The organism is Mycetocola sp. Y719 (assembly GCF_056713205.1).
Genome location: NZ_JBWYGY010000004.1, coordinates 112,789 through 169,076, shown reverse-complemented (window position 1 = coordinate 169,076; position 56,288 = coordinate 112,789). Strand labels below are relative to the sequence as shown.

The window sequence follows — 56,288 nt, the reverse complement described above, 5'->3', positions numbered from 1 at the left end:
GGCCATGGAGCTCGTCGCAGACCGCGAGAGTCGGGAGCCGCTGCCCGCAGCAGCCATGGGGCAGCTCAAGACAGCGCTCGTCGGGGAAGGCCTCCTGCCGTTCGTCCAGGACAACCGCATCCACGTCGTCCCGCCGTGCACGGTCAGCGTCGACGAAGTCGCCGAGGCCGTCGCCGCATACGACACCGTTTTCTCGAACTTCCAGGGAGGAAGAGCATGACCACATACGTCAATCACTACATCGGTGGGGCGAGCGCCGACGGCGAATCCACCCGCACAGCACCGGTCTTCAACCCGGCAACGGGGATCGTCGAGAAAGAGGTGAGACTCGGCAGCGTCGCCGACGTCGACACCGCGGTGCAGGCCGCTGCCGCCGCGTTCCCGGGCTGGGCCGACACCTCGTTGTCGAAGCGGCAGTCGATCATCTTCACCTTCCGTGAGCTGCTCAACGCCCGCAAGGGCGAGCTGGCCGAGATCCTCACCTCCGAGCACGGCAAGGTGCTGTCGGACGCAGGCGGGGAGATCGCGCGCGGCCTCGAAGTCGTCGACTTCGCCACAGGCATCCCTCACCTGCTCAAGGGCGAGTACTCGGAGAACGTCTCGAGCGGCGTCGACGTGTACTCGGTGAAGCAGCCGCTCGGCGTGGTCGGGATCATCAGCCCGTTCAACTTCCCGGCGATGGTCCCGCTCTGGTTCTTCCCGATCGCGATCGCCGCCGGCAACACGGTCGTGCTGAAGCCCAGTGAGAAGGACCCGTCGGCAGCGGTGTGGCTCGCCGAGCTCTTCACGGAGGCCGGCCTCCCCGACGGCGTGTTCAACGTCGTGCACGGAGACAAGGAGGCCGTCGACGCCATCCTCGAGCACCCGGTCATCCAGTCCGTCTCATTCGTGGGTTCCACGCCGATCGCGAAGTACATCTACGAGACCTCCGCAAAGAACGGGAAGCGCGTCCAGGCGCTCGGCGGAGCCAAGAACCACATGCTCGTTCTGCCGGACGCCGACCTCGATCTCGCAGCGGACGCGGCCGTGAACGCGGGCTTCGGCTCAGCAGGCGAGCGGTGCATGGCGATCAGCGTGCTCCTCGTCGTCGACACGATCGCCGACGACCTGGTCGCTCGCATCGCCGAACGGATGTCGTCACTCACGACGGGCGACGGAAGGCGCGGCTGCGACATGGGTCCGCTGATCACCGAGGTGCACAGGGACAAGGTGGCGTCGTACGTCGACGTCGCGCTCGAGGACGGAGCGACGGTCGTCGTCGACGGCCGCAACCCGACGGTCGACGGGGACGACGGCGGGTTCTGGTTCGGACCGACCCTCATCGACAACGTCGCCACATCGTCGACGGTGTACACACACGAGATCTTCGGGCCGATCCTGTCCGTCGTCCGGGTCTCCAGCTATGCGGAGGGCCTCGGCATCATCAACGACAGCCCGTACGGCAACGGAACGGCCATCTTCACGAACGACGGCGGGGCCGCCAGGCGTTTCCAGCGCGAGGTGACCGTCGGCATGGTCGGCATCAACGTGCCGATCCCTGTGCCGGTCGCGTACCACTCGTTCGGCGGGTGGAAGGAGTCCATGTTCGGCGACTCGAAGGCCTACGGACCCCACGGCGTCGAGTTCTTCACCAGGGAGAAGGCGATCACGAGCCGCTGGCTCGACCCGAGCCACGGCGGCATCAACCTCGGGTTCCCCGAGCACGACTGACCCCGTCGCGAGTTGCCGGGTTCGGCGGGTGTCCGGTGCGCCGGACCTGCCGAACCGGGCAACTCGCGTTCATCCGGGCTACACCCAGCGCGGCGACGTGAACGGCACCGGGTCCTCGACCGGGTTATGCGATCGCTGGACGGCAGCGGCTTCGAGCTGCAGGGCGTCCGCTACCGTGCGCACCGCGAGCCGCTCGGCCTTGTCCGGGCGCATGAGCGCGACGATGTGGCGGGACATGTCCACTCCGCTCAGCGCACGGGTGACCAGACCGCGTTCGTGACCGGATGCCGTGAAACGCGGAATCATGCTGATGCCGATCCCTGCGGCGACAAGCGCTTCGGTGATCCTGTTGTCTGTGACGCGCTGGACGACATGGAGCGCGGCGCCGGTGACCGCCTCGATCTCGTGCAGCAGCCGGTCGAACGGGTACCCCTCCGGAACACCGATCCAGGGCTCGTCGACGAGGTGCTCGGGAGTGAGGACGCTCAGCCCCGCCAGCCGGTGGCCGACCGGGAGGGCGATGTCGAGGGGTTCGCTCAGCAGGTAGACGTTGCGCAGGCCGCGACCGCTCCATGACCGGCTGCCGGGAACGGAATGTGCGAGGACGATGTCGAAGTCGGCTGTCAGGGCGGGGAAGTCCTCGGTCTCCGGGTCCCGGTCGATCATCGTGACCTCGAGCCCAGGAACCGACTGCAGTGAGGCGAGCACGTTGGGCATGAGCATCTGCCCAGCTGTCGGGAAGGTCGCGACGCTCACCTGGCCGGTGGGGTCGTTGCGGTACTCATCCCACACCGCCCCCGCACGTTCGAGGGCGACGGCGATGTCCGTCGCGCTGCGGGCGAGGGCGCGACCGGCATCCGTCAGGACGATGCCGCGTCCGCTGCGTTCGGTCAGCGGAAGTCCTGCCTCCCGTTCGAGCACCTTGAGCTGCTGGGACACCGCGGACGGGGTGCGGTGTGTGGCCACGGCGACGGCGTGGATGCTGCCGCGTTCGGCGAGTTCGCGGAGCAGGTCGAGCCGGCGTACGTCCATGTAGCAATGCTACCGAATCAGTCAAGTAACGTTCGCTTGTGCTGAACAATAGGACGCGATTGGATGTGTACGTATCCAAACGGCCCGTGTCCGTTTCACCTCGAGAAAGGACTGGAATCCTATGTTCGTATTCTTTGCTGGAATTGCAGCCCTGAGCGTCGCCGCCATCGCCGGCAGCTTCGTCGTCGTGAAGCGTGACGGCTACCGCCAGGTGCCCACGCGCACCTACGCTCTGCTGCCGTAAGGCGGCACGTCGCGAATTCCGCGCCCTCCCCAGTGATCCCGCAGCGCCAGATGCGGTTGATTCTCGGGGGCGGCGCGGTTCTCGCGTTAACGCCTGTCTGCTGAGTCATCGCTAAACTTGCCTGCGTGACCGACGCGCGCCAGCAACTCATTGACTACATCTCGGCAGATGCCGTGTTCCACGGGGACTTCACCCTGACCAGCGGAAAGAAGGCGACATACTACGTCGACCTCCGCCGCGTCAGCCTGGACCACCGTGTCGCACCGCTGATCGGCCAGGTCATGCTCGACCTGATCAAGGACGTCCCTGACGTCGTTGCGGTCGGGGGCATGACCATGGGTGCTGACCCCGTAGCCGCCGCCGTGCTGCACCAGGGTGCGGCACGTGGTCTCGCCTACGACGCGTTCGTCGTCCGCAAGGAGCCCAAGGACCACGGCCGCGGCAAGCAGGTCGAGGGTCCTGAGCTCGAGGGCAAGCGGGTCATCGTGCTCGAGGACACGTCGACGACCGGCGGTTCACCCCTCGCCGCGATCGAAGCGCTCAAGAAGGTCGGTGCCGAGATCGCCGGTGTCGCCGTCGTTGTCGACAGGAACACCGGCGCGCGGGAGATCATCGAGGCAGCCGGTTATCCCTACTTCGCGGCCATCGGGCTGTCAGACCTGGGGCTCGCATAGTGTCAGACGACACCCGCCGTCCGGGGGAGGACGACGAGAAGCCCACCGATCCGCCAACGGGCGAGGGCGAAGTCGTCGGTGCCGACTGGCTGCTGTCCCAGCTCGGAAGCGACCAGACCGGTGAGATCGAGCTGCCGGCCAAGGGGACGGATGCCGCGGCGAGCGATGCTCATGACGGGAACGCCATTCCAGGCAAGGCCGGCGACGGACCGGTGAAGGCGTGGTGGCGCGAGAAGCTCGTGGCTGCTGACGCCCTGGTGAACCCTGAGCCGCGCACCGACGTGCCGGACGACGACGAACCGGTCCTGCCCGAACCGGGCTGGACCGCCAGGCCGGGCACCGAGCGGGCCGAACCCGCGCTCTTCGGATCGGCCCGCCGCAAGAGCCCTGAGCCCGAGTCGGCCCCTGAGCCCGAGTCGACCCCTGAAGCCGTCGCGCCTGTCGCGTCGGACGCCGACGACGACCGGGGCTGGAGCCTCAGCGCCGAGCACGGGCCGACCGAGCCGCCCGCTGACGAGCCCGAGACCGGTCTGATCCCGTCGGCCGCCCCGCCGCTCTTCAAGCCCCGCTCCGCGCGCGATCACATCGTCGAGGACGTCGCTCCGCCGGTTCCGGCCGGTGCGACCCCGCCGGAGGCCGCGGACGAAGCCGCCGTACCCGCTGCGGTGGTTCCTGAGCCGATTCCGCAACCGGATCCAGCCATCCAGTATTCGACATCCGACGATGACGATGACGACGACGCCGTTGACGACGCTGTCGACGACGAGAGCGACGACGCCGAGCCGTTCACCTGGGCGCTGACACCCAACGACCAGCTCGATCCCCTCGTCCACAGGACCTCCAGCGGTGACGCACCCGCCGCCGAACCGGGCGACGGGTCTCCCGCAGCGGCGCCGGAGCCCGAGCAGACCGCGGTGCTCCCGGCCGTGGCAGCGGCGGCATCCGCCGCGACAGCAGGAGCGGCACGAGCTGAACCCGAGCAGGACGACGCCGCGCTTCCTCCCCGCCGTCGTCGCCGTTCCGCCCAGCCGACCCAGGGCGAACCCATCGTCATCGACACCGTCGCCGAGGAACCGGCGAAGCCGGTCAAGGCCCCTCGGGCGCGAACCGGTTCGGGAGGCGGCCGTCCGCCCCGGGCACTGGTGTTGGGTGCCATTGCCCTCGTGGCGATCCTCGTCCTCGTCGGGCTGTTCTTCCTCGGGTCGCGGCTCCCCGCGCTTCTCGCCGGGCCTGCGCCGACCCCGTCGGCGACGAAGACCCCCACCCCTTCGGCGACACCGACACCGACGCCGACCGTTGTGGCACCCGTCGGCCCCGCAGCAGCGGGCGAACAGAAGTGGACAGCGCTCACCGGTGGGGAATGCCTCGACCCGTACTCGACCCCGTGGGCCGAGACCTTCGTCGTCGTCGACTGCGCCGCGCCCCATGCGGCACAGATGGTCTTCTCCGCCCCCGTCAACACGGATCCGGCGGCCGGTTACCCGGGTGAGGACGCCATCCTCAAGCAGATCTACCTGTGGTGCAGTGCACCGGGAGTGCTCGACGCCGCTGCAGCAGCCGGCTTCTCGGATCTCCAGGTCCAGGGAACGTACCCGGTCTCCGAGGAGCAGTGGGCAGACGGGGAACGCAACTACTTCTGCTTCGTGAACCGGTCGAGCGGTGAGCCGCTGACCGGATCGGTGGCCGTACCGCGCGGCTGAGCTAGGCCGCGCCTTCGGGCTGGGTCAGACGACCTCTGACTCGATCGGGTGCGGCTCGAGCAGATCGACGACCCCGCCGAGGATCTCGGACGGACGGAATGGGTACTTGTTGATCTCGGCCTCATCGCTGATCCCGGTCAGAACGAGGATGGTATGCAGGCCGGCTTCGATCCCGGCAACGACGTCTGTGTCCATCCGGTCGCCGATCATGCCGGTGTTCTCCGAGTGCGCGCCGATCTTGTTGAGTGCCGAGCGGAACATCATCGGGTTGGGTTTGCCGACGATGTACGGCTCCTTCCCCGTCGCCTTCGTGATCAGGGCGGCGATGGCGCCGGTGGCCGGCATCGGGCCGTCTGCGCTCGGACCGGTGGCGTCCGGGTTCGTCGCGATGAACCGTGCCCCGTTGTTGATGAGCCGGATCGCCTTCGTGATCGCCTCGAACGAATAGTTCCTGGTCTCGCCGACCACAACGTAATCAGGGGCCGTCTCGGTCATGATGAAACCGGCCTCGTGCAGTGCGGTGGTGATCCCCGCTTCGCCGATGACGAAGGCGGAGCCGCCTGGCATCTGATCCTTGAGGAAGGCGGCCGTGGCGAGTGCCGACGTCCAGATGAACTCCTCGGGCACGTCGAGGCCCGAGGCTCGCAACCGCGCACTGAGGTCGCGCGGTGTGAAGATCGAGTTGTTCGTGAGCACGAGGTAGGGCTTGCCCTGGTCGCGCCACTGCTGAAGGAGGTCGGCGGCACCGGGGAGCGGGCGGTTCTCGTGCACCAGCACGCCGTCCATGTCGGTCAGCCAGCACTCAACTTCGTCGCGTCTTGTCATGCAGCAACTCCTTCGCTCATGGCCAGTTTAGGGTCACCGGTCGGGCGTCAGGCGCTGAGCCAGATCGCCGTGCGTGCAGGGGCGGGCAGTGCGATCCGTGTCGACCCGACGGTGAGGGACCCAGGAGCGACCGATACCGTCGTTCCCACTCCGATGCCGGACGCCTCGAGCTCACGCAACAGCGAAGGGTCCCTGTCGCTGATCCGCAGGATCGCCCCGGTGTGCCCCTCTGTGGCCTCCTCGAGCAGGACGGCCTTCTCACGCCGCACCGACCCATCGGCCGCTGGGATGGGGTCGCCGTGCGGATCCCGGTCCGGGTGGCCCAGCCGGGCGTCGATGCCAGCGAGCAGGCGGTCGCTGATCGCGTGCTCGAGCACCTCTGCCTCGTCGTGGACCTCGTCCCAGCCGAATCCCATCTCCCGCACCAGCCAGGTCTCGACCAGCCGGTGGCGCCGGACGACGGCGACCGCCGCCGCCGTCCCTGCGCCTGTGAGGGTGATGGCGCCGTAGCGGACGTGGGTGACGAGCCCTGACGCCGCGAGCTTCTTCACCATCTCGGTGACTGTCGATGGCGCCAGCCCGAGGCGCGTCGCGAGCGCGGAGGGGGTGATGGCATCCGCCTGCCACTCCGTGTGCGCGTAGATCGTCTTGAGGTAGTCCTCGATCACCGGTTTCGACTGCTTCATGGGCTCTCCAGACTACCGGCGGGGGACTACGCGCCGCTGAACACGAGAATGAGGAGCACGGCGTTCAGCGTCACAAGAAGGACCGAGGCGATGACGCCGGCGGCGGTGGTCTGCCACCGGTTCGTGAACGTTCCGAGGATGCTCGATTTGGCGGTGAGGACGACGAGCGGAATGAGTGCGAACGGTATCCCGAACGAGAGAACCACCTGGCTGAGCACGAGAGACATGGTCGGGTCGAATCCGAGCCCGAGGATGGCGAGTGCGGGGATGAGGGAGATGACCCTTCGGGTCAGGAGCGGGATGCGCACGTGGAGCAGGCCCTGCATGATCTCGGCGCCTGCGTATGCGCCGACGGACGTGGACGCGAGTCCTGATGCCAGAAGGCCGACGGCGAAGAGCGTGGCGACGACGGCGCCGAGGGAGGACTCCAGCGCGGCGTGTGCGCCCTCGAGGCTGTCTGTACCAGGCACCCCGGCGAGATTGGCCGCAGCGAGGAGCAGGATGGCGAGGTTGACGCTCCCGGCGATCACCATGGCGATGGAGACATCCCACCGGGTCACGGTCAGGAGCCGTTTCGTCGTCAGCCCCGGCGCGCGAACCGCGAAGCGGTCCCGGCTCAGGGCCGAATGCGCGTAGATGGCGTGGGGCATGATCGTCGCTCCGAGGATCGAGGCGGCGAGCAGAACCGAATTGGCATCCTCGAAGCGCGGAACAAGGCCTGACACGACCCCGGCGGCGTCGGGCGGAGCGAGGAAGACCCCGGCGCTGAAGCCGACGGCGATGATGATGAGAAGGCTCATGATGACGAACTCGAAGGCCCGAGGACCACGCCGGGACTGTACGGCGAGCATCACCATCGAGACAGTGCCCGTGATCAGCCCGCCGACGATGAGCGGCAGGTCGAACAGGAGGTTGAGGGCGACGGCCCCGCCGATGACCTCAGCCAGGTCGGTGGCCATGGCGACGAGCTCCGCCTGTAACCAGTACGCGAGGCGCCCTGGGCGGGATCGGATGCGTTCACCGAGGATCTGAGGAAGGCTCTTGCCCGTGACGATGCCGAGCTTGGCCGACAGGTACTGGATCAGCCAGGCCATGGTGTTGCCTGCGACGACGACCCAGACGAGCAGGTAGCCGTACTGGGCGCCTGCGGTCATGTTGCTTGCGACGTTGCCTGGGTCGAGGTAGGCCACCCCGGCGACGAGTGCCGGTCCGAGCAGCCAGAGCAGTCGTGGCGGCCGGGGGAGCGGGCGGGCTGGCGGGTCGACGGTGACCGCAGAAGATTTCGGCATACCGAAACCATAGCCGGATTTCGGCTGACCGAAAAGGGTGGGCCGCGGTGTCCTGCCTGCCGCCGCCTGGCGCGGTTAGGGTGGGAGGGTGCCAGACGCTGCAGAGAACCCGAGTCACGAACTGTCGACGAACGGAGTCGGACCGTGGCAGGGGGAGTGGCCAGAAGAGACCTGGTTCGACCAGGACCTGCTCATCCACGGTGACACCCGCAACGTCATCGACCGGTACCGGTACTGGAAACTCGACGCGATCGTCGCTGACCTCGACGAGCACAGGCATCCGTTCCACGTCGCCATCGAGAACTGGCAGCACGACATGAACATCGGTTCCATCGTGCGCACCGCGAACGCGTTCGGGGCGGACACGGTCCACATCGTCGGCCGGCGTCGCTGGAACAAGCGCGGCGCCATGGTCACCGACCGCTACCAGCACGTACTCCACCACGCTGACGTCGCCGGGCTGGTGGACTGGGCGAGGGCGGAAGACCTGCCGATCCTCGGGATCGACAACGTCCCAGGGTCTGTGCTGATCGAGACCTTCGCCCTGCCTGAGCGGTGCCTCATGCTGTTCGGCCAGGAGGGGCCGGGCCTGTCTCCAGAGGCCATCGCAGCATCGGATGCCGTCCTCGAGATCAGCCAGTTCGGGTCGACGCGCTCCATCAACGCGTCAGCCGCCGCGGCCGTCGCCATGCACGCGTGGGTGATGCAGCACGTCAGCTTTCCCCGGATCGGGGTCTGATCGGGGCAGAGGGGGTAGCGTGAAGCCATGACTGAGATCACCGACGATCTGCCCGCCATCCTCCTTCGTGAGGAACACGCCGGCTGGAAGGCCATTCTCGCGGGGCACGGCGGTGAACACTATGCGCGGTCGATGACGAAGGACGCCCTGATGATCGTCGAGGGCGCTGCGATCGGCCGTGATGAGGTCACCGCCTCGTTCGCGGGAGTGGTGCCGTGGGACTCGTATGAGATCCACGAGCCGGCCATCGTCCGCCTCGGGGAACGGGCGGGTGTCGTCGCGTACCGCGCGGTGGCCAGGCGAGGCGATGACACCGTCGAATTGCGGATGTCGACGACCTATCTCTACGGCGGCGGGAGCTGGCACGTCGCTCTACACCAGCAGACGCCAGCCTGACAATACGGGGTAATGATCTGGCGCGGTGTCGGCGGGGTTGTCTACGCTAAAGCGAAGCGGGGCCACCCGATCGGCCTCAACCCAGGGGGACGTCCGCCATGATCAGGTTCGACTCGGTATCCAAGAGGTTTCCTGACGGCACGCTCGCCGTCGACGATTTCAGCCTGACGATCCCCTCGCGCACGACCACTGTGCTGGTCGGATCGAGCGGGTCGGGCAAGACGACCCTCCTGCGGATGATCAACCGCATGGTCGACCCGTCGAGCGGCTCCATCCACATCGACGACGACGACATCTCCAACCTCGAGCCGGTCAGACTCCGTCGGAGCATCGGCTACGTGATGCAGAACTCAGGGCTGCTTCCGCACCGGACAGTCGCAGACAACATCGCCACCGTCCCGCTGCTGAACGGCACGAAGCGCGCGGCCGCGCGCGACGGTGCCCTCACCCTGATGGACACCGTCGGCCTCGACCGCTCGCTCGCGGAACGCTACCCCTCACAATTGTCCGGCGGCCAGCAGCAGCGCGTCGGTGTGGCGCGTGGCCTGGCCACAGACCCCAACATCCTGCTCATGGACGAGCCGTTCGGAGCCGTCGATCCGCTCGTCCGCAGCGAACTCCAGCAGGAACTGCTGCGGATCCAGAAAGACCTCGCAAAGACCATCGTCTTCGTGACCCACGACATCGACGAGGCCTTCCTCCTCGGCGACCAGGTCGTCATCCTCAAGACCGGTGGCCAGATCGCCCAGGTCGGGACCCCAGCAGACATCCTTGCGAACCCGGCCGACGAATTCGTCGACACCTTCATCGGCGCGGACCGCGGCCGGCGCGCCCTACGGATCGAGGAGGTCTCCGGCCGCCAGGTCGTGATCGACGGCACGGGGCGCCTCGCCGGCATCCTCACCGAGAGCACATCGACATGACCTGGGTGCTGGCGAACATCGAGCAGATCTGGGAACTCACCCTCGCCCACGTCCTGCTGAGCATCCTGCCGATTCTCGGGGGATTCCTCATCGCCGTGCCGATCGGCTGGCTCGCACACCGCTACCGCGTGTCGCGAGGGATCCTGCTCACCGTGTGCGGACTGCTCTACACGATCCCCTCTCTCGCCCTCATCGTCGCCATGCCGACCGTGCTCGGCACCCGCATCCTCGACCCGGCCAACCTCATCGTCACCCTGACCATCTACGCCGTCGCCCTCATGGTCCGGACCGCGACGGATGCCTTCGATGCCGTCTCAGCGGACGTCGCGCAGTCGGCCACCGCCGTCGGCTTCGGGGTGTGGCGCCGGTTCTGGCAGGTTGAGCTTCCCCTCGCAGGTCCCGTTCTGCTCGCCGGTCTTCGGGTGGTCTCCACGAGCACGGTGAGCCTGGTCACGCTCGGTGCCCTCGTCGGGATGTCCGGCCTCGGCTACCTCTTCACCGACGGCTACCAGCGCAACTTCCCGACCGAGATCCTCACCGGCATCGTCGGAACCGTCCTCATCGCCGTCGTCTTCGACGTGCTGCTGGTTCTGGGCGGGCGGATGCTGCTGCCGTGGGCGCGGGTCGACGCGGCGGCGAGACGCAGCGCGACAGCGGCCAGGACGAAAGCGGTCGCGGCATGAACGCCTTCATCGACGCGTTCGCCTGGATCTCGGATCCCGCCCACTGGGTGGGGCCGGACGGCATCCCCACCCGGATCGCCGAGCACCTGGCCTACACGGGGCTGACCGTGTTGATCGCGATCCTCATCGCTGTCACTCTCGGGCTGTACATCGGCCACACCGGCCGCTGGCGCGGGATCTCGATCGCGGCGACCGGCGCATTGCGTGCACTCCCGACACTGGGGTTGCTCACCTACCTGGCCATCGCGTTCGGCTTCGGCATCCGTCTCGCACTCATCCCCACGGTCATCGTCCTGGTCGTCCTCGCCATCCCGCCGTTGCTCGCCGGTGCCTACTCCGGGATCGAGTCCGTCGACCCCAGGACCGTCGATGCGGCACGCTCCATGGGCATGACGGAGTGGCAGATCTTGTGGAAGGTCGAGATACCGCTCGCGCTTCCGCTGATCATCGGGGGAATACGGTCGGCAGTGCTTCAGGTTGTGGCTACTGCGACGGTTGCCGCATACATCTCGCTTGGAGGTCTTGGCCGCTACATCATCGACGGTCTCCCGGTGCGCGATTACACCAAGGTCCTCGTCGGAGCACTGCTCGTCACACTCCTCGCCCTCGTGCTCGAGGGCATCCTCATCCTCATCCAACGACTCACCATTCCGGCGGGCGTCCGGGCAATCCAGACGACGCCATCACTCCGAACACCTCGGAAGTCCGTTCCGAGCGCGGTAGCACCCTCCCGCGCCGGATAGACAGCTCCGCACCACCCCACACAGTTAGGAAGTTCGATGTTCACTTCACGACGCGGCCGATTCGCCGCAGGAATTCTCGCAGCGGGAGCGGTTCTCTCTCTCGCGGCATGCGCTTCAGGCGATCCCCTCGAGCCGGCAGACGAGCCGGCCGGTGATTCCGAGACGATCACGGTCGGGGCGGCCGGGTTCGCCGAGTCCGAGATCATCGCCCAGATCTTCGCCCAGGGCCTCGAAGCCAACGGCGTGACCGTGGAGTTCGCCGGCCAGATCGGCCAGCGCGACGTCTACGTCAAGGCTCTCGAAGACGGCTCGATCGACCTCATCCCCGATTACAGCGGCAACCTGCTGCAGTTCTTCGACGCCGAGTCGGAGGCGAAGTCGAGCGAAGAGGTCTTCGCCGCCCTTCCCGACGCGCTCCCCGATGGGTTCGAGGTCCTCGACCAGGCCGAGGCCGAAGACAAGGACAGCTACAACGTCACCAAGGAGTTCAGCGAAGACAACGGGGTCACGAGCCTCGCCGACCTCGCCGACCTCGACGTTCCGCTGATCGTCGGAGGCAACCCCGAATTGAACGAGCGACCGTACGGCCCCCAGGGACTCACCGAGATCTACGGCGTCGACGCGGCGAACATCACGTTCGTCCCCGTCAGCGACTCGGGCGGACCTCTCACCACCGGCGCCCTGCTGGACGGGACGGTCAACATCGCCGACATCTTCTCGACCACCCCGTCGATCAAGGAGAACGGTTTCGTGACGCTCGAGGACCCGGAGAACATGATCCTCCCGCAGAACGTCCTGCCGCTCATCAACTCCGACAAGGCATCCGACACGGTGAAGGAAGTCCTGAACGCGATCTCGGCCGAGCTGACGACCGAGGACCTCATCGAACTGAACGCACGCAACCAGGGCGACGAGAAGGCCTCGCCTGAGGCTCTCGCCAAGGACTGGCTTGCTGAGAAGGACCTCTTCTAGGTCTCTCTCGCCAAAGCGGGTGCCGAATGGCACCCGCTTTGGGTCAATGCGACTCGCCCTGACCCTCCAGACAGAACGCGCTTTTTCTGCCACGATGAAAAGATGCGTTTGCGTTTTCGTTCTCTTATCGCGGCCGTGACACTGGGCGTCGTGCTCGCTGCCGGCGCGATCGCCGTGCCTGCCAGTGCAGCTCCCAGCTACCCCAGCTGGGACGACGTCAAGAACGCCCGCGCGAACGAATCCGCGAAGAAGACGCAGATCGACCAGGTCAAGAAACTGATCGAAGACCTGCGCAATGCATCAGCGGCAGCAGAGGAAGCCGCAGCGGTCGCCGCATCCGAATACCAGGACGCCCTCATCGTGGCCCAGGACGCCGAACAGAAGTCGGCAGACCTGAAGACGCGTCTCGAAGAGGCACAGGCCGCCGCGGACTCTTCCGCGAAACAGGCCGGATCACTCTTCGCCCGGATGGGGCGGACGAACTCATTCGATGTCACCGCCAGCCTGCTGGTGGACTCGAAGAACGCCGACGACACGCTCTACAAGCTGGGCGCCATAGACAAGCTCACCAGCCTCTCCACCCAGCTCCTCGACGAAGCCGAGCAGGACGCGAACCAGGTCACCTCCCTGAGCGAGCAGGCGGTCGTCGCGGCCACAGTGCTCGAGGAGGCCCGGGCTGAAGCCGAAGTGAAACTCCAGGAGGCTGAAGCCGCTGCAACAGCTGCGGCTGCGGCCGTTGCTGAGCAGGAGAAGCACGAGGAAACTCTGCTCGGCCAGCTCTCCTACCTCGAAGGCAAGACCGCGACCGTCGAAGCCGGCTACGCAGCGGGCGTCGCCGCAGCCAAGAAAGCCGCGGCAGAGAAGGCCGAACGTGAGCGCAAGGCTGCGCTCGCTGCGGCTGCTGCAGCGGCCGCGAACGGCGGCGGCGGCGGCGGCGGTGGCGGCGGTGGCGGCGGCTCGAACGCCGGAGCGACCGGAACGTACTTCCACCCGTCGGCACAGGGCTGGTGGCGACCGCTCCCCGGCTACATCAGCTCCTGGTATGGACCGCGACCGATCATCTGCGGTGGGACCGGATGTTCGGTCTCCTTCCACAGCGGCATCGACTTCGCCAACCCCTGCGGCAAGGGCATCAGGGCCATCGCGGGCGGAACGGTCACGCTCGCCGGTTACGAAGGTGGCTTCGGTAACCGGGTGATCATCAACCACGGCGGCGGGGTCAAGTCGATCTACGGACACCTCCGTTCCGGTTCGTTCCGGGTCAGCGCCGGCAGCTGGGTGAGCGCCGGCTCGCTGATCGCGAGCGTCGGAGACACCGGTGTCGCGACCGGGTGCCATCTCGACCTGAAGATCTATATCAACGGCAACCACGTCAACCCGGCGCCGTTCCTCCGGGCTCGCGGCGTCTCGGTCTAGGACATCCACCAAGCGGTGCGCCCTGCCCTCCTGCTGCTGAGGCGACGCGGTAGGCTAGACGCGTGACTGGAGACAATCTGCTTGGAGTGCCGGAGACACGCCTTCCGGCGGAGCCCGAGGTCGTCGACGCGCTCGACCGCTCGACCACCGTCGACGACATCGCCGCAGTGGCCGGGTCCTACCCGACCTCGTCACTGGCCTGGGCGCGTCTCGCAGAAGCATCGTTCGACTCGGCGCACCCGGTCACGGCCTACGCATACGCCCGTGTCGGTTATCACCGCGGGCTCGACGCGCTCCGCAAGGCCGGGTGGCGAGGACAGGGACCGATCCCGTGGTCGCACGAGCCGAACCAGGGGTTCCTCCGCTCGCTCTATGCCCTCCGAAACGCAGCGGATGCCATCGGCGAGGTCGACGAAGTGACCCGACTGACCGAGTTCCTCCGTGACGCCGATGAGACCGCGCCTGCGCGGATCGAGACCGAGGGTCTTCCGCTCGAACCGCCCCCATCGACTGAAGTCTTCTTCATCCGGGGACAGGACTAGGCCGACCAGGCCACCGACGGCCGTCGCAAGATTTTTCCGTAGGCAAAGAAGGAGCATCCGCCATGCCAGCAATCGTGATCGTCGGCGCCCAGTGGGGCGATGAGGGCAAGGGGAAAGCGACTGACCTCCTCGGCAGCAGAATCGACTACGTCGTGAAGTTCAACGGCGGCAACAACGCCGGCCACACCGTCGTCGTCGGCGACGAGAAGTACGCGCTGCACCTGCTGCCATCCGGCATCCTCACCCCAGGGGTGACCCCGGTGATCTCGAACGGTGTCGTCATCGACCTCGAGGTGCTGTTCCACGAGCTGGAGGCTCTGAGTGCCAGAGGCGTGGACGTGTCCCGCCTGAAGGTGTCGGCGAATGCCCACGTCATCACGCAGTACCACCGCACTCTCGACAAGGTGACCGAGCGGTTCCTCGGCAAGCGCCAGATCGGCACAACCGGGCGGGGGATCGGACCAGCGTACGCGGACAAGATCAATCGCGTCGGCATCCGGATCCAGGACCTGTTCGACGAGAACATCCTCCGGCAGAAGGTTGAAGGCGCTCTCGACGTCAAGAACCACATGCTGCTGAAGATCTACAACCGCCGCGCCATCTCCGCTGACGAGATCGTCGAAGACCTGCTCTCGTACACCGATCGTCTGCGCCCGATGGTGGCAGACACCGCACTCGAGCTGCACGAGGCACTCGAACGCGACGAGATCGTGCTGTTCGAGGGCGGGCAGGCCACGATGCTCGACGTCGACCACGGCACATACCCGTTCGTCACGTCGTCGAGCGCGACCTCAGGGGGAGCGGCGACCGGTTCCGGTATCGCCCCGAACCGGATCGACCGGGTCATCGCCATCGTGAAGGCCTACACGACCCGCGTCGGTGCCGGCCCGTTCCCGACCGAGCTCTTCGACGCATCTGGAGACCACCTCAGGTCCCGTGGGTTCGAGTTCGGCACCACCACAGGGCGTCCGCGCCGGGTCGGCTGGTACGACGCGCCGATCGCGCGCTACGCTGCCCGCATCAACGGCGTGACCGACTTCGTGCTGACCAAGCTCGACATCCTCGACGAACTCGACACGATCCCGGTCTGTGTCGCGTACGAGGTCGACGGAGTCCGCTACGACGAGATTCCGGTGTCCCAGTCGGACTTCCACCACGCGACGCCGATCTACGAGGAGTTCCCCGGCTGGAAACAGGACATCTCGGGTTGCCGCACGTTTGAGGAGCTACCGAAGAACGCGCAGGATTACGTGCTCGCGCTCGAAGACATGAGCGGATCGCGCATCTCCGCCATCGGTGTCGGACCGGGGCGCGACGCCATCGTCGTACGCCACGACCTGATCGACTAAGCCATGACCGAGCCGGTGGCGGATGCCGCGGAGGCGCGCCTGGACGACGGCGACCGTCGCGCGCCCGACGCTGGTCGGGACGTCGACCAGGCGGATGCAGTGACGGCCAGGCATCGGCACGTGCGGCCGGCGAACCCGTGGACCGTCGTGAACCGGGTCGGCGGCACACTGCTCAAGGTCGTGAGCTGGGTCGTCCTCGTCGTCTGTGGGCTGCTGATCGTGGCATTCGTCCTCGTTCCCCGGATCGCGGGCGCGACGCCGTACACCGTGCTGACCGGGTCGATGCGGCCGACGATGCCGCCAGGGACCACGGTCGTGGTGAAGCCGATCCCCTTCGCCGACATCCAGGTCGGCGACGTCATCACCTACCAGATCAGTTCGGGGGAGCCGGCCGTCGTCACGCACCGCGTGATCGGGGTCAACGTCACCGCCGAAGGAATCCGGCTCGAGACGCAGGGAGACGCGAATCCGTCGCCGGACGCGGAACTCGTGCGCGAGGAGCAGGTGCGCGGAAAGGCCTGGTACTGGCTTCCGATGATCGGCTACGTGACGAACGGTGTGTCAGGGGACACCAGGACCTGGCTCGCGCAGGGACTGGGGATAGCGCTCATCGGATACGCGGTGGTCACCCTCGTCGTCGTGGCCGTCCGCGGTGGCAAGAAGAAGGGCGCGAAGGACTCCGGTGATGAGCCGGTGTCGAGCGAGAACCCCGACACGGGGAACGGCACCGAGGTCAACGCGACCCCGGAAGATGCGGTCTATCCTGCGGACGAGAGCGCGGAAGACGTGATCTACCCCGCGCCCTCGTCAGACCCGCCGCCGCGCTGAAACCTCACCAGCGATGCGCGACATCGATGACGAGCCTGCTGCCCGTCCCCGGTCCGTCCAGGATGAACGTCCTGAACGGTAGCCGCGCCCGTACGCCGAGGCCGAGGTTGGTCTGGCCCTCGAAGCTGCCTGCGTACGCCACCTGTCTGAACGTCGTGAATCCGCTGACGTTCACGAGCTCACGCAGGTTGCCCGGCGTCCACACCTGCTGCCCCGCCGAGTTGTAGTTCGGTAGGAAGGCGACGATCTGCAGGTCTGCAGCGCCACGAAGCGGAACGGCGATTCCGGATCCATCCTGTCTCACCACACTGACGTAGCGCACGTCGTAGCCCCGGATGTCTCCCCTCACGTCGAGGACGAACCGGTCGTAGCAGGTATGACGCCCGGCTCGAACGCCGGTGGGCGATGCGTTCGGGGCGCCGACGCGTTGCACGTCAGGGAGCGACCCCCAGGTGATGCCGCAGTACGGTGCGGCGGTCGCAGCAGGTCCGGTCGACACGAGAAACACCGCGCCGAGCAGGATGCTGATCAACAATGCAAAGGAACGCTTCATCGCGGTCCCCTCCTCAGAGTTCAGGCCCCTCACCGCACATGGTACGCCCGCGGATTCGCTTGCGGGAGAGCCTGAATGTCACGGATCCGGCGTCATTTCGCCGGCCGAGCCCAGCGTCCTCAGCGCGGATCGCAACTCTTGCGGAAATCTTGAGCCAACCCTGCGGCCTGAAGCCAGAATTCTTGGAACCTTGCGGCTGTACTGGTCGCTTCTTGACACTCGTTCGGAAATATCAATCTTGTTCGAAGCGCAAGGCGAGAACATCCCAGACTCTGAGTAGCTCCTCCGCTGCCAGGCCGAATGAAGGACACACCATGAAGAAGTTCAGCATGAAGAAGACCACAGCAGCAGCCGTCGCCGCAGCCGTCGGAGCAGCGCTGCTCCTCGGTGGAGCGGGCACCCTCGCTTACTGGTCCGACACCGAGACCAGCGCGACCCAGACGATCTCCTCGGGAAGCCTCGACCTCGGCACCCTGTCAGACGGCACCTGGACCGTCACCAACGGATCCGTCGTGAACGCCGCATACACCGGCGCCATCGTCCCCGGAGACAAGCTGACCAAGACGGTCAACATCCCGGTCACCCTCTCCGGCCAGAACATCAACGCAACTCTCGCGGTGACGACTCCTGCCGTCAACACGGCCCCCAACCTGAGCAATGCAGACCTCGCCAGCGCGCTCACCGTTTCCGTCGCTTCGGTCGGCGGCGACGCCGGCGCAAGCAAGACCTTCACGGGAGCAAAGACTGCCACTCCGACGGTGCCGGTCGTCATCACGGTCGAGTTCCCCTTCGGAACCACCGCGGACGCCTCCGACCTCACCGAGCTGAAGTCGATCTCCTTCACCTCGAAGTACACGCTCACGCAGATCGCGCGGTAACAAGCTCCACCTTGCAGCGGAGGCGGGATCAGCCCCCGAGCTGATCTCAACGGGCCCTGTCGTGTACCCGACACGGCAGGGCCCTTATTCCTGCAAGCAGCGCCACAGCACGAACCGCACAACGACCACCAGCACCACGACCACACCGCACGGAAGGAGCCATCATGAAGAAGTCGACCCGCACTCTTCTCGGCACCTCCGCAGCAGCACTACTCGGCGCCGTGCTCCTTCTGAGCAGCGCCGGCACTCTCGCCTTCTGGTCTGACACCACGACCAGCGCGACCCAGTCGATCTCCTCAGGAACCCTGGACCTCGGCACCATCGGGCTCGGCAACATCCCGGCCGCGACGATCAAGCAGTGCCCCACGCCGACCACCTGCACCACCCCCGTCGCCTACGGCGGCGGAGCGATCGTCCCCGGTGATGTCATCGCCGCCACGATCAACGTTCCGGTCACCCTGGCCGGCCAGAACCTCAAGGCCCGGTTCACCGTCACCCCGTCGAAGGCCGCAGCCACCACCGCAGCCGCTGACGTCGCGCTCCGCGACGCGGTGTCCATCACCGTGAAGTCGGTCAACGGGACCGCGGCGACCGGAACCCCGTCCAACACCACGCTCACGCCGTCCCAGGTCACAGGCGGAACCGTCCCCGTGGTCATCGAAGTGAGCTTCCCCTGGGGCACGACCGGCCAGTACAACACCGCGATGGGCGGCAACGTCTCCCTCGGCGCCGTGTACACCCTGACGCAGATCGCAGGGTAGCGATCCTCATGTCCATCGACTCGAACCGCAGCCGCACCGTTCCTGCGAAGCCCGTGATCCTCGCGGGCGTCGCCCTCCTGACGGCGTTCGCCCTTCTCGGTGGGCCGGTCACCTTCGCCTTCTGGAACGACCAGGAAACGCAGAGCCCCCAGGTCATCGACTCGGCCAGCGGTTTGTCCCTCGACGCCACCGTCACGTCAGCCTCATACGCCCTCGGGACCCTCAGCTCAACGGTCGCGTCGTCCACGACCGGACTCGTCCCCGGCACCCGCGGCCAGCGACTCACCTACTCGATGACGAGCGGGACCACTGATGGAGTCCAGGGCTACATCTCCGGAACGATCGCCGCAGCAGCCAAGACCGCGTGGGCATCCGTCTACTCCGCCGGCTACCTGACGGCCGCAATCGCGTCGAGCGGAACCTGCACCGTCGACTCCACCCCGACCATCGTCGGCGGCGCCCTGACGTGGTCGTTCTCCACCGCGGCCGGGCAGACCGTGAAGCCCGGGCAGACCTGCACCATCGTGCTCGACCTGTCCATCCCTGCGGTCAGGAACGGCGTCGATGTGTCGCGCGCGCTCCTGGCGTCCCGCGGAACCAACACGGTGATGAACCCGCTCGCCGACTTCACTGCGACCGCGCTTCTCACCCAGGTTCCCCGTGCGGAGGAAAACTGATGTCGGCGCTCAGACGATTCCGGATGTCGCACGTCGTCGCGATCGCGACGCTGGCAGCAGCGGCGATGATCATCGTCGGTTTGCCCGCAGCCACGACCGGCGCCCACCTCACGGCCAGCGACGCCGCGACCGGCGGGGCAGGGGTGGGGAACTGGTGCTCAGTGCCCAACCCCACCGTCTCGACCAACGTCTACAAGCTCAGTGACTTCACCGAGATCCAGGCTCCAGAGAGCACGACGAACGCGTCGGCGCCGAAGACCACCGTCAGGATGCTTGTCCTTCCCGTCGTGAACGACGGAAGCTTCGACCCGATCGAACCGCTCCCGGCGCAGGTCGGCGGCGTGGACAATCAACTCGGAGCACGCCTGTGGAGCTGTACCCCCGGCATGAGCTCGACCCAGTCGATCAAGCTCACTGCCTGGCGTGGCAACTATGCGTCGACCTCGGCCGCCGCGTGGGTCTGGGATGTCGCCCCGACCACTGCTGTCCCGTTCGCACAGGCGCGCCTGAACACGAGCGCGACACTTGCGATCAACGGTGCGACGACGAACGCGACACGTCCGGGCGTCGAGATCCGCGACGCGCACCGGGGGATCAACAGCCTCGGCGGCCAGTCGGGTGCGAACGCCGACCCGGTGACCATGCGTTACAGCTGGATGCTCACGAACGGCCGCACCAAGAACGCCGACTCCGTCAACGACCCGACGTGTGCGAGCAAGACCTGCCACGTCGACGGCGGGGCAGGGGTGACGAATTTCAACAACGTCTTCTCCGGCGTCGACACGGCGCCGGCGTCCAACGCCGTGTTCAAGAACTCCACGACGTACCTCGCCGAGAAGTACTACTCGGGGGCAGGCTTCTGGCCGTCGACGACAACGACGACGACCCAGATCCAGTGCCGGTCCAGGTACGTGTGGGAGAACTGGAGCGAGAACTGGAGCAACAGCGCGACCGCCTGCCCTGAGAACAACTTCCTGAGGCAGTACCAGCAGCGGGAGATCCAGGTGCCGGTCACGGTCGACTCCACGCCGACCGTCACCCCCACCGTCATCGCGCCGCGGGGGACGAGCTCCATCGACTCCGTGCTCCGCGACACGACAGGGACGAAGATCCAGTACGTCGTCCTCGAGTGGTGGGGCACAGGCACCCCGCCAGCCGACCTCGAAGTCGAGGTGTTCGTGGCATGAACACACACGTCATGAGCCGTCTGGCCCGCGCAGCCGCCGGAGCGATCGGCGTCGCCCTCGTCGCAACTCTCGCGTTTTCCGGGGCCGCAAGTGCAGCCGCAGACACCGAGGAGCGCGCGCTCGCGCTGACCCGCGAAGACGGCAGCCCCATCGGCACGCTGTTCAGCGACTGGACCATGGTCCCTGGCGACATCGTCACCACGAAGGTGGTGGCCCACCGCACCGGAGGCGGGGTGTCCAGCCTTCTGATCACCCTCGGCGACGACTCGACCGACCAGAGAGCGACGCCGACGCCTGTCCAGAAGGATGTCGTCATCACCGTCGCAGGCAACGGGACCACGTTCCGGTCGACCGCAGCCGAGCTGCTGAGGGGAGACGTCATCTTCGACCTCGGCCGCAGTTCGATCGCGAGCGTCCCGATCGACGTCACGTTCGAACTGCCGTTCAGCTCAGGAAACGCCACCCAGTTGCAGTCGCTCGACCTGTCGCTCGTGGTCGTCGCCGCAGACACAGAGGTCGACCCAGGCGAGACCGGCGGTGGGTCGGCGACACCTCCCGGCGATGCCGGGTCACTGCCGAACCTGCCCTCCACCGGGGCATCCGTTCGCGACGCGCTGATCGTCGCCGCCGTTGCCACCTGTTTGGGCCTGCTCCTCATTGGGGGTCGCCGCCGTCGTGACGAAGCGGTCGACCCCGACTAGAGTTGGCTGTGTTCGAAACTGATCGAACACCACGGCGCTCACTGGAGTGCGCGGCACTTCCGGGGGGAAAAGCACCACATGGCAGAGGACAGAGGCCGTACCGCTGTCGTCATCGAGGATGACGCCGACATTCGCGGACTTGTCGAAACCGTTCTGCGCCAGGCCGGGTTCGAGGTCAGCTCGACGGCCAGCGGAACAGAGGGTGTCGAACTCGTCCGCGAGAAGAGCCCGAGCATCGTCACGCTCGACATCGGGCTGATCGACATCGACGGCCTCGAAGTGGCACGTCGCCTCCGTCTCTTCACCGACTGCTACATCGTGATGCTCACCGCGCAGTCCGACGAGGCCGACCTGCTGTTCGGCCTCGAATCGGGGGCTGATGACTACGTCATCAAGCCTTTCCGTCCGCGAGAGCTCCGCGCCCGCATCGAGGCAATGCTCCGCCGCCCCCGGGTCAGCCAGCTGGACCTCGTCGACCCGCCCAGCCCTGCCACCGGTGTGAGCGATGTCGTCGCGCCCACCGCAGCAGCGGAGCCGGCGCCCCAGCCGGCCGCACCGGCAGACGACGTCGAACTCGTCTACGTCCACAACGGCCTCACGCTCAACGCCGACACGAGGACGGTCGAACTCGACGATGTCGAACTCGACCTGACCCGCACCGAGTTCGATCTGCTCCGCTCCCTGCTGCACAGCAAGCGGCGAGTCCGTTCGAAGGCGGACCTCGTCCGTGAACTCCGCGACGAGGTGTACGTCGCCAACGATTTCGTCAGTGAGTCGGAGGAGCGCTCGATCGAGGTGCACTTCGCGAACCTGCGACGGAAGCTCTCGGACGACCCGAAGCGTCCCCGCTGGATCGAGACGGTCCGGGGCGTCGGCTACCGACTGTCACCCAACCAGAACTGAGTCAGAGAAGGACGGGCCGCTCAGGCGGCGTGTTCGCGGCTCTGACGGCTGCGTGCTGCGGCCAGAGCATGAACGGTCTCCTCGCCGATCGAGCGGAGGGACTCAAGGATCGGCAATGCGTCATCGAGGCGGCCGGAGCGAACGACGCGTTCGAGTTCGCAGCCGTATGCTCCGAGCTGGGCGGCGCCGACCATCTGGCTCGACACCTTGATGCTCAGCGCGCAGTCATAGATCGCCGCATAATCCCTGGTCGCCACGGCCTCGGCGGCGCGGCGCAGTCGCTCGGGCCAGTGATTGATGAACGTGGCGACGAAGCCGTCGAGAGCGTCTTCATCCTGGTCGAGCGAGGCGAGCAGCGCGGCGAGGGCGGTGTGGTCGAGAAGGGGCAGATGCCCGGTGTCATCAGGGGGTAGTGCGGCGTTAGGGGGGAGTATCACCGCACACACCAATCCTGGTCATCCACCGGGTATCTGCCCGTGAGCGGTATTCGGGTTGCCGCCTGCTTCGATCATGGTCGCCGATGATCAGGATCAGGCAACGGCGAAGCTCAAGTTTTCGCTAATTTTCGACACCACTTTGGGGGGTGCGCCTTGAGGATCGCCGCGGGAGCATCACCGCGACGTCACCTGCGAGTACCGGCGGATGCTGAGCGGAACGAAGATGACGAGGAGGATCACGATCCAGAGCAGCGTGGCGGCGACGGCGTTCTGCTGCATCCATGTGTCGCCGACGGGCGTGCCTGGCGGCACGTTGCCGAAGAGCTCCCTCGCCGCCTGTACGAGTGCGGTCACCGGGTTGTATTCCGCGATCGTCTGCAACACGGGCGGCAGCGTCTCACTCGGCACGAACGCGTTCGAGATGAAGGTCAGGGGGAAGAGCACGAGGAACGAGACATTGTTGATGACCTCGGGGCTGCGCACCGTCATGCCGAGGAAGGCCATCATCCAGGACAGCGCGTACGCGAACCCGAGCAGGAGCACGACGCCCAGGGTGGCCTCGAGGAAGCTGGACCGGATGCGCCAGCCGACGACGAGACCGGTCGTCATCATCACGGCCATCGAGATGGCGTTGATGAGCAGGTCGCCGTTCGTCCTCCCGATGAGCACGGCAGACGGGCTCATCGGGAGCGAGCGGAACCGGTCGATGATGCCGTCCTTGAGGTCCTGGGCCATGGCCGAACCGGAGTACGTCGACCCGAACACCACCGTCTGTGCGAAGATCCCGGCCATGATGAACTCGGTGTACGTGCTGCCGGGGATGTCGATGACGCCGGCGTACACGTAGGTGAACAACAGCACGAACATGATCGGCTGCAAGGTCGTGAAGACGAGGATGTCCGGAACCCGTTTGATCTTGATGAGATTCCTGCGGGTCGTGATCCAGCCGTCATTGAGCCAGCGCGCGACCGGCCCTGGGCCCGCTGGGATCTCCACACGATCGGTGGTCGACGTGGTCACGGGGCCTTCTCCTTCGTCGTCTCGGGTTCCGCGTCGAGCGTCGCGGCATGCCCCGTCAGCCTGAGGAAGACGTCGTCGAGCGTCGGTCGCCGCATGCCGGCGTCGAAGAGCGCGACATCGTGCCGCTCCAGGTCTCCGAGGATCAGCTGGAGGGCCTCAGGCCCGCTCGCGACGCTCACGGTCACGGTCCTGCCATCGTTGGACACCTGGGGTTCCGCGGTTCCGTACCTGCGGAGGACGTCGACGGTGGCAGGTGCGTCCCCGGCTGTGACGAGGTTGAGCTCGACGCGCTGCCCGCCGACGGATGCCTTCAGCTCGTCCGCGGATCCCCTCGCGATCACCTTCCCGCCGTCGATGACGCTGATGTCGTCTGCGAGCTGGTCAGCCTCCTCCAGGTACTGCGTGGTGAGCAACACCGTGGTTCCCTCGCGCACAAGGGAACGGATGATGTCCCACATGCCCAGCCGGCTCCTGGGGTCGAGTCCCGTCGTCGGCTCGTCGAGGAACAGGACCTGGGGTCTGGTCACGAGCGATCCGGCAAGGTCGATCCTGCGCCGCATGCCTCCGGAGAACCCCTTCACCGGTCGGTTCTGCGCCTCCGTGAGGTCGAAGAGGTCGATGAGTTCCCGAGCCCGCGCGCGCGACGCCTTCGCGCCGAGGTGGTAGAGCCGGCCGACCATGTCGAGGTTCTCGAACCCGGTCAGGTTCTCGTCGACCGCTGCGTACTGGCCGGAGACGCCGATGATCGGCCGGATCGCCTCCGGTTGGCGCAACACGTCGATGCCGCCGATGGTCGCTGTCCCGCTGTCTGGCACGATCAGCGTGGTCAGGACCTTCACCGCGGTTGTCTTGCCTGCGCCGTTCGGCCCGAGCACGGCGGAGATCGTTCCCCTGGGCACGTCCAGGTCGAGGCCGTCGAGCGCGTGGACCGGCTCGGCTCCCTTGGGTGTGTATGTTTTTCTGAGGCCGACGGCCTCGACGAAATTCATCCTCCGACGGTACTACCCACCCGCCCGTCGCTGTCAACAGGTCAGGCAGGCGAATCAGACCACGCTGAATCCCTCTGGCAGCGTCTCTCGCCCGGTGAGCGCCATCAGCACCTGCTCCCCGTCTCCCTTGCGGGCGGCGATCCCGGCCGCGAGGGCTGCGGCCTCCTCGATCAGATCCGGGTCGAACACTGCCTCCTGGTCTGTTGCCCTCGCGATGTCGATCGAGTGGACGACGAGCTCGAACACCCGGGTCCTCAGATACTCGTCGAGCGGGATACCCATGCCGCCGAGCGACACAAGTCGTGACGGTTCCTGTGCGAGGATCAGCGCGAGCGCCCGCTCTTTGAGAGCCTCGATTCGTTCGACCTGTTCGTCCCCGAGCGCGATCCCGGCAGCGACGCCGCGCTGGGCGATGGCCTCCGGGTTCGTGTAGACGAGGTAGATCTGCCCGTAATAGTCGCCGGCCGTCTCCATGTCGACCTGGCTGGCAGGGTCGAGCTCGAGGTAGTCGCAGACGGTGATCAGCGCTCTCGCGGTGTGGCCGACGAGCGAGCGGACGCTCCACACGCCGAGGCCGAGCGTCTCCCACTGGTCGGAGCGGATGCCGCGGACCAGGCCGACGAAGACGTCGGCTGCGCGGGAGAAACTGGCGGCTGTGCCCATGGTTCATGCTTGCACGATCTGCTGCCAGACTGAAGAGCATGGCACAGTTCGACGTTTCCAACCCGCTCTTCTGGCTCGGTTCGTACACCGAGAATGCGGGCGGCACCGGTGCCGGACTCAGCGCCCTGAGGCAGGAGGATCGCGGCACGCTGCATCCGCTCTCGTCGTCTGCCCTCGACTCACCCTCCTTCGTCGCCACCCACCCGACCCTGCCCGTCGTATACGCCGCGCTCGAACACTCGGGAACCGTCGAGGCGCTCGCCCGCCGTGGCGAGTTCGGCCTCGTCCCGCTCGGCCGGCCGATCGAAGCGGGCGAAGCGGTCTGCCAGCTCACCGTCACGCCGGACGGGGCGGCCCTGATCGCCAGTTGCTACGGAGACGGGCGGATCGTCGTGTTCGCGCTCGCCGCCAACGGCTCGTTCGCGGCGGACGGCGTCGTCGGTGCCGCATCGAACGATCCGTACGGCAACCCGCTCGCCGCCCAGGCCGCCGCAGACGAGCCCGTCGACTTCGGCGACGACCCCTTCGCCGAGCTTGCCCTGCGCAAAGCCGTCACGGATGCCGCGATCGACAGGCCGTCCAGGGCGCACGCCTCCCTCGTCCTGCCTGAAGGCCGGATCGCAACGACCGACCTGGGCCACGACACCGTCCGGATCTGGGCCAGGAACGGCACCCGGCTCTCGCCTAGCCAGGAGATCGTCCTGCCGTTCGGCGTCGGACCCCGCCACCTCATCGCCCACCCGTCTGGCCACGTCCACGTCGTGACGGAGTACTCGAACGAGATCTTCACGCTCGCCAGGGGAGACGACGGGAAGTGGCGCGTCGTGGCATCCGTCCCCGCGACGGCGGACACGATCGAAGAGGGCGACAACGCTTCGGAGATCAGCCTCGCGGCGTCTCGCGAGCAGGTGCACGTCTCCATCCGCGGCACGAACCGGGTGAGCACGGTGGCCATCTCGGGCGATGGCTCCGCGCTTCGGCCGATCGCCGACGTCGACAGCGGTGGCGACTGGCCGAGGCATCACGCCGAGTCAGGCGGACTCCTTCACGTCGCCAACGAGAGGTCGGGCGATGTGGCGAGTTTCCGTCTCGACGCACGGGGGGTGCCGTCGAAGAAGCTCGGCTCGATCGAGACGGGTTCCCCCACCTGCCTCGTTCGTGCCAGGGCGTGACCGGCCGGCTCATCTCCCTAAACTGGACCGGTGACTGCAGCGATACCCGTCAAGGCCCCGCTTCCCGGCCGGTTCATCCGTCTCGACCCGATGACACCGGACGACTACCCCGGCCTGTTCGAGGCGATCGCCGTGCCAGAGGTCTTCGCCGGGGGCTACGGAGGAGGCGCAGCAGGGCTGCCCCGCGATGTCGATGAGTTCGCCGTCTTCGCGTCGGGCTACTTCAGTCGCGGGTCGAATCAGTCGTTCACGATCAGGCTCGTCGGCGGCGATCACGACGGGCTGATCGTCGGCACGTCGACACTCGGCGATTTCGACACCGCCAGGGAGCACGCACATATCGGCTGGACGGCGTACACGCCGCAGGTCTGGGGCACAGCGGTGAATGCGGAAGCGAAACTGCTGTTGCTCGGGCTCGCTTTCGACTCCGGGTTCGGCCGGGTGAAGATCCAGGCGGATGAGCGCAACGACCGGTCCCGTGCGGCGATCGAGAGACTCGGCGCGACCTTCGAGGGGCTGATCCGCCGCGACCAGAAAAGGGCGGACGGGACGTGGCGGACGACGGCCCTCTTCTCGGTGATCATCGACGACTGGGCGGATGTCCGTGCGGGCCTCGAGGCGCGACTCTCCCGCTTCGACGGCGCCGTCGCGATGCGGCCGGTCTGAACGGCAGGATCTCTCTGTTCCGTGGCCGATATCCGCCAGTGGACGTCGGCGGGCGACGGTAGATTTGGCGGGTGACCAACCCCCGCTCCACGCGCACCGAATCGACGACGATCCCCGGCCAGACGGCATCCGCCGGGGCGCCTGCCGCTGCCAACCCGCGGATCGTCCTGCAGTTCGTCGGAATGGGGCTGATCTGGGGTGCCAGCTTCCTCTTCATGAAGGTAGCGCTCACCGGGGTCTCGTTCGGTCAAGTCGCCTGGAGCCGGATCATGCTCGGTGCGCTCACCCTCGGTGTCGTCGCTCTGATCACCCGAGCCCGCTTCCCCCGGCAACCCGTCGTGTGGCTGCACTACACCGTGATCGCGATCACCTTCTGCGTCGTGCCCTACCTGCTCTTCGCCTGGGCCGAGCAGTACATCTCGTCGAGCCTCGCCTCGATCTTCAACGCCGTCACGCCGATCACCACGGCGATCATGGCCACCCTCGTCTTCCGGGTCGAAAAGCTCAACTGGGGGCAGATCCTCGGAGTCCTCGTCGGCATGGTCGGCGTCGTGGTGATCGTCGCACCGTGGCAGGTCGGCGCCCTGCTCGGTGACTGGCGGGGCCAGCTCGCCTGCCTCGGCGCCGTCACCTGCTACGGCTTCGCGCTCGGCTACCTTCGTCGGTTCCTCGCACCGTACAAGGTGCCGTCGATCACGGCCGCGTTCATGTACATCGGCATCGCGGCGGTTCTCATGCTTCTCCTCACACCGATCGTTGCGTGGCAGCCGGTGAGCCTCGACATCTGGGTCGTGCTCAGCCTGATCGGACTGGGCGCCCTCGGCACGGGGATCGTATACATCTGGAACATGAACGTCCTCGCGGCATGGGGGCCGACCGCGACGAGCGGCGTCACCTACGTGACACCCATCGTCGGCGTGATCCTCGGAGTGCTCCTGCTCCAGGAGTCCCTCGGCTGGCACGAGCCCCTCGGAGCTGCCCTCGTCTTCGTCGGCATCCTGCTCACCCAGCAGCGCATCCGGCTGCACCGCCGCACCGTCGCGTAGCTTCACAACGTCACTCCCGAGGATGACACCGGGTCACCCTCGGGCACGATGTGCGGATGCCGGCGGGCGGCGAGGCTGTAAGCATGAATAATTCTTCTTCCATCCTGTCCGGGTCCGCCCTCGTCAAGACCTACGGCCCGAGCACCGCGCTTGCCGGGGTGGACATCTCGATCCGGGCCGGTGAATCCGTGGCGATCATGGGTGCGTCCGGTTCCGGAAAGACCACGTTGCTTCACACCCTCGCCGGTATCACCGCGCCGGACTCCGGCAGGGTCGAGTTCTCGTCGGCAGCCGGCCCCGTCGACGTCACCGCAATGAACGAGCGTGAGCGCTCACGGTTGCGTCGGGAGGCTTTCGGCTTCGTCTTCCAGCAAGGGCTCTTGATCCCCGAGCTCACCGCCATTGAAAACACGGCACTTCCGCTCATGCTTGCCGGGTATCCCCGTCGCGAAGCCGAGGGGCGTGCCCAGCACTGGCTTGCCGCACTCGGCCTCGGCGGGATGGAAACGCGCCGCATCGGTGAGCTGTCGGGTGGCCAGGCGCAGCGTGTCGCCATCGCCAGAGCCCAGGTCACCGGAGCAACGGTCGTCTTCGCAGACGAGCCCACCGGAGCACTGGACTCAGCGACGAGCGAGGACGTACTGAGCGCGCTGCTCGGCTCCACTGTCGGCCAGGGCCACGCTCTCGTCGTGGTCACCCACGACGAGAGCGTTGCTGCCCGCTGCTCCCGTGTCATCCGCCTTCGTGACGGCCGTATCCTTCCTGACGGTGCTGCCGTCGGCGCCGCGGCAGGATCGACCGGGAATGTGGTCCCCGCGTGACCGCGACAATGACGGTCACGCCACCCCTCGCATCCGCTTCTCGTCCCTCTGGTCGTGCGCCCATCGTGAAACTGACCTGGCTGCTGGCCAGACCGAGCGCCCAGAGCGCAGCGGTGCTCGTGTTGCCTGCGATCGCCTTCGCGGTGACGACCGCGCTCATGCTCATCGTGCTCGGCGGCGGACTCATGTTCTGGCGCTGGACAATCGACGACAACCCTGACGCAACGCTGTACCAGACGTTGAGCGTGCTCGCCCTCGTGCTGCTGCTCGTGCCGCTGGCCTCGCTCGGCGGCGCTGCAGCGCGGTTGTCGGCTCGTCGGCGCGACGATCGGCTCGCCACGCTGCGGCTGCTCGGAGCAACGCCGGGCGTCGTGACGCGCATGACCGTGCTCGAGTCGACGGCGATCGCGGTACTGGGTTCCCTTGCCGGCATCGTGCTCTACCTGATGGCGATGCCCCTGGTGGGTCTCATCTGGTTCGGAGGTGGCCCGATCGGTGCCGGGGAGCTGTGGGTGGGACCCGGAGTTCTCGCACTCGTCGTGGTGGCGGTAGCCGCACTCGCCGCGATCAGCGCAGCCATCGGCCTGCGGCAGGTGACCATCTCACCGCTCGGCGTTCGCACCAGACAGACCGCACCGCGAATGCACTGGTTACGCATCGTGATCGGGGTCGTCGCCATCCTCGCCGCCTATGCCCTTCTCGGGACGATGACGGGCATCGCCGACGTGGCGCTCACCATAGCGGTGCTCGGCACCGGGATCGGGATCGGAATCGGGGTGCTCAACCTGATCGGGCCGTGGGCCATCGGCATCGCCGCGAAGATCTCGCTGCGCCGCGCGAAGACCCCAGCAAAGCTCATCGCGGCTCGCGGCATTCTCGAATCCCCCAAGGCCGCGTGGAGGCAGGTGTCCGGTGTCGCCATGACGAGCTTCATCGCGGTCGTGGCGGGAACCGGAATCGCTTTCGTGAACACCCTCACCGGCGATTACGAGCAGGACACCCTGACGCTGCTCGCCGACGTCCGCACGGGCATCATCATCACCGTTGTGATGAGTTTCCTCATGGTGGCCTGTTCTGTGGGAGTGAACCAGGCTGCGAGCATCCTCGACCGTCGCGACCTCTATGTCAGCCTCGACCGGCTGGGGATGCCGCGTGAGATCATCGAGAGCTCGCGGTCCCGCACCATCATGAGTCCCTTGCGATTCGTCGCCTTCGGTTCAGCGCTCATCGGAGCCGTCCTCGTCCTTCCACTCGTCGGGATCACGTTCATTGTGGCCCCGGCGTCGCTGCTCGTCATCGCCGGGTGCCTCCTCGGCGGGGTGCTCCTGGTCTGGCTCTCGCTCAAGGCCACGAGCCCGGTTCTCACCCGGGTTCTCAGCCAGCCCGAGCGCCTCTGAAAAGCTGGTGATGCCCTGCGCCGGTCGGGTTCGGCGCTGGGCATCACCGTGGGTCGGCACGGTAGATTGAGTGCATGGCCGACGATGACGTATCAGCAGAGCTCACCAGTCTCAGAAGCAGCATCGACAACATCGATGCGGCGCTCATCCACATGCTCGCCGAACGCTTCAAGGCCACTCAGCAGGTCGGAAAGCTGAAGGCCGAGCACGGGCTCCCTCCCGCAGACCCCGAGCGGGAGAAGCGCCAGATCGCACGCTTGCGCGGACTCGCCGAGCAAGCGCACCTCGACCCGGCCTTCGCCGAGAAGTGGTTCAACTTCGTGGTCGCGGAGGTCATCCACCACCACGAGCAGATCGCCAGCGGCCACAGGTGACCTTGGAGCCCTGGCCGCTTCCTTCCCAGCATGGCAGGGTCGTTGCGGTGACCGGTGCGAACGCGGGGATCGGGTTCTGGACCGCGTACCGGCTCGCTGACGCCGGGGCATCCGTTCTCCTGGCTTGCAGGAATCCTGAACGGGCGGATGCCGCCATCCGCGCGATCCGGTCCCGCGTGCCAGGCGCCGAGCTGACGGCGCTTCCCGTCGACACGGCCGACCTCGCTTCCGTCAGGAGCGCGGGTGCTGCGCTGGCCGCGCTGCCGCGGCTCGATGCGCTCGTGAACAACGCCGGCATCGTCCACCCGCCGAAGCGGCGGGAGGAGACCGTCGACGGACTGGAGAAGGTCGCCGCGACCAACGTGTTCGGCGCGTTCGCCCTCACGGCGGCCGCCCTTCCCGCGCTGGAACGGACACCGGGGTCACGAGTCGTCTCCCTCGGCAGCATCGCCACCATGCTCGTCTCACTTCACGTCGACGACCTCCAATTAAAGAAGCGCTACACCGGCTGGCAGGCGTACGCCCAGTCCAAGATCATGCTCTCGTCGTTCGGTTTCGAACTCGATCGACGGCTGCGCGCGCGGGGGAGCGTCACCCGCTCGCTCGTGGCGCATCCGGGGTACTCGATCTCAGGACGGACGCCGCGGGTGCCAGGCGTCAACGAGCCGACGAGGATCACGCGCTTCGTCGACACCCTCCAGGCGCCGTTCACGCAGGGCAAGCATCGGGGAGCCGAACCGGTCGTGCGTGCGGTGGCCTCGCCTGACGCCGAGGGCGGAACCCTCTTCGGGCCGCGCTTCCTCGTGAAGGGTGAGCCTCGGCCGGCCAGGCCCGTGCCTGTCACCACAGACGAGCGCATCGCCCGCGCGATCTGGGCAGAGGCCGAAGTGGCGACGCACACGCCGTTCCTCTAGCAGGGGAGGGCAGGCTCACGCGGGTCTTCCGGCCCCGCGCGGGTGAAAAATCACCCGCGCGAGGCCGATTCACCCGCGCGACGGCGTCGCGACGTCGTTACGCGGCGTGCGGGACGAGCTGGCGCACGGTGACCGTGCGTGACCGCGCAATCGCCAGTGTCGTCGCCACCAGGGAGCCGGCGGTCCACAGCACGAGGCCGACGATCGCGGCACCGAGACCTGCTCCGGAGCCGATGACGGCGTGCACGGCGTTCATGGCCGGCTGCACCGGGAGCACGGCGAGGATTTCGTCGAGCAGGGGTGGAGCGGTGGCGATGATGCTCGTGCCGATGAGGACGAGGGCGACGATCATGGAGACGAACCGTCCCGCACCGCCGAACACGGCGTTGAGCGCCTGGTTGGCCGCGGCGAACGCGACCCCGATGAGGGCTGCGACGGCAGCGAAGCCGATCCAGCCCCCGGCGTCGAGCTCAACCATCGGCTGCAGGATCGCGGCGAGAAGGACACCCTGGAGGGCTCCGACCGCTGCGGCTGGCGCCCAGGCGCGGAGGGCGAGGACGACGGACGACCTGGTCGACCCCAGCACCCGGGCGGGTGTCGCCCGAAGCACGATGAGGCTGGCGAGGGCCCCGAGCCACAGAGCGAGCGCGGCGTAGAACGGCACCCCGGCCGAACCGAACGACAGGGCGTCCCCGCCGTCAGCGACGACGGGCTCAGCGACGACCTCGGCGAGGTTCGTCCGCTCCGTCTTGGAATAGCTCGGCAGTTCGTCGACGGCGGTCGACAGGCCGGTGGCGAGCGAGTCGACACCGTCCGAGACGCCGGTCGCGCCATCGGCGATGCCCGTCGCTCCCGTGCTCAGTTCGGCGACCCCTCCGGCCAGCTGGCTGGCCCCCGAACTCACGGAACTGCCTCCTTCGGCGAGTGCCGCGGCTCCGGATGCCGACTGGCTGATCCCTGCGGTCAGTGCGGGGAGCCCGCCAGCCAGGCTGGTCATACCGCCGGCAACCGAGTCGGCACCAGACGCGAGCTTGCCGGGGGCGGCGATGGCCGCGATGGTCCCCGCGGAGATCGCGGCATCCGTCGCTGCCTGCGTGAGGGCTTCACAGTTGTCGGTGACGACGGGAGAGCAGGCGTCCTGCGCCAGCGTCGCCAGGGTGGCTGCCTGCGTGTTGAGGGATGTGGCCTGTGCCCCGAGGGCGGCCTGCAGCTGGTCGATGCCGTCGGCGACGCCGGTGGCCCCTGTGGCAAGGGCCTCGGCCTGCGTGGGCAGGGCCGCGGTCTTGTCACGCAGGGTGCCGAGGCCGGTGGCCAGTGAGGAGACACCTGTCGTGTATTCGGAGATCCCCGATGCGAGACCGCTCGCGCCTGTTGACAGCTCCGCCGTGCCCGTTGCGAGGCTCGACGCCCCGCTCGCGAGCGCTGTCGCGCCGTCGCCGAGTGCCGCAGCACCGTCAGCCGCCTTGCCGAGCTCGTCGCCGAGGGTGTTGAAGCCGAGGTAGATGTTCTCGAGATAGGACGTGGTGAGTTCGTTCCCGACGAGCCCTGCTGCCGTCGTGGTGATGACCTGGCTGACCGCGTCGTCGACGATGCGGCTCTTGTCGCTCGTCGTCACGTCGATGGTGGCCTTCTGGGCTTCGGCGGCGTCTCCGGAGAACGACGTGGCCGCTGCCGAGAAGTTCTCGGGGATGGTGACGACGGCCGCGAAGTCGCCTGAGGCGAGACCGTCTGTGGCGTCGTCCTCATCGGTGATCACCCAGGTGTAGTTCGTGTCGTCGGATGCTTCTCCTCCGACAAGACCGGCGGAGAGCTGGCGGCCGAGCGGAACGGTCTGACCGTCGATCTCGACGGGGGCGTCGTTGTTGACGATGGCGGCGGTGACCTGTCCGAGCCGGTCCTGCGGGTTCCAGAACGCCCACACCAGCACGCCTGCGACGACGAGCGGGACGAGGATGATGCCGATGACGGAGAGCCAGGTGACGCGCCCGGCAGAGCGGGCGGATTCGAATCGTGCAAGTGGCGTTGTCATGCGGATACCTCTGCTTCGTGCGACAGGTCTGAGGGGAGAAGGGAGATGCCGGCGGCGTCCTTGACGCCGGGGACGGCATCCGAGACCGCGTCGGGGAAGACGGTGCCGACGATCAGGGCGAGTGGACGGTCGTTCTTCAGTGCTGCGTCCTGTGCGGACAGCAGCGCGTCGTGGATGTTGCGGCGCGTGACGGCATCCGTCACCTGGTCGAGCCCGTCGAGGGTCAGGATGCGAGGCGTCTCACGGAGGGCGTCTCTGACGGCACGGACCGGGTCGATGGCCTCACCGAGGGAGACGAACCCGACGCGGGAGCGCACGGCGGCTGCGCGCACCGGAAGCACGAGCCCGGCGACCTTGAGGTTGCCCGAATCGGCGTGCATCCGGCCCGAGAGGGTCAGCAGCAGTGCGGTCACCCCCGTTTCCCGTTCGCCGGAGATGACGAGCGTGCCGCCCTCGGGGAGGGACACGGACACGTCGGCGTAGAGCGGGACGACTCCTCCGTCGAGGGTCAGGCCCTCAGCGGTCACGATGTCGGTCGACCCGGCTGTCGGCCACTCGCGCAGCTCGATCTCGCGGGCGAGTCCTTCGCCCTCGACGTCGAACGACGGCAGGATGCGGTCGAGCCACTTCGGGATCCACCAGGCCTTCTCGCCGAGAAGCATGAGGACGGCGGGGACGAGGGTCATCCGGACGATGAACGCGTCGACGAAGACGCCGACGGCCAGGCCGAGAGCGATCGGTTTGATGTTGACGTCTCCCTCGGGGACGAAGGCGACGAACACGGCGAACATGATGATCGCTGCCGCGGTGACCACCTTGGCCGAGCCGAGGAATCCGGTCTCGATCGAGGCGCGCGCCTTGCCGGAGTGGACGTAGTCCTCGCGCATCCTGGCCACGAGGAACAGTTCGTAATCCATGGCGAGCCCGAACAGCACACCCATGACGATGATCGGCATGAAGCTGATCACCGGGCCCTGCTGGGACACATGGAGGGCGTCGGCGAACCAGCCGTTCTCGAAGACGAGGGCGACGATGCCGAACGAGGCAGCTACGCTCAGCAGGTAGCCGACCGTGGCCTTGATCGGCACCCAGATCGACCGGAACACCATGGTCAGGAGGATGAGCGACAGCCCGACGACGATGAGGCCGAAGGGGAGAAGGGCCGCTCCGAGTTTGTCTGAGACGTCGATTCCGACCGCGGTGAATCCGGTGACGGCGAGGTCGACGTCGTACTCGTCGAGGAAGTAGTCGTGGAGCGACCGCAGTTCGGCGACGAGGGCCTTGGTCTCCTCCGAGTCCGGGGCGCCCTCGGGGATCACCTGGACGATGCCGGTGTCTGCCGTCTCGTTCGGCGTGGCGAGCGGAACGGCGGCGACGCCGTCGAGGCCCTCGATCTCACTCTTCAGGTCGCCCATCAGCCCGAGCGGGTCCGTCGAGGTGACGATGCTCCCCGTGACGATGAGTGGTCCGTTGAAGCCCTCGCCGAAGTGGTCGGAGACGAGGTCGTATGTGACGCGAGCCGAGTCGTCCTCTGGCAGGCCGCCGGCATCCGGGAGCGCGAGGCGGAGGCCGAGTGCGGGGACGGCCGCGAGCCCGAGCACGGTGACGACCGCGAGGATCGTCGCGATCGGGAACCGTGTCGCTGCACGGACCCAGCCGGTGAAGAAGCGGTTGGGGCGGTGCGCAGGTGCCGGTGCGTCTCCAGCGGCGTCGGATGCTGCGTGTGCGCGGCGGGCTCGGCGGGATGCCTTCTTCGGCTTCGGTCGCAGACGGTCGCCGGCGAAACCGAGCAGCGCGGGGATGAGCGTGATCGAGATGATCACTGCCACACCGACGCCGACGGCTGCGGCCGCGCCCATCACGGTGAGGAACGGGATGCCGGCGACGCCGAGGCCCAGCAGGGCGATGATGACGGTGAGACCGGCGAAGATCACAGCGGAGCCGGCCGTTGCCGTCGCCCGCGCAGCGGATTCCTCTGCGGTGAGATCTCCCCTCAGCTGTTCCTGATGCCTGGAGATGATGAAGAGCGCATAGTCGATGCCGACGGCGAGTCCGAGCATGAGGGAGAGCATCGGTGTCGTCGAGGTGATCGAACCGAACGCGGTGGCGACGAAGATCAGGGCGATCGAGATGGCGACACCGAGCAGAGCGGTGAGCAGCGGCATCCCCGCTGCGAGGAACGATCCGAAGGTGAGGATCAGGACGACGAGCGCCACCCCGACTCCGATGAGCTCGGTGACGGTGAGGGTCGGCATGTTCTGGCTGAACAGCTGGCCGCCGAGCGACGCGACCGAGCCTTCGGGCAGCGCATCGTTGAGGGCGGCGACCTCGTCTTCGAGCGCCGTCTTGGTGCCGTCGGTGATGTCGGAGCTGACGCCGTCGAACTGGACGCTGATCAGGGCGGCGGATGCATCATCGCTCACGGCGCCTGTGATGTTCTCGTCAAACGGGGAGACGGCCTGTGAGACCTGGTCGAACTCGTCGATGGTGTCGACGGTCGATGTGATCGCGTCCGTGATCGCGGCATCCGTGACCTCGTCTCCATCCGGGGCGACGATGACGACCTGCGCCGTCGCGCCGCTCACCTGGGGGAACGTGGTCGAGAGCGAGTCGAGGGCTTCCTGCGACTCGGTGCCGGGGATCGAGATGTTGTTGTCGAGACCCTGGTTGAACAGGAGCGCGCTGCCACCGGCCAGGGCGAGGATGAGGATCCACGCGCCGACGACGATCCCGCGAGCGCGGAAGGCCCAGCGGCCGAGCGAATACAGCAGTGACGACACGGGACTCCTAGGAGAGGTGGGTGGTGTGTGGGGCGATGAGCGACCAGCGCTCTGAATACACCAGTGTATCCGCTACATGAACGTATCGGATACACTGATGTATCGCAAACACTCACAGTAAGGTGTCAGGATGCCCACGGAAGTCGAATTCGCCGAGACCGCGCAGGTCGAGAGCGCCCGCCGTCGCAAGACCCGCGACCGGCTCATCGACGCCGCATACGAGGTGTTCGCCGAGACCGGCGTGCATGCGGCATCCGTCGAGATGATCACGGAGCGGGCCGGTTTCACGCGGGGAGCGTTCTACTCCAACTTCGACACGAAGGAAGAGCTCTTCTTCGCCCTGGCCGAACGGGAGAACCGGATCCGGTTCGAGCGGCTGCAGGAGGGCGTCGACGCGATCCTGCCCGAGGTCGATCCGGCCGCGCTCACCGAGGCGACGCTCGGCGATCTCGTCACCCAGTTCCTCGTGCTCCAGGGCGACGATCGTCGCTGGTGCCTCGTCCAGTCCGAGTTCAAGCTCCTGGCCATGCGCGACCCCGCCGTCGCCGCGAGCTATCTCAACTACCAGCGCCACTTCCTGCAGGAACTCGCCGAGCGCATCGAGGCGGCCATCGGCTCGGTCGGCCTGCGCTTCACCGTCGATCCGCTCGACGCCGTCCGCATCATCGTGAACGTGTACGAGTCGGCGATGCAGGAGGCGATGCTCGAGGGAGCGGACTCGGCTGCCGACGACGGCACGGGCACGGCTCCGCCACTGGCCAGGACGACGCTGCCCGCTCTCGTCCAGGCGCTCACCGAGCCAGTGGCCTGAGTCCCGGAACCGATCAGATCAGGCTGCGGAGGAGTTCCTCTGGGCTGATCCCCGCCTGACGGGCACGTTCGAAGAGGCGCACGTGCTCGTCATCCGTGAGCCACAGTGTGACCTCGTGGAGGTCGGGGTCCTCCAGCGCGAACAGGGTCGGCGCTTCAGCATCGAGATCGTCGGCCTGGGCGTCTGGTTCCTCGGCAGGCGTCTCTCTGACCTGGGCCGCGACCGTGGCGGGCACAGTGGCATCCATATCGTCGTCACTGGGCCAGCCCGGTCCTTCAGGAATCGGCCGCCCGGACTGAAATGCTTCGGAGACCGTCCGCGCGCGGATGTCAGCGGCCTCGTTCAGAGGGTGGCCCGCGTGGCCGCGGACCCACTCGAACCGGTAGCGCCTGCCGGCCATCGCCTCATCGAGTTCCTTGATGATCTCGAGGTTCATCACCGGCTTGCCGTCACCCTTGCGCCAGCCCTTGGCCTTCCAGCCGCGCATCCACTTGGTCACGGTATTGATCACGTACTGGCTGTCGCAGAGCACGAGCAGGTCGTCGTCGAGGTGTGCCGTCGCGCGAAAAAGTTCGAGCACGGCCTTGAGCTCACCCTGATTGTTGGTGGCGTGCTTCCAGCCGCCCGCCGCCCAGTGCTCGTCGTCGACGTACCAGGCCCAGCCTGCGGGGCCCGGGTTGCCGAGGGCGGAGCCGTCTGCGGCTGCGGTGATCGTCATCAGACCATCGTATCGACGGTCTATGTCGCGAAATGACAGTTGCGCACCCTCAACGGCCGAACTCTCGCGTTATGGGTGCGCAACTGTCATTTCGGGCGCCAGCCGGCACGGAGAAGAGCCTCGCGGATCGCGCGGACGCGGCCCTGAGCGCCGTTCGCCATGTGCTCGCGGTGCACGCGGATGACGCGCCACCCGTCCGCCATGAGCAGGTCGAGCCGGTCGACGTCGTGATGGCCTTGTCGTTCAGACGCGAAGTGGTGGCTGCCGTCGTATTCGACGAGCACCTTCCACGTCGGGTAGACGAGATCGCCGAGGGCGAGAAATCGGCCGAGTACGTCGCGGATCTCAGAGTTCACCAGGGGTTCGGGGAGTCCTGCGTCCACGATCAGCAGCCTCAGGCGGGTCTCCTGCCGCGAGTCGGTGCCGGGCCTCACGTGTGCAAACGCCTCTCGGAGCGCCCGCGAGCCGCGACGTCCGGCCGAGCGTGCGACGGCATCCGCGAGTTCGTCCATCGTCGCGAGAGGCCGGACCCGTCGGACGAGCCCGTCCCCCATCTCGACGAGCTCGGCAACGGTGAGGACGGATGCGAGTTCGCACCACGTGTCGACGGGGGATGCCACGGGGATGCCGGCAATCGACACAACGCGAACGGAACCGGGTTCGGTGTGGTGGCCAACGACCCCGTGCGCGCGTGGCGCTGCGGCGGGGCGGAAGGCGGTGATGTGCAGGAGCGCGACGCTGTCGAGGCGTCGGGGGAGGTAGAGGTCGTGAAGACGGGCGGCGGTGAGGTGGGAGAAGAACTGGCCGGGCCGGAGACGCCGGGTGGCTGCCGAGACGACGCTGAAACTGGCGCCGGCGGACCTGTAGACGCCCCGAAAGACGCGCGCGACATCAACACTGCGCAGACGACCGCGGCTCAGCCCCTCAGTCGCTGCATCGCGAGCCGTGAACGGGGCGGCGACGAGCTTGGGAGGAAGCGGAATGCGGCGGGGCATCCCGAGAGTGTGCCCTGTTCCGTGCGTTCTCTGTGCTGCTTCTCCACAGCCCTCGTCTCTCGAGACGCGAAATGGCAGTTACGCACCCATACGGAGGGAAAACCTCCGTTTTAGGTGCGCAACTGCCATCTCGGTGCAGACGCGCGAGGGGTTACGCGAACGCCGCCGGCAGGGTCGCGCGGTGCGTGGAGCGCAGCTCGTCGATCGTCGCGGTGAACAGGTCCTGGATCTCGAGCGATCCGGATGCCTTGTCGGTCACGCCGATGCGGAGCACGGGGTAGTTGCGGCCCTCGCACAGGCCACGGAACTTCACGTCGTCCTCGCGCGGCACAGACACGATCACCCGGCCGGTGGACTCTGAGAACAGCGCGGTCGCAACGTCGATGCCGTCACGCTCGAGCACGTCACCGAGCCAGACCCGGGCGCCGACGCCGAAGCGCAGGACGCTCTCGGCGAGGGCCTGGGCCAGGCCGCCGTCTGACAGGTCGTGCGCCGAACCGATGATCGACGACTGCGATCCGGCGTGCAGCAGCTCTGCCAGGTCCTTCTCGCGGTCGAAGTCGACTGCGGGCGGGAGTCCGCCGAGGTGGTCGTGGATGGTCCCTGCCCACGCCGAACCCGACAGCTCTTCGCTGGTGGTTCCGAGGAGGTAGATGTTGTCGCCCTCGTCCTGCCAGCCGCTCGGGATGCGACGTGCAACGTCGTCGATCACGCCGAGCACACCGACGACGGGCGTCGGGAAGATCGGGGTGTCTCCGGTCTGGTTGTAGAACGAGACGTTTCCGCCGGTGACGGGGACCTCGAGCGCGAGGCAGCCGTCAGACAGGCCCTCGACGGCCTGCGAGAACTGCCACATCACCTCGGGGTTCTCCGGGGAGCCGAAGTTGAGGCAGTCGGTCACGGCGGCGGGGACAGCGCCGGTGCAGGCGACGTTCCTGTACGCCTCGGCGAGAGCGAGCTTCGCACCGAGCGACGGGTCGAGCTGGCAGTAGCGGCCGTTCGCGTCCGTGGCGATGGCGAAACCGAGTCCCGACTCCTCGTCGACGCGGATCATGCCGCCGTCGTCGGGGAAGGCGAGCGCCGTGTTCCCCATGACGTAGTAGTCGTACTGGTCGGTGATCCAGCTCTTGTCCGCGAGGTTCGCCGAACCGAGCAGGGTGAGGAACTGTGAGCGGAGCGTCGCGGCATCCGTCGGCCGTTCGAGAGCGGATGCCGTGTCGGCCTGAAGCGCGTCGAGCCAGGCCGGGTACGCGACGGGGCGTTCGTAGACCGGGCCGTCGACGGCGACCGTCGACGGGTCGACGTTGACGATCTCCTCGCCGTGCCAGTTGATGACGAGGCGACCGGTGTCTGTGACCTCGCCCATGACGGACGTCTCGACGTCCCACTTCGCGGTGACCGCGAGGAAACCCTCGAGCTTGCCGGGTTCGACGACCGCCATCATGCGTTCCTGCGACTCGGACATGAGGATTTCCTCAGGCGTGAGCGACGGGTCGCGGAGCAGCGTGTTCGACAGTTCGATGAACATGCCACCGTCGCCGTTCGCGGCGAGCTCACTCGTCGCGCACGAGATGCCGGCTGCTCCGAGGTCCTGGATGCCCTCGACGAGCTTGTTCTTGTACAGCTCGAGGCAGCACTCGATGAGCACCTTCTCGGCGAACGGGTCGCCGACCTGCACTGCTGGGCGCTTGGTCGGGCCGGCAGCGTCGAACGAGTCCGACGCGAGGATGGATGCTCCACCGATGCCGTCGCCACCGGTGCGGGCGCCGAACAGCACGATCTTGTTGCCGATGCCTGAGGCGTTGGCGAGGTGAAGGTCTTCATGGCGGAGCACGCCGACCGAGAGCGCGTTGACGAGCGGGTTGCCCTGGTACACCTTGTCGAAGTAGGTCTCGCCGCCGATGTTGGGCAGGCCGAGGCAGTTGCCGTAGAACGAGATCCCGCTCGTGACACCGTGCACGACGCGTGCCGTGTCCGCGTCGTCGATCGCGCCGAAGCGCAGCTGGTCCATCACCGCGACGGGGCGGGCGCCCATCGAGATGATGTCGCGGACGATGCCCCCGACGCCGGTCGCGGCGCCCTGGAACGGCTCGATGTAGCTGGGGTGGTTGTGGCTCTCCACCTTGAAGGTGACGGCCCAGCCCTCGCCGACGTCGACGACGCCCGCGTTCTCGCCCATGCCGACCATGAGGTTCTTCTTCATGGCAGGGCTGACCTTCTGGCCGAACTGGCGCAGGTAGATCTTGCTCGACTTGTAGGAGCAGTGCTCGCTCCACATCACCGAGTACATGGCGAGCTCTCCCGAGGTGGGGCGGCGGCCGAGGATCTCGCGGATCTTCGCGTACTCGTCGGGCTTGAGCCCGAGCGCAGCGTACGGCTGCTCTTTCTCGGGGGTGGCGATGGCGTTCGAGACAGTGTCAGCCACTGACGTTGCGGGGGTGCTCACGGGGCGAAGGCTCCTAGATAGAGGGCGTGCCGGATGGCTCAATTCTATCCGGTGAGCGGGAGCCGATCGGCGCGGCCGATTTCGCTACCTCTCGCCGCCTGGAGGGCCGATCACGAGCAGCGTCGCGAAGATGGCAACGAGGGCGACGACGAACAGCACGGTCAGGATCACCGGGTGATTGAGGAACCAGCGCAGGGTGACATCGACCCAGCCACGGTCGCGCGGGTCGTCAGTGGCCGTCCGGCGCCAGGGGCCGTTCAACCGGCCGGTGCGGTCGGCCCAGAGATCGAACGGGATCGTCGCGTACGGCACGATCGCCGTGACGACGCCGAGGCCGATCAACGGGATGCTCCACCGCTGGTTCACCCCGACGAGGACGGCGGTCATGGCATACGCGAGGAACACGAACCCGTGGATCGTCCCGCCGACCCGCACCCCGAGGTCACCCAGGTCCCAGACGTACTTCATCAGCAGTCCGGTGATCAGGAGTGTCCAGGTCACCGCCTCGGCGATCGCGAGTGTGCGGTAGAACAGGCGGGGAGACACGGAAGACACTCCAGTGGAAGGGATGCAGCGGCCGTCGGAGGCGCGCAACGGGAATCGGGATGCCTCCATCCTCGCAGGGCGGTGCACCGCTCCGCGTCGTCCGAAAGTCGGAGCTTCGGCATCCGTCGTCATCTCCGCCGCGCGGGGGATGCCGGGGCGAAGCGAGTCCTGCCAGAGTAGAGGAGCACCCCCGCCCATCTACTTCAGGAGCAGCATGCCAACGGGAGTCCCCATCGAATTCGCCGGCCTCACCAAGCGGTTCGGCCCCGTCCCTGCAGTAACGGACCTCAGCTTCACCGTGGAACCCGGTCGCGTCACCGGCTTCCTCGGCCCGAACGGCGCAGGCAAGACCACGTCGCTGCGGATGCTGCTCGGTCTCGTCACTCCGACATCCGGTTCTGCCACGATCGGCGGCCTCCGCTACCGTGACCTGCCGTCCCCGCTCGGCACGGTCGGTTCCGCCCTCGAAGCGGCGAGCTTCCACCCGGGCAGGACAGCGAAAGACCACCTCTCGGTCTACGCGAAGGCCGCGCGGATCGACCAGAAGCGGGTAGGCGTCGTGCTCGACACCGTCGGCCTCGGCGAACACGGGAGCCGCCGCGTCGGCGGCTACTCCCTCGGCATGCGCCAGCGCCTCGGCCTCGCCTTCGCCCTGCTCGGCGACCCCGGCGTCCTCGTCCTCGACGAGCCGATCAACGGCCTCGACCCTGAGGGCATCAAGTGGATCCGCGGATTCCTGCGCTCGCTCGCCGCCGAGGGCCGCACGGTCCTCGTCTCGTCGCACCTGCTCAGCGAAGTTCAGCAGTCGGTCGACGAGGTCGTCATCATCGCGCGCGGCACCCTCATCCACCGCGGCCAGCTGTCCAGCCTCGAGATCGAGGGAGCCGCGACCAAGGTGATCGTCGATTCGCCGAACCGGGCGGCGCTCGCCGCTGCGCTCACCGCGGCATCCGTCTCATTCGAGGAAGCGCGTGCCGGGATTCTCGTCTCGGGGCTCGAGCCTGGCCAGGTGGGGCATATCGCCTTCGCAGCCGGAGTGGAGGTGAGTTCCCTGCATCGGCAGAAGTCGGGGCTTGAAGACTCATTCCTCGCGCTCGTCGGAGAGGGGGGCTCGCTGTGAACACGTTCTTCTCCGCGCTCAACGCCGAAATCGGCAAACTCCTCACCACACGCATCTGGTGGATCCTCGCGATCATCCTCGTCGTCTACATCGCTTTCATCGCCGGAGGCATCGGCTCGCTCTTCGGGTTCTTCTCGACGTCGGACAGCCAGGCCGTGCAGCAGGAGGCTCCGCCGACCGAGTTCCTGGCGCCGATCCTCTACGGCTCTGTGAGCACATTCGGTTACGTCTTCCCTGTGCTTCTCGGTGCTCTCGCCGTCACGAGCGAGTACCGGCACCAGATGCTCACGCCGACATTCCTTGCGACACCGAAGCGTGGGATCGTGCTCGCTGCGAAGTCCGTCGCCCTCCTGCTGTTCGGCGCCGTCTACGGCATCATCGGCGTGATCGGTTCGTTCGGTGCAGGCGCAGGCGCGCTTGCGTTGTTCGGCCTTGACACGCAACTCGGTGAGAGCGACACCTGGGCGATGATGGGGCGCGCCATCCTCGCCCTCGCCCTCTGGGCGGTCATCGGTGTCGGGCTCGGCACGCTCATCCCGAACCAAGTGGCCGCCATCGTCGTGATCCTCGCGTTCACGCAATTCGTGGAGCCGACCCTTCGTGCCGTGACGATGTTCGCGGACTGGGCAGCAACCGTCGGCAAATTCCTGCCCGGTGCCGCGAGCGACGCACTCGTCGGGGCGACGAGCTTCTTCAGTATCAGCGCGACCGGCAGCAGCGTCGAACCGCTCGAATGGTGGCAGGGCGGGCTTCTCCTCGCCGCCCTTGCCTTCGTGCTCACCGTCGTCGGCTACTTCGTGTCGTGGAAGCGGGATGTGACCTAAACCGCCTGACCCGCGACACACCGAAAGGGCTCCCTGCGACGGCCGCATCGCCGCCAGTGGGAGCCCTTTTCGGTACCTCGACGCCTGCGGGCTGCACAGCTCACCCACTCCGGACGAAGCACGGGCCGATCCGGTCTGCGACGATGCGAGCACCCATTCAGAGGGGGAGGCCGATCATGGATGCCACCGACGGATCACGGAGCGCGGTCGCATCCGAATCGCTCGCTCTCGGAGCGGGAGCGGCCGCACTCGTCCTGCTCGGCAGCGTCAGCGTCCTGCTCACCCGCGGGGATGCCGTGCCTCTGTCCGGGCGCGGATCCGCCGGCGACATGGCCGCTATCGGTTCCGCCGTGCTCGCCGCCGCCGCTGTCGTCGGCGGGCTCGTCCGGCGCCGCAGGGCGAAGCCGTCCGCGCGGCGCGCAGGTGGGGTCTGGCGCGACGTCCTCGACATCGCCGCACTCGCAGTCGCCCATGCCTGCGTCATCCTGATCGGCACGCTCGCCCTGTTCTCGCTGTTCCAGCGGTCGTTCATCGGTGCCGTGGTGTTCCCATTCGCGTGCGCGGTCCTCGTCGGAACCGCCGGCGCCGTCAGCGTCTATTTCGCGTACCTCTCCGCCGTGAGCATGAACATCTACCGGCTGGCCGCGCTCCTGGCGGTGTTCCTCTCGATGGGGACGATCACGAGCATGCTCACCGCTGAGAACCCGCAGTGGTGGGAGATGAACCTCAGCGCCCTCGGAACGGGGGACGACATCTCCGGGTTCGCCTTCAACTTCACGCTGATCCTCGCCGGCTTCCTCGTCACCGTCGTGGCCAGCTATTCGACGAAGCAGCTCGAGATCGCGGCATTGTCGAAGTCGCCGAAATCGCGGAGGCGGGTGCGCCTGCTCCAGGGCGGACTCGTCGTCATGGGCGTCATGCTGGCGTGCGTCGGCCTGTTCCCCGTCGACGAGAACCTCGCGGTCCACAACTTCGTGGCCTCGGGGATGGTGACCGTGTACGCGGCCCTCATCATCAGCATCGGACGCCTCGTGCCGCCGATCTCGCCTGCCTTCGTCGCGCTCGGCTTCGTGTTCCTCGCTGTGATCGTCTTCGCCGGGGTGCTGTTCGCGCTCGGGTACTACAACCTCACGGCCGTGGAGCTCATCGCGGCATGCCTCATCTTCGCCTGGCTCATCATCCTGATCCGCAACCTGGGCGCTGTCGACGCTGACCACCTCGACGACATCCGCCGCCGTCACCCCCGCTACCGGCGCACGGACACCGGGAGCTTCGCGGCACTGGAGAGGTGACCCGCCCAGAAACCGAACAGGGCTCCCCGCGACGATGGATGTCGTCGGCTGGGAGCCCTGTTCGGTATCTCGGTGCGGCGGGTCAGACCGCCTGGAGCGCGCGCACGGCGCTCGTGAAGAAGGTGAGCCCGTCGATGCCCGACCGCATGGCATCCGCGGTGTCAGGACCGAATCCGGGTTCGACCGCGTGCTCGGGGTGCGGCATCAGGCCGACGACGTTGCCGCGTTCGTTGGTGATGCCGGCGATGTCGCGGAGCGAGCCGTTCGGGTTCCTGCCGACGTATCGGAAGGCGACGCGGCCCTCACCCTCGAGGCGGTCGAGTTCGTCCTCGGAGGCAATGAATCCGCCCTCGCCGTTCTTCAACGGGATGGTGATCTCCTGGCCGGCGCTGAAGCCGTTGGTCCACGCCGTCGACGTGCTCTCGACGCTCAGCACCTGGTCACGGCGCACGAAGGTGCCGTGCTCGTTGCGGATCAGGCCGCCTGGCAGCAGGTGCGCCTCAGTGAGCATCTGGAAGCCGTTGCAGATACCCAGCACGGGCATCCCCTTGTTCGCGGCGTCGATGACCTCGGCCATGATCGGGGAGACGGATGCGATGGCGCCAGCACGCAGGTAGTCGCCGTAGCTGAACCCGCCGGGCAGGACGAGAGCGTCGACCCCGTGAAGATCGTGTTCGCCGTGCCAGAGGGCGACGGCTTCGGCGCCAGCGAACCGGATGGCGCGCTGTGCGTCACGCTCGTCGAGCGACCCGGGAAAGGTGATGACGCCGATTCTCACGGCTACTCCGCCTCGGGGTAGTGGATGCCGACGACGTCTTCGATCACCGAGTTCGACAGGATGTCTTCGGCGATCTGCGCGACGGCGGCGCGCGTCTCCTCAGTGATGGGGCCGTCGACCGTGAGTTCGAAACGCTTGCCGATGCGGACACCGGTGAACTCGTTCCGGCCCAGGCGGGTGAGTGCGCCCTGGACGGCCTTTCCCTGCGGATCAAGCAGTTCAGCCTTGGGCATTACTTCTACGACGATTGTGGGCACCGATGTCTCCCGGGTGTCAGGGGTGGAATGCTCCCATCCTACCGGCACCTCGTCCTTTCGATTGATGCCGGGGTGCCGGCGGCGACGTAAGCTTCTGGCGAGAGAGAAGACGATGAATCATTCCGCCCTGACCCCGGTTTTCGCCGGGTTGCGCTGGTCGCTGCACCTGCTGCTGATCGGGCTCATCGTGCTCGTCATGGTCCGCTCGGTCCTCGCAGACGCACCGAACGTGACCGCAGTGCACACGGCATGTGTCGTGATGCTGGTCGTCTACCTCGGCGGCGCGTACATCGCCCACCGGCTGCCTGCGCTGGCCTCACGACCGTGGACCGGCCGAGTCTGGGTCCTGGCGCTGAGCCTGGTCTGGCTCGTCCTGGTCTGGCTCACACCGGATGCCGCGTTCATCGTCTTCCCGTTGTTCTTCCTCTACCTCCAGCTGCTGGGACCAGGAGGCGGTGTGGCCGCGGTTCTCGTGTCGACCGGCGTCGCGATCGTCGCCGTCGGCGTCCACTCGGAGTTCTCGATCGGTGGCGTGCTCGGGCCGATGATCGGCGCGGGTGTCGCGGTCGCGATCGGCCTGGGGTATCGCGCGCTCTACCGGGAGGCCGAGGAGAGGCAGCGTCTCATCTCAGAACTCGTGGAGACGCGCGACGAACTCGCCCTCGCGGAGCGAGCCGCAGGGGTCCTGGCCGAACGGGAACGGCTGGCGAGGGAGATCCACGACACGGTCGCGCAGGGCTTGTCGAGCATCCAGCTGCTCCTGCACGCGGCCGAACGCCTCGATGCCGAACGTCCAGGGCTCGAGCAGCTGCAGCTCGCACGCCAGACCGCACAGGAGTCCCTCGTCGATACGCGCAGGATCATCGCCGAGCTGACGCCTCCCGCCCTCGACGACCGCACCCTTCCCGGTGCGCTCCGCCGCCTGGCCGCTGCGACAGAGCACACCCTGCGCGCAGGAGGAGCGAGCACATCCGTGCACTTCCAGCTGGTCGGAGACCCGGTCCCGCTTCCGATGAGCGTCGACGCCACCCTGCTGCGGATCGCCCAGGGTGCCATCGCGAACGTCGCCAGGCACGCCAGGGCCGGCCGGGCCGAACTGACGCTGACCTACCAGAGTGACAGCGTCACCCTCGACGTCGTCGACGACGGCGCCGGTTTCGATCCCGACGCCCCGGCGAGCGCTTCCGACCGACCGTCGTTCGGGCTGACCGCGATCCGGCAGCGGCTCAGCGCCCTCGGAGGCACCCTCAGCGTCGAATCGCGCCCGGGGGAGGGAACGGCGCTTGCCGCGACCATCCCGATCACCGGACCCGCCACGAGCATCCGTCCGCTGACGGCGGCCGAGGCATGATCCGCCTCCTCATCGCCGACGACCACCCTGTCGTCCGCGCGGGTCTCCGAGCCCTGTTCGCCACCGAGCCCGACCTGGCCGTGGTCGGCGAGGCGTCGACAGGGGCGGAGGCCGTCGAGCGGAGCAGGTCGGGCGTCGACATCGTGCTGATGGACCTGCAGTTCGGCGACGGCATGCAAGGGGCTGAAGCCACCAGACGGATCCGTGCCTCCGACGACGCCCCGCACGTCCTCGTGCTCACCAATTACGACACGGATGCCGACATCCTGGGCGCCGTGGAGGCCGGGGCGAGCGGGTACCTGCTCAAGGACGCTCCGCCGGCCGAACTCGTCGCGGCGGTGCACGCCGCTGCACGGGGCGAGAGCGCGCTCGCGCCCCGTGTGGCCGGTCGACTCGAAGCTCGGCAGAACGCGGCAGACGAAGCGCTGAGCTCCCGCGAAGCCGAAGTGCTCGGGCTCGTCGCCGACGGGCTGTCGAACCGCGACATCGCGCGGGCACTGTTCCTCTCCGAGGCGACCGTGAAGAGTCACCTCGTCCACATCTTCGCCAAGTTGCAGGTCTCGTCGCGGACGGCGGCCGTGGCCTCGGCCCGCGACCGCGGTTACATCCGCCCCGCGTGACGTTCGCCGTCGTGCAACGTGCGCAGCGCTCCGACGACGTCGGCGTGCCAACGGCGGGCGAGGGGGACCACCTTCGTGTACATGGCGGCTTCGTGGGTGGCACCCTGGTACCTGACGGCGCTGGCCTCGACCCCTGACGCGCGCAGGGCAGCCGCGTACGACTCGCCGTCCGTGCGGAGGGCATCGTATTCCGAGGTGAGAATGTACGCGCGGGGGAGGCCTCGGTGGTGGGCGGCGCGGAGCGGTGAGGCATACGGCTGGCGGGCGCGCGAGCGGTCGCCGAGGTAGGCGTCCACGACCTGGACGAGTTCCCGCCTGGCCAGGAACCGGGGAATGTGCATCTCGCGGATGGGTCCCATGTCGATCGACCTGCCCGTCAGGTCGGTGACAGGAACCTCGAGCACCTGGAGCTGCAGCGGGTGGTTGGCACGGTCCCGGTTGACGAGGGTGACGGCCGCGGCGATGTTGCCGCCGGACGAGGTTCCGTTGATGCCGATCCGTGTGGCGTCGATGCCGAGCTCCTCGGCCGAGGCGAACAGCCAGTCGAGCGCGGCGTAGCCCTGCTCGATCTGGGTCGGGTAGCGGTGTTCGGGGGCGAGCGCGTAGTCAACGGCGACGTGGATCACGCGGGACTCGGCTGTCCGCATCCGGAAGGCAGCGTCGACGCTCGTGTAGTCGACGCCGCCGAGCTGGAACGACCCGCCGAAGAAGGCGAGCACCGCCGGCAGTTTCTCCCCGGAGCTTCCGGCCGGGCGGTACACGCGCACCCGGACGGCCGGGTAACGCGGAACGTCGACCGTCGCGTCGGTGATGTCGACCGCAGGTGGAGTGAGGCCGACCCTGCCGTACAGTTTCGTGTCCCACTTCTTCGCGTTGCGCCGCTTCCAGGCCGGGGTCCTGCGCCTGGCCGTCTCCTCCTTCGAGCGCGGAACGGAGGCGGCTTTCGCTTCCCGTTTGCCTGCCGTGGCCGTTCCGCTCGCCGCTGTGCCGACCGTCTGCGCAGGTGGGGCCGCGCTGGGAGCCGGCCCGGCGGCATCCGTTCGCCAGGGGATGAGGCTCACGAAGAACCCGGCGACCGCGCCGCGGGCTTCGGCGATCATGTCCCGCCGCCTGGCCAGGTACATGTCGCGGAAGTACGGATCAAGTGGCACGGATGCTTCCCCTCACGTCAGGGGACGATGCTAACAAGTGGCTGGACCTGCTGCGACCGGTGTCAGGCGGTCTGCACCCGGATGAGGTTGGCCCACGGGTCGTCGAAGCTCAGGGTTCTGCCGTCGTCGCGAGTCGCGATCCCGAAGTGGGAGAGCCGTTCATGCAGCTCGCCGAGTGCATCCTTCCCCTGGACGTCGATGTCGACCCGCCCGAGTCCGAGCGCGGGCATGCGCGGGCCCGCGCCGCGTGAGTTCCAGACGTTCATGGCCATGTGGTGGTGGTAGCCTCCCGCTGACACGAACAGGGCCTGGTTGCCCAGGGATGCTGTGGCGTCGAAGCCGAGCGCGTCGACGTAGAACGCCCGCGCGGATGCCACGTCGCCGACGGAGAGGTGGACGTGTCCGACGCGCGCGGCGCCGAAGACCGACTCGTCTCCCGGTGCGGACTGGCCCTGCTCGGTCAGGTGGCTGGCCAGGTACTGGTTCGGGTCGAGGTAGATCGTGGCCATCTCGACCTGGCCGTGGGCCCAGCTCCACTCGGTGCGTGCGCGATCCCAGTACAACTCGACGCCGTTGCCCTCAGGGTCGGTGAAGTAGAACGCTTCGCTGACGAGGTGGTCCGCGCTCCCGGTGAAGGTCCCAGGTGCGTTCCGCGCCACGGAGTACAGCGCCGCTGCCAGTGCCGCCTGGCTCTCGAAGACGATGGCCGTGTGGAACAGGCCTGCGCTTCCCGCCGCCGCGTGAGTGAGTTCGGGTGCGTGTTCGAGGATCACGGCAGGGATCCCGTTGCGACCCAGGGTGACGGTGTGCGCTGTCGCCGAGATCGGATGCAACGGCACGGCCTCGGTGTAGTACCGAGTCATGACGTCGAGATCGGCCACGAGGAGGGTGACCGGGCCCATGGCGGTGTCTGCGGCGAGTTTGTCTGCGGTCGGCTGGTCCGGGGATGCGAGCGGGTTCATGATGGATACAACTATAGTTGTAGCGACAACATTCCCGCCAGGCCGATCGCGAGTGCGGTCAGGCCTCGACGCGACGCTTGCGGAGATCGAGCAGGCTGAGGACCAGCCCGACCAGAATGAACGCCACGATGATGATCAGGCTCTTGCCGATCGCGTCGCGGTGGATCGTCACCGGGTCGCCACCGGCCTGCTCGGCGTACAGGGTGGCGAAGAAGGTGCTCGACGCGACGGCGACGCCGATCGCCGTGCCGACGCGCTGCCCCACCTGCGCGACGGAGCCGGCAACGCCTCCCTGGGTCACCGGCACGTCGTGCAGGGTGAGGGTCTGGTTCGGCGAGATGACGAAACCGCCGCCGGCGCCGGCGAGCGTGAGGGATGCCGCCAGGAGCCAGGGCATCGCCTCGACAGATGCGAGCGCCGTGATCGGGTAGCAGAGGCCGATCCCTGCCGCGGCGAGGATGAGACCCAGGACCACGAGTTTGCGACCGTACTCGTTGACGAGCCGTCCGCCCTGCCACGAGGTGACGGCGGAGGCCAGGGCGAACGGGATCGACACCATCCCGGCGAAGACGGCTTCGAGCCCGAGGCCGCGCTGCAGGAACAGGGTGACGACGAGGAACATCGCAGGGATCGCGGCGAAATAGGTGGTTCCGATGAGGATGCCGTTGCGGTACGACGCCAGCCGGAGCAGGCCGAAGTGCACGACGGGCGACTTGCCGATGCGGAGGTACCGGCGTTCCCACCAGACGAACCCGGCCGAAGCGACGACGAAGCCGACGAGCCAGAACCAGCGCATCGGATCGTCGTCCGGTCCGCCGGTGGTGAGCACGAACGGCAGCATGAGGCTGAACGTGGCCACCCCGAGCAGCAGGATCCCGACGAGGTCGAGCGTCTGCGCGCCGCCCTCGTGCGGTTGCGTCTTCGGCAGGAGCCGCCACGCGAAGTAGACGGCGATCAGGCCGAGGGGGATGTTCATCCAGAACAGCAGGCGCCACCCGTCCTCCTCGCCGCCGATCGCGATGAGGAGACCGCCGAGGGTGGGGCCGAACGCGGTTGAGAGACCGATGACGGCGCCGAACAGCCCGAACGCTTTCCCGCGCTCCCTGCCCCTGAACAGCTGCTGGATGAGCCCGAGGACCTGGGGCATCTGGATGCCGGCCGCGACGCCCTGCAGGATGCGACCGATCACGAGGATCTCGATGGTCGGCGCAACGGCGCAGAGCCAGCTGGCCAGGGTGAACGACGTCAGGCCGATCAGGAACATCCTCCGCCTGGACCGGATGTCTCCGAGCCGGCCTGAGGGTACGAGGGCGAGCCCGAACGCGAGCGCATAGCCGGCGACGATGAGCTGGAGCTCGGTCGCGCCGCCGCCGAGGGAGTCCTCGATCGACGGGAGGCCGACGTTGACCTTGGACAGGTCGAGGATGGTGAGGCAGGCGACGCCGACACAGACCCAGAAACTCTCCCACTTGATCCGGTGGGCGTGGGCGTCGGCGTCTGTCGAGGGCTGTGAGGGGTTCGGCGAGGAGGGCATCCCTCAGAACTTTACGCCGTCAGACGCTCGAGGAGTTCCCGGTACCTCGCCGCCGTCCGCTCGACGATGTCGGCGGGGAGGTCTGGCGGAGTTCCGGCCTGGTCCCAGTTCGCGGCGAGCCAGTCGCGCACGATCTGCTTGTCGAAACTCGCCATCCTGTCCTCGGGCGTCTCTGCTGTGGCGTACACCGCCGCGTCCCAGTACCGGGACGAATCCGAGGTGAGGACCTCGTCGGCGAGGGTGATGACCCCGGTCTGGGTGTCCCGGCCGAACTCGAATTTTGTGTCGGCCAGGATCACTCCGCGCTTCTCGGCGATCGCGGATGCTTCGGCGTAGATCGCAAGCGATGCGTCGCGCAGGGCGGTGGCATCCGCTTCGCCGACGAGCTCGACGCTCTGTTCGAAGGAGATGTTCTCGTCGTGTTCGCCCATCGGCGCCTTGTACGCCGGGGTGTACAGCGGCTCGGGCAGGCGGTCGCCGTTCGACAGGCCGGAGGGCAGCGGGATGCCGCAGACGCTGCCGTTCGCGAGGTATTCCTTCCAGCCGGAACCGGTGAGATAGCCGCGGACGACGCATTCGACGGGGAACATGTCGAGCTTCTTGACGAGCATGGCCCGGCCGGCCACCTGGGCGGGGATGATCTCCTCCACCCCGCCGTCTGCCCGCAGCTCGTGGTCGGGGATCAGGTGATTGGGGGCGTCGAGCTGGTCGAACCACCACAGGCTGAGGGTGGTGAGCAGTTCGCCCTTGCCGGGGATTCCTGGCGAGAGTACGTGGTCGAACGCGCTGACGCGGTCGCTCGCGACGACGAGGAGCGCGTCTGGTGCAGACCCTGATCGCGATGCGCGTTCGTACAGGTCCCGGACCTTGCCCGAGTAGAGGTGGGTCCAGCCGGCCAGGTCTGTCGATGCGCTCACCCGTCCATTATCCCGGAGTGCACGGCGGGCACTGACGTCGCATTTGGACTTCGCTATTCCGGCGGGTAATATTCCAACCGGAATAGCGCTCTGCTCCCTCGCCCGACGGCATCCGAAAGCCCCATGACTCCCAAACCTCTTCCTCCGCTCGGCATCGCCGCGCTCGGGTTCCTGCTCGAGCGGCCGATGCATCCGTATGAGATGTATCAACTCGCCGTTCAGCGGCAGGAGGAACGGCTCATGGCGGTCAGCCCGGGGTCGCTGTACCGGGCGGTGTACGCGCTCGAGGAAGCCGGGCATGTGCGCACGATCGGCACAGACCGTGACGGGGCCCGGCCCGAGCGGACGACGTTCGAGATCACCGAGTCGGGCAGGGAGCACCTCTCCGCACGGGTCCGTGAACTCCTCGCCGTCCCTGTTCGGGACCACGCCCTGTTCCCGATCGCGGTGTCTGAGGCGCACGCGCTGACGAAGGAAGACGTCATCCGCGCGCTCGACGAACGACTCGTCGCGCAGAAGGCCGACCTGGCGGCGCTGAACCGCCGCATCGACGACCTCACGGCGCGAGGCGTGCCGCGGCTGTACTGGATCGGGGCGACGCTCCAGCGTGCCTCCCTCCAGGCCGAGATCGACTGGGTCGGCCGGACCATCGCCGAACTGACGTCAGGCACCCTCCTCTGGGAGCACGCTGTTCCACTCATCCCCGAAACACCCTCGAACTAAAGGACCTCTCTCCGTGGAAAACATCGCGAAACCGTGGCCGGCGCTCTGGGCGCTCGTCCTGGGGTTCTTCATGATCCTCGTCGACTCGACCATCGTCTCCGTCGCCAACCCCGCCATCATGGAGGGCCTCGACGCCGGCATCAGCGACACCCTCTGGGTGACGAGCGCATACCTGCTCGCATACGCCGTTCCGCTTCTCGTCACCGGCCGGCTCGGTGACCGATTCGGTCCGAAGAACCTGTACCTGACCGGACTCGTCGTCTTCACTCTCGCCTCCGTCTGGTGCGGCCTGTCAGGCGACATCGGCATGCTCATCCTCGCCCGGGTGTTCCAGGGGCTCGGCGCCTCACTGATGACACCGCAGACCATGGCGGTGATCACCCGCATCTTCCCACCGGACAAGCGCGGAGCGGCCATGGGCCTGTGGGGTGCGACCGCCGGCGTGGCCACCCTCGTCGGACCGATCCTCGGCGGCGTGCTCGTCGATAGCCTGGGCTGGGAATGGATCTTCTTCATCAACCTGCCCGTCGGGATCCTCGCGTTCGTGCTGGCCTGGCGACTCGTGCCTCGGCTCACCACGCACCCGCACCGGTTCGACATCCTCGGCGTCGTCCTCAGTTCTGTCGGTCTGTTCCTGCTCATCTTCGGGCTGCAGGAGGGCGAGACCTACGACTGGGGCACCATCGCCGGTCCGATCACGGTCTGGTCGCTCATCGTGGCCGGCATCGTGGTGCTCGCGGGCTTCATCGTGTGGCAGGCGCTCAACAAGGGTGAGCCGCTGCTTCCCCTCGTGCTGTTCCGCGACAGGAACTTCGCACTCGGCAACTCGGTCATCGCGACTGTGGGTTTCGCGATCACGAGCATGAGCCTGCCGATCGTGTTCTTCTACCAGATCGTTCGCGGCCTGACCCCGACCCAGTCGGCACTGATGCTCGTTCCGATGGCCGTGCTGTCCGGTGCGCTCGCCGCCCCGGTGGGAAAGCTCATCGACCGGGTCAACCCGCGGCTCATCGCGACGGCGGGCATGACCCTGTTCGGGATCTCCCTGGTCTGGTACTCCGTGCTGATGACGCCCGAGCAGCCGATCTGGATGCTGTTGCTGCCGAGCGCGCTGCTCGGTGTGGCCAACTCCGGCATGTGGGGGCCGCTCGCCTCGATGACGACGCGCAACCTCGCGCCGCAGCTCGCCGGGGCCGGTTCCGGTGTCTACAACACGGTGCGCCAGGTCGGCGCCGTCTTCGGCAGCGCATCGATCGCAGCCCTTATGCAGGCCAGGCTGACGGCCGAACTGCCCGGGAACGCGGGCGGATCGACGGACGCGTTCGGCGGAGGGGCTCTTCCCGAGTTCCTGCAGGGTGGCTTCAGCGCCGCGATGGGCCAGTCGCTGCTGCTGCCGGCGGGCATCGCGCTGTTCGGCGCCGTGCTCACCCTGTTCTTCGCGAAGCCGAAGCCGAGCATGTGGGGCAGCGACGGAGCATCCGCTGTTCCCGTGCCCGTGGACGCCGAACGGGCGTAGCCGCGGCATCCGGGCCGTGAAATGGCAGTTGCGCACTCACAACCCTCGATGACTGAGGTCTTGGGTGCGCAACTGCCATCTCGTGGCTCTAGCCCTTCACCGCTCCCGCGGTCAGGCCCTGCACGATGTATTTGCTCGCGAAGGCGAACAGGATCATGGTCGGGATGATCGTCAGCACGGCCGCAGCCGACATGGAGCCCCAGTCGATGTTGTAGCTCGAGATGAAGCCGTTGAGCGCGGTCGGGATGGTCTTGTTCGAGTCGCTGTTCATCAGGGTCACCGAGAGGAACAGTTCGTTCCAGCAGTTGACGAAGTTGAAGATGAACGCGGCGACGATCCCGGGCTTCATCACGGGGACGATGACGCGGAACAGCGCACCGATCCGCGAGCATCCGTCGATCATGGCCGCCTCTTCGAGCGCGTCGGGAACGTTCGCGAAGAATCCGCGGAGCATCACCGTTGAGAACGGGATGCAGACGGCGATGTAGATGAGGATGAGGCCGAACTTGTTGTCGACGAGTTTCAGCTGCACCATCATCAGGTAGAGCGGCCCGAGAGCGATGAACGACGGAATCATCTGGGTGACGAGGAACGCCATCAGCAGCGCGCCCTTGGTCCGGAAGTCGAACCGGGCGAGCACGTAGGCGGACAGCATCGAGATCACCGTCGCGAAGATGGCGGCCACCGTCGAGATGAGGAGGCTGTTCACGATGTACGTGCCGAACTGGGCCTTCTCGAACAGGCCGACGTAGTTCTCGATCGAGAACACTTCGGGCCAGTACGTGAGCGGGTAGCTGAAGATCGCACCTGGCGTCTTGAAGCTCGTCACGATGATCCAGTACAGCGGGAACACCGTGATGACCAGCCACACGCCGAGGAAGAGGACGCGGGTGACCCGCGCAGGCATCGTTTCCTGGTTGATCATGACAGCACGTCCTTCTTCTCTCGGATGGCGACCAGGTAGAAGGCGGAGAAGACCATCAGGATCGCGACGATGATGAGGCCGAG

59 protein-coding genes (2 of these 59 only partly in view) are annotated in these 56,288 nt (G+C 67.2%); 36 read left to right on the top strand and 23 right to left on the bottom strand.

Annotated features, from left to right (window positions below; translation table 11 throughout):
• Positions 1-220, top strand: the 3' portion of a protein-coding gene (locus tag AC1M0F_RS15290) for an aminotransferase class III-fold pyridoxal phosphate-dependent enzyme (RefSeq protein ID WP_480239122.1). Its footprint begins 1,109 nt before the window's first position; only the last 220 of its 1,329 coding nucleotides appear in the window; its start codon lies beyond the left edge, outside the window; it ends in the stop codon at positions 218-220.
• Positions 217-1,710 carry a CoA-acylating methylmalonate-semialdehyde dehydrogenase gene (locus AC1M0F_RS15285; protein WP_480239121.1) on the top strand — a complete coding sequence of 498 codons (1,494 nt, stop codon included), beginning with the start codon at positions 217-219 and terminating at the stop codon, positions 1,708-1,710. Before AC1M0F_RS15290 ends, AC1M0F_RS15285 begins: the two co-directional genes overlap by 4 nt.
• Positions 1,711-1,788: 78 nt before the next feature.
• Here the strand turns inward: AC1M0F_RS15285 and AC1M0F_RS15280 are convergent, their stop codons facing one another.
• A complete protein-coding gene (locus AC1M0F_RS15280) occupies positions 1,789-2,742 on the bottom strand; it encodes a LysR family transcriptional regulator (RefSeq protein WP_480239120.1) in 954 nt (317 codons plus the stop codon).
• Positions 2,743-2,863: 121 nt separating this feature from the next.
• Here AC1M0F_RS15280 and AC1M0F_RS15275 point away from each other — a divergent pair, with 121 nt between their 5' ends.
• The 3 genes from AC1M0F_RS15275 to AC1M0F_RS15265 all read left to right on the top strand — a co-directional run bounded on the left by AC1M0F_RS15275 (position 2,864) and on the right by AC1M0F_RS15265 (position 5,360).
• A complete protein-coding gene (locus AC1M0F_RS15275) occupies positions 2,864-2,986 on the top strand; it encodes a hypothetical protein (protein ID WP_480239119.1) in 123 nt (40 codons plus the stop codon).
• 125 nt (positions 2,987-3,111) lie between these two features.
• The gene (gene pyrE, locus AC1M0F_RS15270; RefSeq protein WP_480239118.1) at positions 3,112-3,660 is read left to right on the top strand and encodes an orotate phosphoribosyltransferase; all 549 of its coding nucleotides are present in this window, start codon (positions 3,112-3,114) and stop codon (positions 3,658-3,660) included.
• Positions 3,660-5,360 carry a hypothetical protein gene (locus tag AC1M0F_RS15265; protein WP_480239117.1) on the top strand — a complete coding sequence of 567 codons (1,701 nt, stop codon included), beginning with the start codon at positions 3,660-3,662 and terminating at the stop codon, positions 5,358-5,360. Before pyrE ends, AC1M0F_RS15265 begins: the two co-directional genes overlap by 1 nt.
• Positions 5,361-5,384: 24 nt before the next feature.
• Here the strand turns inward: AC1M0F_RS15265 and AC1M0F_RS15260 are convergent, their stop codons facing one another.
• Genes AC1M0F_RS15260 through AC1M0F_RS15250 form a run of 3 tightly spaced genes read right to left on the bottom strand, consistent with a single transcriptional unit; the run spans position 5,385 to position 8,160 of the window.
• Positions 5,385-6,185, bottom strand: coding sequence for an HAD-IIA family hydrolase (locus AC1M0F_RS15260; RefSeq protein ID WP_480239116.1), 801 nt, complete (start codon positions 6,183-6,185; stop codon positions 5,385-5,387).
• A gap of 47 nt (positions 6,186-6,232) precedes the next feature.
• Positions 6,233-6,871 (bottom strand): metal-dependent transcriptional regulator, encoded by a 639-nt coding sequence (locus AC1M0F_RS15255; protein ID WP_480239115.1) that lies wholly within the window; start codon positions 6,869-6,871, stop codon positions 6,233-6,235.
• 26 nt (positions 6,872-6,897) lie between these two features.
• Positions 6,898-8,160 carry an Nramp family divalent metal transporter gene (locus tag AC1M0F_RS15250; protein WP_480239114.1) on the bottom strand — a complete coding sequence of 421 codons (1,263 nt, stop codon included), beginning with the start codon at positions 8,158-8,160 and terminating at the stop codon, positions 6,898-6,900.
• A gap of 88 nt (positions 8,161-8,248) precedes the next feature.
• Here AC1M0F_RS15250 and AC1M0F_RS15245 point away from each other — a divergent pair, with 88 nt between their 5' ends.
• From AC1M0F_RS15245 to AC1M0F_RS15200, 10 genes are all read left to right on the top strand, one after another.
• Positions 8,249-8,899 (top strand): TrmH family RNA methyltransferase, encoded by a 651-nt coding sequence (locus tag AC1M0F_RS15245; protein WP_480239113.1) that lies wholly within the window; start codon positions 8,249-8,251, stop codon positions 8,897-8,899.
• Between the two features lie 27 nt (positions 8,900-8,926).
• On the top strand, positions 8,927-9,295 hold the full coding sequence (locus AC1M0F_RS15240) for a DUF4440 domain-containing protein (protein ID WP_480239112.1): 369 nt from the start codon (positions 8,927-8,929) through the stop codon (positions 9,293-9,295).
• 98 nt (positions 9,296-9,393) lie between these two features.
• Positions 9,394-10,218, top strand: a complete 825-nt coding sequence (locus tag AC1M0F_RS15235) for an ABC transporter ATP-binding protein (RefSeq protein ID WP_480239111.1) — start codon at positions 9,394-9,396, stop codon at positions 10,216-10,218.
• Positions 10,215-10,901: an ABC transporter permease gene (locus AC1M0F_RS15230; protein WP_480239110.1), complete on the top strand. Its 687-nt coding sequence runs from the start codon at positions 10,215-10,217 to the stop codon at positions 10,899-10,901. Before AC1M0F_RS15235 ends, AC1M0F_RS15230 begins: the two co-directional genes overlap by 4 nt.
• Positions 10,832-11,644, top strand: coding sequence for an ABC transporter permease (locus AC1M0F_RS15225; RefSeq protein WP_480239109.1), 813 nt, complete (start codon positions 10,832-10,834; stop codon positions 11,642-11,644). The genes AC1M0F_RS15230 and AC1M0F_RS15225 overlap by 70 nt, the downstream gene beginning before the upstream one ends.
• Before the next feature lie 36 nt (positions 11,645-11,680).
• Entirely contained in the window at positions 11,681-12,616 is a 936-nt protein-coding gene (locus AC1M0F_RS15220) for an ABC transporter substrate-binding protein (protein ID WP_480239108.1), read from the top strand.
• 135 nt (positions 12,617-12,751) lie between these two features.
• Positions 12,752-14,032, top strand: coding sequence for a peptidoglycan DD-metalloendopeptidase family protein (locus AC1M0F_RS15215; RefSeq protein ID WP_480239107.1), 1,281 nt, complete (start codon positions 12,752-12,754; stop codon positions 14,030-14,032).
• A gap of 62 nt (positions 14,033-14,094) precedes the next feature.
• On the top strand, positions 14,095-14,574 hold the full coding sequence (locus AC1M0F_RS15210; RefSeq protein WP_480239106.1) for a DUF3151 domain-containing protein: 480 nt from the start codon (positions 14,095-14,097) through the stop codon (positions 14,572-14,574).
• Positions 14,575-14,636: 62 nt separating this feature from the next.
• Positions 14,637-15,923 carry an adenylosuccinate synthase gene (locus AC1M0F_RS15205; protein WP_480239105.1) on the top strand — a complete coding sequence of 429 codons (1,287 nt, stop codon included), beginning with the start codon at positions 14,637-14,639 and terminating at the stop codon, positions 15,921-15,923.
• Between the two features lie 3 nt (positions 15,924-15,926).
• A complete protein-coding gene (locus tag AC1M0F_RS15200) occupies positions 15,927-16,751 on the top strand; it encodes a signal peptidase I (RefSeq protein ID WP_480239104.1) in 825 nt (274 codons plus the stop codon).
• Between the two features lie 4 nt (positions 16,752-16,755).
• On the opposite strand, the gene AC1M0F_RS15195 is transcribed toward AC1M0F_RS15200, so the two are convergent.
• Positions 16,756-17,304, bottom strand: a complete 549-nt coding sequence (locus tag AC1M0F_RS15195; protein WP_480239103.1) for an AMIN-like domain-containing (lipo)protein — start codon at positions 17,302-17,304, stop codon at positions 16,756-16,758.
• A gap of 314 nt (positions 17,305-17,618) precedes the next feature.
• Between AC1M0F_RS15195 and AC1M0F_RS15190 the strand changes: the two genes are divergently transcribed.
• From AC1M0F_RS15190 to AC1M0F_RS15165, 6 genes are all read left to right on the top strand, one after another.
• On the top strand, positions 17,619-18,182 hold the full coding sequence (locus AC1M0F_RS15190) for an alternate-type signal peptide domain-containing protein (protein ID WP_480239102.1): 564 nt from the start codon (positions 17,619-17,621) through the stop codon (positions 18,180-18,182).
• A gap of 164 nt (positions 18,183-18,346) precedes the next feature.
• A complete protein-coding gene (locus AC1M0F_RS15185) occupies positions 18,347-18,943 on the top strand; it encodes an alternate-type signal peptide domain-containing protein (protein WP_480239101.1) in 597 nt (198 codons plus the stop codon).
• An 8-nt stretch (positions 18,944-18,951) separates the two neighbouring features.
• Positions 18,952-19,620 (top strand): hypothetical protein, encoded by a 669-nt coding sequence (locus AC1M0F_RS15180; protein ID WP_480239100.1) that lies wholly within the window; start codon positions 18,952-18,954, stop codon positions 19,618-19,620.
• Entirely contained in the window at positions 19,620-20,807 is a 1,188-nt protein-coding gene (locus AC1M0F_RS15175) for a hypothetical protein (RefSeq protein ID WP_480239099.1), read from the top strand. Before AC1M0F_RS15180 ends, AC1M0F_RS15175 begins: the two co-directional genes overlap by 1 nt.
• Positions 20,804-21,508, top strand: coding sequence for a hypothetical protein (locus AC1M0F_RS15170; protein WP_480239098.1), 705 nt, complete (start codon positions 20,804-20,806; stop codon positions 21,506-21,508). Before AC1M0F_RS15175 ends, AC1M0F_RS15170 begins: the two co-directional genes overlap by 4 nt.
• A gap of 78 nt (positions 21,509-21,586) precedes the next feature.
• Complete coding sequence (locus AC1M0F_RS15165; protein ID WP_480239097.1) at positions 21,587-22,411, top strand: response regulator transcription factor; 825 nt, start codon at positions 21,587-21,589, stop codon at positions 22,409-22,411.
• 20 nt (positions 22,412-22,431) lie between these two features.
• Here AC1M0F_RS15165 and AC1M0F_RS15160 read toward each other — a convergent pair whose 3' ends face one another.
• The 4 genes from AC1M0F_RS15160 to AC1M0F_RS15145 form a co-directional block, all read right to left on the bottom strand.
• A complete protein-coding gene (locus AC1M0F_RS15160) occupies positions 22,432-22,848 on the bottom strand; it encodes an Hpt domain-containing protein (protein ID WP_480239096.1) in 417 nt (138 codons plus the stop codon).
• Positions 22,849-23,022: 174 nt separating this feature from the next.
• On the bottom strand, positions 23,023-23,868 hold the full coding sequence (locus tag AC1M0F_RS15155; RefSeq protein ID WP_480239095.1) for an ABC transporter permease: 846 nt from the start codon (positions 23,866-23,868) through the stop codon (positions 23,023-23,025).
• Complete coding sequence (locus AC1M0F_RS15150; RefSeq protein WP_480239094.1) at positions 23,865-24,857, bottom strand: ATP-binding cassette domain-containing protein; 993 nt, start codon at positions 24,855-24,857, stop codon at positions 23,865-23,867. The genes AC1M0F_RS15155 and AC1M0F_RS15150 overlap by 4 nt, the downstream gene beginning before the upstream one ends.
• A gap of 54 nt (positions 24,858-24,911) precedes the next feature.
• On the bottom strand, positions 24,912-25,520 hold the full coding sequence (locus AC1M0F_RS15145; protein ID WP_480239093.1) for a maleylpyruvate isomerase N-terminal domain-containing protein: 609 nt from the start codon (positions 25,518-25,520) through the stop codon (positions 24,912-24,914).
• Between the two features lie 38 nt (positions 25,521-25,558).
• Here AC1M0F_RS15145 and AC1M0F_RS15140 point away from each other — a divergent pair, with 38 nt between their 5' ends.
• The 7 genes from AC1M0F_RS15140 (at position 25,559) to AC1M0F_RS15110 (ending at position 31,910) form a co-directional block, all read left to right on the top strand.
• Complete coding sequence (locus AC1M0F_RS15140) at positions 25,559-26,692, top strand: lactonase family protein (protein WP_480239092.1); 1,134 nt, start codon at positions 25,559-25,561, stop codon at positions 26,690-26,692.
• 30 nt (positions 26,693-26,722) lie between these two features.
• Positions 26,723-27,358: a GNAT family N-acetyltransferase gene (locus AC1M0F_RS15135; protein ID WP_480239091.1), complete on the top strand. Its 636-nt coding sequence runs from the start codon at positions 26,723-26,725 to the stop codon at positions 27,356-27,358.
• A 71-nt stretch (positions 27,359-27,429) separates the two neighbouring features.
• Positions 27,430-28,404, top strand: coding sequence for a DMT family transporter (locus AC1M0F_RS15130; RefSeq protein ID WP_480239090.1), 975 nt, complete (start codon positions 27,430-27,432; stop codon positions 28,402-28,404).
• Positions 28,405-28,487: 83 nt separating this feature from the next.
• Positions 28,488-29,225, top strand: coding sequence for an ABC transporter ATP-binding protein (locus AC1M0F_RS15125; RefSeq protein ID WP_480239089.1), 738 nt, complete (start codon positions 28,488-28,490; stop codon positions 29,223-29,225).
• Entirely contained in the window at positions 29,222-30,622 is a 1,401-nt protein-coding gene (locus AC1M0F_RS15120) for an FtsX-like permease family protein (RefSeq protein WP_480239088.1), read from the top strand. Before AC1M0F_RS15125 ends, AC1M0F_RS15120 begins: the two co-directional genes overlap by 4 nt.
• A 74-nt stretch (positions 30,623-30,696) precedes the next feature.
• The gene (locus tag AC1M0F_RS15115; protein WP_480239087.1) at positions 30,697-30,996 is read left to right on the top strand and encodes a chorismate mutase; all 300 of its coding nucleotides are present in this window, start codon (positions 30,697-30,699) and stop codon (positions 30,994-30,996) included.
• Positions 30,997-31,043: 47 nt separating this feature from the next.
• On the top strand, positions 31,044-31,910 hold the full coding sequence (locus tag AC1M0F_RS15110; protein WP_480239086.1) for an SDR family NAD(P)-dependent oxidoreductase: 867 nt from the start codon (positions 31,044-31,046) through the stop codon (positions 31,908-31,910).
• 97 nt (positions 31,911-32,007) lie between these two features.
• Here AC1M0F_RS15110 and AC1M0F_RS15105 read toward each other — a convergent pair whose 3' ends face one another.
• Complete coding sequence (locus AC1M0F_RS15105; RefSeq protein ID WP_480239085.1) at positions 32,008-33,939, bottom strand: YhgE/Pip domain-containing protein; 1,932 nt, start codon at positions 33,937-33,939, stop codon at positions 32,008-32,010.
• Positions 33,936-36,719, bottom strand: a complete 2,784-nt coding sequence (locus tag AC1M0F_RS15100) for an MMPL family transporter (RefSeq protein ID WP_480239084.1) — start codon at positions 36,717-36,719, stop codon at positions 33,936-33,938. The genes AC1M0F_RS15105 and AC1M0F_RS15100 overlap by 4 nt, the downstream gene beginning before the upstream one ends.
• 130 nt (positions 36,720-36,849) lie before the next feature.
• On the opposite strand from AC1M0F_RS15100, the gene AC1M0F_RS15095 reads away from it, so the two are divergent.
• Positions 36,850-37,530, top strand: a complete 681-nt coding sequence (locus tag AC1M0F_RS15095; RefSeq protein ID WP_480239083.1) for a TetR/AcrR family transcriptional regulator — start codon at positions 36,850-36,852, stop codon at positions 37,528-37,530.
• A gap of 13 nt (positions 37,531-37,543) precedes the next feature.
• On the opposite strand, the gene AC1M0F_RS15090 is transcribed toward AC1M0F_RS15095, so the two are convergent.
• From AC1M0F_RS15090 to AC1M0F_RS15075, 4 genes are all read right to left on the bottom strand, one after another.
• A complete protein-coding gene (locus AC1M0F_RS15090) occupies positions 37,544-38,248 on the bottom strand; it encodes an RNase H family protein (protein ID WP_480239082.1) in 705 nt (234 codons plus the stop codon).
• Between the two features lie 86 nt (positions 38,249-38,334).
• Positions 38,335-39,243, bottom strand: coding sequence for a DUF559 domain-containing protein (locus AC1M0F_RS15085; protein WP_480239081.1), 909 nt, complete (start codon positions 39,241-39,243; stop codon positions 38,335-38,337).
• Positions 39,244-39,394: 151 nt separating this feature from the next.
• On the bottom strand, positions 39,395-41,689 hold the full coding sequence (gene purL, locus AC1M0F_RS15080; RefSeq protein ID WP_480239080.1) for a phosphoribosylformylglycinamidine synthase subunit PurL: 2,295 nt from the start codon (positions 41,687-41,689) through the stop codon (positions 39,395-39,397).
• Positions 41,690-41,773: 84 nt separating this feature from the next.
• On the bottom strand, positions 41,774-42,235 hold the full coding sequence (locus AC1M0F_RS15075; RefSeq protein WP_480239079.1) for a DUF3817 domain-containing protein: 462 nt from the start codon (positions 42,233-42,235) through the stop codon (positions 41,774-41,776).
• Between the two features lie 214 nt (positions 42,236-42,449).
• Here AC1M0F_RS15075 and AC1M0F_RS15070 point away from each other — a divergent pair, with 214 nt between their 5' ends.
• The 3 genes from AC1M0F_RS15070 to AC1M0F_RS15060 all read left to right on the top strand — a co-directional run bounded on the left by AC1M0F_RS15070 (position 42,450) and on the right by AC1M0F_RS15060 (position 45,471).
• On the top strand, positions 42,450-43,355 hold the full coding sequence (locus AC1M0F_RS15070) for an ATP-binding cassette domain-containing protein (protein ID WP_480239078.1): 906 nt from the start codon (positions 42,450-42,452) through the stop codon (positions 43,353-43,355).
• Positions 43,352-44,179, top strand: coding sequence for an ABC transporter permease (locus AC1M0F_RS15065; protein ID WP_480239077.1), 828 nt, complete (start codon positions 43,352-43,354; stop codon positions 44,177-44,179). The genes AC1M0F_RS15070 and AC1M0F_RS15065 overlap by 4 nt, the downstream gene beginning before the upstream one ends.
• 176 nt (positions 44,180-44,355) lie before the next feature.
• Entirely contained in the window at positions 44,356-45,471 is a 1,116-nt protein-coding gene (locus AC1M0F_RS15060) for a DUF998 domain-containing protein (RefSeq protein ID WP_480239076.1), read from the top strand.
• Between the two features lie 82 nt (positions 45,472-45,553).
• Here AC1M0F_RS15060 and purQ read toward each other — a convergent pair whose 3' ends face one another.
• Complete coding sequence (purQ, locus tag AC1M0F_RS15055; protein ID WP_480239075.1) at positions 45,554-46,249, bottom strand: phosphoribosylformylglycinamidine synthase subunit PurQ; 696 nt, start codon at positions 46,247-46,249, stop codon at positions 45,554-45,556.
• A gap of 2 nt (positions 46,250-46,251) precedes the next feature.
• Entirely contained in the window at positions 46,252-46,506 is a 255-nt protein-coding gene (purS, locus tag AC1M0F_RS15050; protein WP_480239074.1) for a phosphoribosylformylglycinamidine synthase subunit PurS, read from the bottom strand.
• Between the two features lie 112 nt (positions 46,507-46,618).
• Here purS and AC1M0F_RS15045 point away from each other — a divergent pair, with 112 nt between their 5' ends.
• Together AC1M0F_RS15045 and AC1M0F_RS15040 are read left to right on the top strand one after the other, a co-directional pair.
• Positions 46,619-47,857 (top strand): sensor histidine kinase, encoded by a 1,239-nt coding sequence (locus AC1M0F_RS15045; protein WP_480239073.1) that lies wholly within the window; start codon positions 46,619-46,621, stop codon positions 47,855-47,857.
• Positions 47,854-48,477, top strand: a complete 624-nt coding sequence (locus AC1M0F_RS15040) for a response regulator (protein WP_480239072.1) — start codon at positions 47,854-47,856, stop codon at positions 48,475-48,477. The genes AC1M0F_RS15045 and AC1M0F_RS15040 overlap by 4 nt, the downstream gene beginning before the upstream one ends.
• Here AC1M0F_RS15040 and AC1M0F_RS15035 read toward each other — a convergent pair.
• From AC1M0F_RS15035 to AC1M0F_RS15020, 4 genes are all read right to left on the bottom strand, one after another.
• The gene (locus tag AC1M0F_RS15035) at positions 48,459-49,628 is read right to left on the bottom strand and encodes an alpha/beta hydrolase (RefSeq protein ID WP_480239071.1); all 1,170 of its coding nucleotides are present in this window, start codon (positions 49,626-49,628) and stop codon (positions 48,459-48,461) included. The two genes, AC1M0F_RS15040 and AC1M0F_RS15035, sit on opposite strands and share 19 nt — an antisense overlap.
• Positions 49,629-49,690: 62 nt before the next feature.
• Positions 49,691-50,590, bottom strand: a complete 900-nt coding sequence (locus AC1M0F_RS15030) for a VOC family protein (protein WP_480239070.1) — start codon at positions 50,588-50,590, stop codon at positions 49,691-49,693.
• 58 nt (positions 50,591-50,648) lie between these two features.
• Positions 50,649-52,124 carry an MFS transporter gene (locus AC1M0F_RS15025; protein WP_480239069.1) on the bottom strand — a complete coding sequence of 492 codons (1,476 nt, stop codon included), beginning with the start codon at positions 52,122-52,124 and terminating at the stop codon, positions 50,649-50,651.
• A gap of 11 nt (positions 52,125-52,135) precedes the next feature.
• Positions 52,136-53,041 (bottom strand): phosphoribosylaminoimidazolesuccinocarboxamide synthase, encoded by a 906-nt coding sequence (locus AC1M0F_RS15020; RefSeq protein WP_480239068.1) that lies wholly within the window; start codon positions 53,039-53,041, stop codon positions 52,136-52,138.
• 123 nt (positions 53,042-53,164) lie between these two features.
• Here AC1M0F_RS15020 and AC1M0F_RS15015 point away from each other — a divergent pair, with 123 nt between their 5' ends.
• On the top strand, positions 53,165-53,764 hold the full coding sequence (locus AC1M0F_RS15015) for a PadR family transcriptional regulator (protein WP_480239067.1): 600 nt from the start codon (positions 53,165-53,167) through the stop codon (positions 53,762-53,764).
• Positions 53,765-53,777: 13 nt separating this feature from the next.
• Complete coding sequence (locus AC1M0F_RS15010; protein ID WP_480239066.1) at positions 53,778-55,280, top strand: DHA2 family efflux MFS transporter permease subunit; 1,503 nt, start codon at positions 53,778-53,780, stop codon at positions 55,278-55,280.
• A gap of 88 nt (positions 55,281-55,368) precedes the next feature.
• Here the strand turns inward: AC1M0F_RS15010 and AC1M0F_RS15005 are convergent, their stop codons facing one another.
• Both AC1M0F_RS15005 and AC1M0F_RS15000 read right to left on the bottom strand, forming a co-directional pair.
• A complete protein-coding gene (locus AC1M0F_RS15005; protein WP_480239065.1) occupies positions 55,369-56,205 on the bottom strand; it encodes a carbohydrate ABC transporter permease in 837 nt (278 codons plus the stop codon).
• On the bottom strand, positions 56,202-56,288 hold the final stretch of the coding sequence (locus AC1M0F_RS15000) for a carbohydrate ABC transporter permease (RefSeq protein ID WP_480239064.1). The gene runs 894 nt beyond the window's last position; the window shows 87 of its 981 coding nt (coding positions 895-981); its start codon lies off the right edge, out of view; its stop codon occupies positions 56,202-56,204. The genes AC1M0F_RS15005 and AC1M0F_RS15000 overlap by 4 nt, the downstream gene beginning before the upstream one ends.

Coding starts and splice junctions, on each gene's coding strand:
- AC1M0F_RS15285 (WP_480239121.1), top strand. CDS start 217: ATGACCACATACGTCAATCACTACATCGGTGGGGCGAGCGCCGACGGC.
- AC1M0F_RS15280 (WP_480239120.1), bottom strand. CDS start 2,742: ATGGACGTACGCCGGCTCGACCTGCTCCGCGAACTCGCCGAACGCGGC.
- AC1M0F_RS15275 (WP_480239119.1), top strand. CDS start 2,864: ATGTTCGTATTCTTTGCTGGAATTGCAGCCCTGAGCGTCGCCGCCATC.
- AC1M0F_RS15260 (WP_480239116.1), bottom strand. CDS start 6,185: ATGACAAGACGCGACGAAGTTGAGTGCTGGCTGACCGACATGGACGGC.
- AC1M0F_RS15255 (WP_480239115.1), bottom strand. CDS start 6,871: ATGAAGCAGTCGAAACCGGTGATCGAGGACTACCTCAAGACGATCTAC.
- AC1M0F_RS15250 (WP_480239114.1), bottom strand. CDS start 8,160: ATGCCGAAATCTTCTGCGGTCACCGTCGACCCGCCAGCCCGCCCGCTC.
- AC1M0F_RS15240 (WP_480239112.1), top strand. CDS start 8,927: ATGACTGAGATCACCGACGATCTGCCCGCCATCCTCCTTCGTGAGGAA.
- AC1M0F_RS15235 (WP_480239111.1), top strand. CDS start 9,394: ATGATCAGGTTCGACTCGGTATCCAAGAGGTTTCCTGACGGCACGCTC.
- AC1M0F_RS15230 (WP_480239110.1), top strand. CDS start 10,215: ATGACCTGGGTGCTGGCGAACATCGAGCAGATCTGGGAACTCACCCTC.
- AC1M0F_RS15220 (WP_480239108.1), top strand. CDS start 11,681: ATGTTCACTTCACGACGCGGCCGATTCGCCGCAGGAATTCTCGCAGCG.
- AC1M0F_RS15205 (WP_480239105.1), top strand. CDS start 14,637: ATGCCAGCAATCGTGATCGTCGGCGCCCAGTGGGGCGATGAGGGCAAG.
- AC1M0F_RS15200 (WP_480239104.1), top strand. CDS start 15,927: ATGACCGAGCCGGTGGCGGATGCCGCGGAGGCGCGCCTGGACGACGGC.
- AC1M0F_RS15195 (WP_480239103.1), bottom strand. CDS start 17,304: ATGAAGCGTTCCTTTGCATTGTTGATCAGCATCCTGCTCGGCGCGGTG.
- AC1M0F_RS15190 (WP_480239102.1), top strand. CDS start 17,619: ATGAAGAAGTTCAGCATGAAGAAGACCACAGCAGCAGCCGTCGCCGCA.
- AC1M0F_RS15185 (WP_480239101.1), top strand. CDS start 18,347: ATGAAGAAGTCGACCCGCACTCTTCTCGGCACCTCCGCAGCAGCACTA.
- AC1M0F_RS15180 (WP_480239100.1), top strand. CDS start 18,952: ATGTCCATCGACTCGAACCGCAGCCGCACCGTTCCTGCGAAGCCCGTG.
- AC1M0F_RS15175 (WP_480239099.1), top strand. CDS start 19,620: ATGTCGGCGCTCAGACGATTCCGGATGTCGCACGTCGTCGCGATCGCG.
- AC1M0F_RS15170 (WP_480239098.1), top strand. CDS start 20,804: ATGAACACACACGTCATGAGCCGTCTGGCCCGCGCAGCCGCCGGAGCG.
- AC1M0F_RS15165 (WP_480239097.1), top strand. CDS start 21,587: ATGGCAGAGGACAGAGGCCGTACCGCTGTCGTCATCGAGGATGACGCC.
- AC1M0F_RS15150 (WP_480239094.1), bottom strand. CDS start 24,857: ATGAATTTCGTCGAGGCCGTCGGCCTCAGAAAAACATACACACCCAAG.
- AC1M0F_RS15145 (WP_480239093.1), bottom strand. CDS start 25,520: ATGGGCACAGCCGCCAGTTTCTCCCGCGCAGCCGACGTCTTCGTCGGC.
- AC1M0F_RS15140 (WP_480239092.1), top strand. CDS start 25,559: ATGGCACAGTTCGACGTTTCCAACCCGCTCTTCTGGCTCGGTTCGTAC.
- AC1M0F_RS15125 (WP_480239089.1), top strand. CDS start 28,488: ATGAATAATTCTTCTTCCATCCTGTCCGGGTCCGCCCTCGTCAAGACC.
- AC1M0F_RS15115 (WP_480239087.1), top strand. CDS start 30,697: ATGGCCGACGATGACGTATCAGCAGAGCTCACCAGTCTCAGAAGCAGC.
- AC1M0F_RS15105 (WP_480239085.1), bottom strand. CDS start 33,939: ATGACAACGCCACTTGCACGATTCGAATCCGCCCGCTCTGCCGGGCGC.
- AC1M0F_RS15095 (WP_480239083.1), top strand. CDS start 36,850: ATGCCCACGGAAGTCGAATTCGCCGAGACCGCGCAGGTCGAGAGCGCC.
- AC1M0F_RS15090 (WP_480239082.1), bottom strand. CDS start 38,248: ATGACGATCACCGCAGCCGCAGACGGCTCCGCCCTCGGCAACCCGGGC.
- AC1M0F_RS15085 (WP_480239081.1), bottom strand. CDS start 39,243: ATGCCCCGCCGCATTCCGCTTCCTCCCAAGCTCGTCGCCGCCCCGTTC.
- AC1M0F_RS15070 (WP_480239078.1), top strand. CDS start 42,450: ATGCCAACGGGAGTCCCCATCGAATTCGCCGGCCTCACCAAGCGGTTC.
- AC1M0F_RS15060 (WP_480239076.1), top strand. CDS start 44,356: ATGGATGCCACCGACGGATCACGGAGCGCGGTCGCATCCGAATCGCTC.
- AC1M0F_RS15045 (WP_480239073.1), top strand. CDS start 46,619: ATGAATCATTCCGCCCTGACCCCGGTTTTCGCCGGGTTGCGCTGGTCG.
- AC1M0F_RS15040 (WP_480239072.1), top strand. CDS start 47,854: ATGATCCGCCTCCTCATCGCCGACGACCACCCTGTCGTCCGCGCGGGT.
- AC1M0F_RS15030 (WP_480239070.1), bottom strand. CDS start 50,590: ATGAACCCGCTCGCATCCCCGGACCAGCCGACCGCAGACAAACTCGCC.
- AC1M0F_RS15025 (WP_480239069.1), bottom strand. CDS start 52,124: ATGCCCTCCTCGCCGAACCCCTCACAGCCCTCGACAGACGCCGACGCC.
- AC1M0F_RS15015 (WP_480239067.1), top strand. CDS start 53,165: ATGACTCCCAAACCTCTTCCTCCGCTCGGCATCGCCGCGCTCGGGTTC.
- AC1M0F_RS15005 (WP_480239065.1), bottom strand. CDS start 56,205: ATGATCAACCAGGAAACGATGCCTGCGCGGGTCACCCGCGTCCTCTTC.